We start from the raw sequence: 57,671 nt of genomic DNA on the forward strand, positions 1-57,671 counted from the left end.
AACGCCTGCTCGACCACGACGGCGCCCCCGGTGAAGACGGCGGGATCGAAGCCTGGCTGCGCCTCGGTCAGGCCGTCGGTCTCGACCCGGATCAATTGCGCTCCCAGGAGCTGGTATTGCCCGGCGTGCGTTTCGCCGTCGACGCCTACGTCAACTTCGCCCGCCGCGCCAGTTGGCAGGAAGCCGCCAGCAGCTCGCTGACCGAACTGTTCGCGCCGCAGATCCACCAATCGCGTCTCGACAGCTGGCCGCAGCATTACCCGTGGATCGACCCGGCCGGTTACGAATATTTCCGCACCCGCCTCGGTCAGGCGCGGCGCGATGTCGAGCACGGTCTGGCGATCACGCTTGAGCACTACAAGACCCGCGAAGGCCAGGAGCGCATGCTGGAAATTCTCCAGTTCAAACTGGACATTCTTTGGAGCATGCTCGATGCCATGAGCATGGCTTACGAACTGAACCGCCCGCCGTATCACAGCGTCACCGAGCAGCGGGTCTGGCACAAAGGAATCACCCTATGAGTTTTGATCGCAGCAAGATCCCGACCTGGCGTCCCGGCTACCGTTTCCAGTACGAGCCGGCGCAAAAAGGCCACGTGCTGCTCTACCCCGAGGGCATGATCAAACTCAACGAGAGCGCCGCACTGATCGGTGGTTTGATCGACGGTGAACGTGATGTCGCGGCGATCATCGCCAAACTCGACGAGCAGTTCCCCGGCGTGCCCGAGCTCGGTGACGACATCGAGCAATTCATGGAGGTTGCCCGTGCGCAGCACTGGATCGAACTTGCCTGAGGCATCGGTGCAAGTACCGCCAAAACCTGAAGTCGGCCTGCCGCTGTGGCTGCTCGCCGAGCTGACCTACCGCTGCCCGCTGCAATGCCCGTACTGTTCCAATCCGCTGGATTTCGCCGAGCAGGGCAAAGAGCTGAGCACCGAGCAGTGGATCAAGGTATTTCGCGAGGCGCGGGAGATGGGTGCGGCGCAACTGGGCTTTTCCGGTGGCGAACCGCTGGTGCGTCAGGACCTCGCCGAACTGATTCGTGAAGCGCGGCAGCTGGGGTTCTACACCAACCTGATCACTTCCGGCATCGGTCTGACCGAGCAGAAGATCAGCGACTTCAAGAAGGCCGGCCTCGATCACATCCAGATCAGTTTCCAGGCCAGTGACGAGCAAGTGAACAACCTGCTCGCCGGCTCGAAAAAAGCCTTCGCGCAGAAACTGGAAATGGCTCGCGCGGTGAAGGCCCACGGCTATCCGATGGTGCTGAACTTCGTCACCCATCGGCACAACATCGACAAGATCGACCGTATCATCGAGCTGTGCATCGCGCTCGAAGCGGACTTCGTCGAGCTCGCCACCTGCCAGTTCTACGGTTGGGCACAGCTCAATCGTGTCGGCCTGTTACCGACCAAGGAACAACTGGTGCGTGCCGAACGCATCACCAACGAATACCGCGCCAAACTGGAAGCCGAAGGGCATCCGTGCAAGTTGATTTTCGTCACTCCGGACTACTATGAAGAACGCCCGAAAGCCTGCATGAACGGCTGGGGCAGCATCTTTCTGACCGTTACTCCGGACGGCACTGCCCTGCCCTGTCATGGTGCCCGACAGCTGCCGGTACAATTTCCCAACGTGCGCGACCACAGCATGCAGCACATCTGGTACGACTCGTTCGGCTTCAATCGCTTTCGCGGTTACGACTGGATGCCCGAGCCGTGCCGCTCCTGCGACGAAAAGGAACAGGACTTCGGCGGCTGCCGCTGTCAGGCGTTCATGCTTACGGGTGACGCGAGCAATGCCGATCCGGTGTGCAGCAAGTCCGAACATCACGGCGTGATTCTCAAGGCCCGCGAAGAAGCCGAGCACGCCACCCAGACCATCGAACAACTGGCCTTCCGTAATGAACGAAACTCACGCCTCATCGCCAAGGGCTGAGCCTTTCAGCGCCGCCCAGGCCGTCGCCGCCGGCATGGACTTCGCCGAACTGCAATTCGGTGCCCAGGGTTTGTTCTGGAATGAATATCGCCCCGAAGATGCCGCGTGCCGGATTTGGCACTGGCGCGACGGCGTAGCGAAATGTCTGACGCCGGATGGCTTCAGCGTGCGTAGCCGGGTGTACGAATATGGCGGTGGTGCGTTTTGTCTGACGCCAAATGGAGTGGTTTTCGTCAATGAGGCGGATCAGCAGTTGTATCGGCAGACGCTGGACGGTGCGCCTGAGGCGCTGACGTCTGGCGAGTGTCGTTATGGCGATCTGCACTTTGCCGGCGACCAGGTGCTGGCGGTTGAGGAACTGCGCGATCAGCATCGGCTGGTAGCGATTGATCTAACCGATGGCACCCGGTATTTGCTGACTGAAGGTGCGGATTTCTATGCGGCACCGATTATCAGCCCGGACGGTTTGCGATTGGCGTGGATCGAGTGGAGTCGGCCGCATCAGCCGTGGACGTCTACGCGATTGATGGTCGCCGAGCGTCTGGCTGAGGGTGGCTTTGGCGCAGCGCATTGCGTGGCGGGGGCTGACCTTGAAGAGTCGATCCAGCAACCGCGATTTGACGCGAAAGGACGCCTGTTGTGCCTGACTGATCGCGGCGGTTTCTGGCAGCCGTGGGGCGAAACGTCCGACGGTTTGCAGCGACTGCCCTGTGCCGAGGCCGATCATGCGCCCGCTCCGTGGCAAATGGGTGGCTGCACCTGGATGCCGGTGGGCGATTCGTTTCTGGCGAGTTGGAGCGAAGGTGGTTTTGGTCGCCTGGCGCTCAACGGTGAAGACTTCACTGGCAATTACAGCCGCTTCCGGCATCTGGCGCTGGATCGGCAATTCATCTACTGCATCGCCGCCTCGCCGATCAGCCCCTCGGCTGTCATCGCCATTGATCGCTCGACCCGCTCGGTGCAAGTGCTGGCCGGTGGTGTTGCACCTCTGCCGGCGGAGCGCATCAGCCGTCCGCAGACCTTGCGCTACCCGAGCGGCAGCGGTGAGGCTCACGGGTTCTTTTATCCGGCGATGAACGACGATGCGCAACCACCGCTGGTGGTGTTCATCCACGGCGGCCCGACCTCGGCCTGTTATCCGATGCTTGACCCGCGTATTCAATACTGGACACAACGCGGCTTCGCCGTCGCCGATCTCAACTATCGCGGCAGCAGCGGTTATGGCCGCGAATACCGTCAGGCGCTACATCTGAGTTGGGGCGAGGTGGATGTTGAAGACGCCTGCGCAGTGGTGACGTATCTGGCCGAGCAGGGCCTGATCGACGGCGAGCGCGCCTTCATCCGTGGCGGCAGCGCCGGGGGTTACACCACGTTGTGCGCGTTGGCGTTTCAGCAGGTGTTCCGCGCGGGCGCCAGCCTCTATGGCGTCAGCGACCCGGTGGCACTGGCCCGGGCGACCCACAAGTTTGAAGGTGATTATCTGGACTGGCTGATCGGCGATCCCGAACAGGACACCGAACGCTACGCTGCGCGCACACCATTGCTGCACGCGAGCAACATCCGGGTGCCGGTGATTTTCTTTCAGGGTGAGCTGGATGCCGTCGTCGTCCCGCAACAGACCCGCGACATGGTCGCGGCGCTGGAGCAAAACGGCATTCCGGTCGAGGCGCATTACTACGCCGAGGAACGCCATGGCTTTCGCCGGGCGGTGAATCAGGCGCATGCGCTGGAGCAGGAATGGAAGTTTTATCGGCGGGTGATGGGGTTGGTGGACTGAGCATCGCATCTACATTTCAAAATAGCGGTGCCCCTATCGCGAGCAGGCTCACTCCTACAGTTGACCGTATTCACAACACGCATCCCCTGTAGGAGTGAGCCTGCTCGCGATAGCTGTTTATCTGCCTCAGCAATACTCAGCGCTTGGCGATGATGTACACCGCATGCACGATCCCCGGGATATAGCCGCACAGGGTCAGCAGAATATTCAGCCAGAACGCGCCGCCGAACCCGACCTGCAGAAACACGCCCAGTGGCGGCAACAGAATGGCGATGATGATACGAATGAAATCCATGGGTCAGCTCCTGAATGGGGGTTGGCTCACATGAGCCATACAAGCTAATCGACCTGCGCCGTTCGTCAGGGTTCAGTGCAAACGCCATTTGATCGCCACCATCGGGCACAAAAAAACGCCCCACGCCAAAAGAATCAGGCGTGAGGCGTGCGTTATACCGCGAGACGGTTCTTCAAATCGGGCAGGAAACTTCAGCTCAGACGGCAATCCCTTTGCGGCATTGCAGTTGCGCGGTACGCACTCGCGAGAAGGCGCGGGCCAGGCGCAGGAGCATTTCGTCGATGTTGGCCTTGCTGACGGTGAGTGCCGGGGTGAAACGCAGGCAGTTGGCTTGCGGCGCGTTGAGCAGCAAGCCCTCATGCAAGGCGGCTTTGACTACAGCATCGGCGCAATCCTCTGACAGGCTCAGTCCCCAGAACAGACCTTGCCCACGCAGCTCACCGTGAGCGTAACGGTGCGCCAGTCGCGCAAGGCCCTCGCGCAAGTGCTGGCCGTGGTCGTTGACCTGCTGCAGAAACGCCCGGTCCTGCACGCTGTCGAGGACCACCAGACCGGCCGCTGTCATCAGCGCGTTGCCGTGATGAGTGCCGCCCAGCTCACCGGCGTCAAAACAGCAGGCCTTGCCTCGGGCCAATAACGCCGCCAGCGGAACGCCGCCACCCAGGCCCTTGCCGAGCACGACGATATCGGCGCGCACGCCGTAGGACTGTTCGGCGAGCAAAGTGCCGCAGCGGCCGATGCCGGTCTGAACCTCGTCAAGGATCAGCAAAATGCCCAGCTCGCGGCACAGGCGCTCGACGCCCTTGAGGTAATGCTCGGTGGCCGGAATCACCCCGGCATCGCTCTGGATCGGTTCGAGCATGATTGCCACGGTTTGCGCGTCGACAGCTGCGTGCAGCGCCGGCAAATCGTTGAACGGCACCAGATCGAAACCAGGCAGCGACGGGGCGAAGCGGTTGTGCAGGTTGCAACTGTCCGACGCGGAAATCGTCGCCAGACTACGTCCGTGACAGCCTTGCTTGGCCACGATGATCCGCGAGGCGCCGCCACGATGCAGTTGACCCCATTTGCGCGCCAGTTTGATCGCCGCTTCACAGGCCTCGCTGCCGCTGTTGAGCAGGTAAGCCTGATCGCTGCAAGTGCTGGCACACAACCGCTCGGCAAGGCTGAGCATGCCGCGATTATGCACATTGAAACCGGGATTGATCAGCGCCTGAGCCTGACTGGCGATGGCTTTGACCAGTGCCGAAGGGCTGTGGCCGAGGCTGTTGGCGCCGCCGGCCTGAGAGAAGTCGAGATAAGCGCGGTCGTTGCTGTCCCACAGCCATGAGCCCTGACCGCGAACGAATACCTGCTGCGGGCGTTCGACGCTGGGCATCAGCCGCTCGGCATTCAGGCTTTCGCCCGCATCAGCCGGATTGGCCTCGAATGCGAGGTCATCAAGACTCGGCGCCTGGCGCCGCAAACTGAACAGATTCATTGCAAGAAACCTTGTTTGAGGTTTTTTGAACTGCCTATGCAAACACTGTTGAAGCAAACGCTATTCATCGCGCTCTCTGGCCCTGCAAGCCTTGTGATTGCGGTTAGACTAGGCTCACTGACGGCTTCGGGCCATTTCGATTTACCAGCATTTTCGATAAGCATTACTTATGGATTTCAAACAACTGCGTTATTTCGTCGCGGTCTACGAAGAAGGCCATGTCGGCCGTGCGGCCGAACGCCTGTCGATCTCGCAACCGGCGCTGTCGCAACAGATTCGCCAGCTCGAACAGAACCTCGACGTCACGCTGTTCGAGCGCAGCAGCAAACGCCTGCTGCCGACCCTCGCCGCGCACACGCTGTACAACCACGCCCTGCCACTGCTCGACGGTTTGCAGCGGGCACGGGAAGCGCTGGGCAACTTCAAGGGGCAGGCCTTGCGCACGCTGGCGATCGGCGTACTGCAAACCGTACACACCAGCCTCGTGCCGCAAATGCTCGAACGGGTGCGCAAGGCGCAGCCGCATCTTGTGGTGCAGATTTATGAGCTGACGGGGCTGGAGATCGAGCGCCGTTTGCTCAACGGCTCGCTGGACATCGGCATCAGCTACCTGCCGCCGCGCCAACCGGGGCTGCATGGCGTGATGCTGTATGAAGATGAGCTGACGCTGGTCATCCCGGCGGATCACCCCCTGCGCGAATTCAAGAAGGTCTCGATGCGGCAGGCAGCGGAATTGCCAATGTTGCTGCTGGGCGAAGAGTTTCAGATCCGGCAGATCTGGCAGGCGCAACTGACCAGCCTGGGTCGGCGCCCGCAAGTGCAGGCCGAGCTGAACAATATGCTGGGGATTCTCGACAGTTTGCCGCACACCAGACTGGCGACGGTGCTGCCCGGGCGCTCACAGCGGGAATACGACGAGCAGGATCTGCTGTGGAAGCCGTTGAGCGAACCACGGGTGCCGCTGAAGGTTGGGCTGGTGTGCCGCGACGTGCAGCGTCAGCAGGCGTCTTTGGCGTTGCTGCGCACGTTGCTGGAAGAAGTGATTCAGCGCGAGGACAAACCGCTGAAAGCCGCGCCGTCACTGGATCCGCTGGCCTGAAAACTTTTCTGCAGACAAAAGAAAACCCCGCCGAAGCGGGGCTTTGCAGACTGTTTCCCTGACATCCATTTCACTCCGCCACCCTGGCAGAATCCTACGTGTCCGTGTTGTTGCTTTGCGCTTCCTGCGCGACGTCCATGAGTTGTAGATTAGCTGTGGATCCAATCTACGCCTATGGGAGAACAGCAGCACGTCATGTAAGAGAATGCTTACATGACATTACATCATCAGAACTGCTCAGCATTCAGCAGGAACAGCGACTCACTACCGGCCTTTACCGATGCGCTCAGCGAGTGGATACGCGGCAGCAGACGGGCGAAATAGAACCGTGCGGTGCCCAGCTTGCTGGCGTAGAAATCGTCCTGCGCTTCTTTGCCCTGCGCGGCCTTCGCCATCAGTGCCCACATGTAGGCATAAGCGGTGTAGCCGAACGCTTGCAGATATTCGACCGAGGCCGCGCCGATTTCGTTCGGATTGGTTTTCGCCCGATCCAGCAGCCACGCCGTCAGCTCGTCGAGCGTGCTGACGGCATCGTTCAGCGGCTTGGTGAATTCGCCGAGGTCAGCGCTGGCGGTTGCGGTGAAGTGGCGGATCTCGTCAGCGAACAGCTTGTAGAACGCGCCACCGCTGCCGACGATCTTGCGCCCGACCAGGTCCAGCGCCTGAATGCCGTTGGTGCCTTCGTAGATCTGGGTGATGCGCACGTCACGCACCAGTTGCTCCTGACCCCACTCGCGAATGTAGCCGTGGCCGCCGAAAATCTGCTGGCCGTGGACGGTGGTTTCCAGACCCAGGTCGGTGAGGAATGCCTTGGCCACCGGGGTCAGCAGCGCGACCAGATCTTCTGCGCGTTTGCGGGTGGTGGCGTCTTCGCTGAACTTGGCGGTGTCGAGTTGCATCGCCACGTAAGTGGAGAAGGCGCGACCGCCCTCGTTCGAGGCTTTCATGGTCAGCAGCATGCGACGCACGTCCGGGTGAACGATGATCGGGTCGGCAACCTTGTCCTTGTTTTGCGCGCCGGTCGGCGAACGGCTCTGCAGACGATCGCGCGCATATTCGACGGCGTTTTGGTAGGAACGCTCGCCGCTGGCCAGGCCTTGAATGCCGACGCCCAGACGCTCGTAGTTCATCATGGTGAACATCGCCGCCAGGCCCTTGTTCGGCTCGCCGACCAGATAACCCACGGCTTCGTCGAAGTTCATCACGCAGGTCGCGGATGCCTGGATGCCCATCTTGTGTTCGATCGAGCCGCAGTTGGCCGGGTTGCGCGCGCCCAGGCTGCCATCGGCATTGACCATGAACTTCGGCACCAGGAACAGCGAAATGCCTTTCGGGCCAGCTGGTGCGTCCGGCAGTTTCGCCAGCACCAGGTGGATGATGTTCTCGGTCAGATCGTGCTCACCGCCGGTGATGAAGATCTTGGTGCCGCTGACCTTGTAGGAACCGTCAGCCTGCGGTTCGGCTTTGGTGCGGATGATGCCGAGGTCGGTGCCGGCGTGCGGCTCGGTCAGGCACATCGAACCGGCCCAGATGCCGGCGTACATGTTCGGCAAGTACGCGGCTTTCAGCTCTTCGCTGGCGTGGGCGTTGATCGACAGACAGGCGCCGGCGGTCAGCATCGGATACAGACCGAACGACAGGCTGGCAGAGTTGACCATTTCTTCGACTTGAGCCGAAACAGCCTTGGGCATGCCCATGCCGCCGTAGGCCGGATCGCCGCCGACACCGACCCAACCGCCTTCAGCGTAAGTCTGATAGGCCTGTGGGAAACCGGCCGGGGTGCTGACGGCACCGTCCTTCCAGTGGCAGCCTTCTTCGTCGGCAGCACGGCTCAGTGGCGCGATGCTTTTGCTGGTGACCTTGCCGGCTTCTTCGAGAATGGCTTCTACGGTTTCTGCATCGACAGTCTCGGCCAAGGCCGGCAGTTCGGCCCAGAGTTTGGCGACTTCGAATACTTCATTGAGGACGAAGCGCATATCGCGCAGCGGCGCTTTGTAGTCAGCCATGGCAAACCTCGCAAGATCTAAACAGGTGATTCGTGGAAGAGTGTTTTCGTTGAGGCCGAGTGTACCTCAACAACTTTTGCGACACATAGGGTCAACCGGTGACTGATTTGTTAATTTTGGTCACTGACGTTCAGAGATAAAACAAAGCCCGCAATCAGCGGGCTTTTGAGTGATGACGTGTGGCTTGAGTCAGCTAGCGGCGCTGTCCATGCGCACCGCGCCGCGACGATTCTGTCCGAACGCCATGACGCAGTTACGCCCGGCGCCCTTGGCGCTGTACAACGCCTGGTCGGCAGACTTGAGGACTTCTTCCGGGGTGCGCTGTTCGACGCGTTCGGCGACACCGATACTGACCGTCACCGAGACACTGGAAGCACCGCTGCCGCTACGACGCTGGCGACCTTGCTGGTCGTCCTGCGGACGGCTCTCCTGGTTGCGCAACTGGATGTTGTAGGAGGCAATCGACTCGCGAATGACTTCCAGGTGCGGCATGCACTCCTCGAGGGTTTTGCCCGCAAACACCAAGGCGAATTCCTCACCACCATAGCGATACGCCCTACCGCCACCGCTGATTTTCGACAGCTTGCTGGCGACCAGCCGCAGTACTTGGTCACCGACGTCATGACCGTGTGTGTCGTTGAATTTCTTGAAGTGATCGACGTCGCTCATCGCCAGCACATAATTGCGGCCCAGGCGCTGCATCCGTTCATTGAGCGCACGACGCCCCGGCAGACCGGTGAGTTCATCGCGGAAGGCCATTTGATAGGCTTCATGCGCCACGGCGGCGGCAATCATCAACATCACCTGACTGCACATGATGTTCAGGGTGAACGGCAGGATGAAGGTTTTCGGCAGCATCCAGAACACCCCGAGCAGGCCGACCAGTTGCGCGGCATGCAACGGACGCGGGTTGCGCCAGTATTGCCAGGCCAACAGCAGGAACGCCGAGAGGAACACCGGATAGGAGAGCTGGATCAGACTCATCCACGCCCCGTGCAGAGCCGGCCAGCGAATTTCCGAAAGCCACATCAGCAGCGCCTGGGGATAACTTTGTTCCAGACCCAGAGCGACGCTGCCAAAGGCCAGCAACACGGCGAACCGCGCGACCATGTCCTGGAACAGATGGGTACGTTCCTGCCACGCGGCGAACAGCCCGAACAGCAACGGCAGCAGCAGACAGACCAGGTGGAACACCACCGCAGCGTCCTCGCGCACTTTGCCATTGTCGCGGTAATAGTCGGTCTGGGTGTCGAGCAGAAAGTAGGCGATGTACACCGTGAGCATCAGAAACAACTCGCGTTGACGTCGGTAAACCGCACAGTAAGCACCGCCCAACAGCAGCACCAGGGTTGGCAGCACGTTGAACAGCGAAGTGAAGAAAACGCTGAGGTCTTTGACGTACGCAGCCGCCAACCCCGCAAACAACAACAGCAGTGAAGGTAGGAAATGACTGAAACGTACAGCGGAAGAACGCGGCAAGGGTAAAGCTCCGACCCGTCATATCAAAGAGATGGCATTGTGCCTGCAATGTGGCCAGTTAAGCACACACAATGTGATCCAGATCACATGCAGTCTCTGTAACGGCAGAAAACCCGGGTTGCTGAGCGATTCAGAAACAAAAAAACCGCTGCCCCCGAAGGAGCAGCGGTTTTCGTCAGACCGCGTTGAGGCTTAGTAGCCCAGTGCGAAGTCTTCTTCTTTCATGTCCATCAGGTTGTTGGCGCCCGACAGCATGGTGGCCACGTGGGTACGGGTACGTGGCAGGATGCGCTGGAAGTAGAAGCGCGCGGTTTGCAGCTTGGCGGTGTAGAACGCGGCGTCGCCGGTGCCTTCTGCCAGTTTCTCGGCGGCCAGACGTGCCATGTCGGCCCAGAAGTAGGCCAGGCAGGCGTAACCGGAGTACATCAGGTAATCCACCGAGGCCGCGCCGACCTCTTCGCGATCTTTCATGGCGGCCATACCGACCTTCATGGTCAGCTCGCCCCATTCCTTGTTCAGCGCAGCCAGCGGTGCAACGAATTCTTTGACGGCTTCGTTGCCTTCGTTGTTCTGGCAGAACTTGTGGACGATCTTGGTGAAGCCTTTCAGAGCCTCGCCTTGGGTCATCAGCACTTTACGGCCCAGCAGGTCGAGTGCCTGGATGCCGGTGGTGCCTTCGTACAGCATCGAAATGCGGCTGTCGCGAACGTTCTGCTCCATGCCCCACTCGGCGATGAAGCCGTGGCCACCGTAGATCTGCACGCCGTGGTTGGCGGCTTCGAAACCGACTTCGGTCATGAACGCTTTGGCGATTGGCGTCATGAACGCCAGCAGTGCGTCGGCCTTCTTCTTCTCTTCTTCGTCGACGCCGTATTTGACGATGTCGACCTGTTTGGCGGTGAAGTACACCATCGCACGGTTGCCTTCGGCGAATGCCTTCATGGTCAACAGCATGCGGCGTACGTCAGGGTGCACGATGATCGGGTCAGCGGCCTTGTCCGGCGCTTTCGGGCCAGTCAGGGAGCGCATTTGCAGACGATCGCGAGCGTATTTCAGGCCACCCTGGAAGCCGATTTCGGCGTGGGCCAGACCTTGCAGCGCGGTACCCAGACGTGCGGTGTTCATGAAGGTGAACATGCAGTTCAGGCCTTTGTTCGCCGGGCCGATCAGGAAACCGGTGGCGCCGTCGAAGTTCATCACGCAAGTGGCGTTGCCGTGGATGCCCATCTTGTGTTCCAGCGAACCGCAGCTCACGGCGTTGCGCGCACCGATAGTGCCATCGGCGTTCGGCAGGAACTTGGGAACGATGAACAGGGAAATGCCTTTGGTGCCAGCCGGAGCATCCGGCAGACGGGCCAATACGATGTGGACGATGTTGTCGGCCATGTCGTGTTCACCGGCCGAGATGAAGATCTTGGTGCCGGAAACTTTGTAAGAACCATCAGCCTGAGGCTCGGCCTTGGTGCGCAGCATGCCCAGGTCGGTGCCGCAGTGCGGTTCGGTCAGGCACATGGTGCCGGTCCATTCGCCGGATACCAGTTTGGTCAGATAGGCTTCTTGCTGCTCAGGGGTGCCGTGCTCGGAGATGGTGTTCATCGCGCCGTGCGACAGGCCTGGGTACATGCCCCACGACCAGTTGGCTTCACCGACCATTTCGCTCACAGCCAGACCCAGCGACTCCGGCAGGCCTTGACCGCCGTGCTCGACGTCGTGCGCCAGGCTTGGCCAGCCGCCTTCGACGAATTGCTTGTAGGCTTCTTTGAAGCCTGTCGGGGTTTTCACACCGGACTCGCTCCAGGTGCAGCCTTCGAGGTCGCCCACGCGGTTCAGCGGTGCCAATACCTGCTCACAAAACTTGGCGCCTTCTTCGAGAATGGCGTCAACCATGTCCGGCGTTGCTTCGGAGCAAGCTGGAAGGCTCTGATAGTGCGCTTCGTAGCCGAGCAGTTCGTCACGAACGAAGCGAATATCACGCAAGGGGGCCTTGTAGTCAGGCATAGCGATAAACCTCTGCTGATGTAACCGGGAATGAACGACCGTGTTGATTTGTTGTGACGGTCAAACAGTTGTTTGAAACATACGTTTACGCCGAAATCTTGTCAAGCGTCGATCTTTTGCCGTTCGTCATGACTTTTTTTCAAACGCCGGACGCAGCAAAACGCCATGGACTGCACAAAGCCACGGGCAATGAAAAAAGATTAGTTGAGGGAGAAGGACTTACAACGAAAAACGCCGCGACAAAGCGCGGCGTTCAACGTGCAGATGGCGGAAAATCAGGCGAACGTGTCGATGATCGTACCGAGCATTTCGTCGGAAGCTTTGGCGACTTTCACACCCAGTTCAGCCTGAATCTTACCTTGGGACATCTCGACCATATTGCTGGCCAGATCCGATTGCTGTGCACGATCCACACCGCGCAAACGATCGACTTGCACTTCGGAAGACTGACTGGTGACCGAACGCTCAATGGTGTTGTTGGCAATCTGGCTGGCGGCCTGATCGACGCGGTTCTGCCCGCTCTGAATCGAGCTCAGACCTGCGTAAAAAGCTGTGTTACCGGAGATTTCCATAACAGTTCTCATCCTTGGGAAGGATCAATGGCGCCATTGAACCAGAGGCGCCAGAAAAACACCCGTCAAAAACACTAATGGCACAGTGCCTGCCCATAGAGAAAAGCTTAGTCGAGCAGATCCAGTTGCAAATGATCCGCCACCGCTTCGGCACTCAAACTCTTGAGTTTCGGCACGCGCCCCAGACACGGCGCCGGAATCCGCTCGGCCAGCGTCGCCAGATTCTCTTCCAGCCGTGAAGTCTTCGGATCGATGATATTGGCCACCCACCCGGCCAGTTGCAGACCATCACAGGCAATCGCCTCGGCCGTCAGCAGCGCATGACTGATACAGCCCAGGCGCACGCCCACCACGAGAATCACCGGCAGCTTCAGCGCAATCGCCAGATCCGACAGATTGTCCTGATCCGCCAACGGCACCCGCCAGCCACCCGCCCCTTCGATCAAAGTGAAATCGGCATTCAGCGCCAGAATGTCGCGCATCGGCGCCAACAGCGATTGCACAGTCAGCGCGACACCGGCCTCGCGTGCCGCCAGATGCGGCGCGATGGCCGGCTCGAATGCCACCGGATTGACTTGTTGATAAGTCAGCGGCACCGAACATTCCGCCAGCAGCGCCAGCGCATCGGCATTACGCAAGCCCTTGGGCGTTACCTCGCAACCCGAAGCCACGGGTTTGCCCGCCGCCGTACTCAGCCCGGCCGAGCGCGCCGCATGCAGCAAGCCGGCAGCCACGGTGGTCTTGCCGACATCGGTGTCAGTGCCAGTGATGAAATAGGCTGCGCTCATAAGGGTTTCTCCAACACGGCGTAGACCACTTGGTAAGTCGCCGGCAATCCCTGGGCCTGACGGAACTGCTCGTAAGCCTCGACCAGGCCGAGAATCCGTGCGCGTCCGGTCAAGCCACCCGGCCGCCCGGGATTCAGATTGTGCGCGCCGAGCGCCTTGAGTTCGTGGGTCAGGCTGCGCACATCCGGGTAGTGCAGCACATGCGCCTGATTCTGCAGACTCACCGTACGCAAGCCACTTTTGGCACACAACTGCTCATACCGGGCGAACTCGCGGAAGCGATTGACGTGCACCAGCCCATCGACCTGCCGCCAGCTGTCGCGCAACTCGTACAAGGTCCCTACACAAAGACTAGCAAACGCGAAAATCCCGCCCGGCTTGAGCACGCGAAAGGCTTCGCTGAGCACCGACTCGAAGTCCGCACACCACTGCACGGCGAGGCTGGAGAAGATCAGCTCGCAGGTGGAATCCTGCAACGGCAGACGCTCCGCATCACCGGCGATGAAATGCTGCGCGCCGCCCAATGGCCGTGCGTGATTGAGCATGCCCTCGGCGATATCCAGTGCCAGCCCCTGACCCTCGACATATCGCTCGGCCAATGCGCGAGTGAAATAGCCGGTGCCGCAGCCCAGATCCAGCCAGGTTGACGGCAGAAAACTTGCCGGCAAACGCTGCAGCAACTGTGAACCGACGTCGCGCTGCAACTCGGCAACGCTGTCGTAGCTGGCCGCCGCACGGGAGAAAGAGGCCGCGACCTGGCGCTTGTCGGGCAAGCCGCCGGGCAGCGCAACAAGAGACAAATCAGTCATCACCGCACTCGTGTAGAAAAGCCTGGATCGCACCCGCCACGCCATGGGGGTCTTCCAGAAGAAACGCATGACTGGCCTGTTCGATCAGACCAATTTCGATATCCGGCAACAGCGCGAACAACGCCCCCGCCGCTTCCGCAGGCACTAAACCGTCCTGCCCGGCGAACAGGTGCAACTGCGGACCGCGAAATGCCTGCAACGCTTCACGGGTATCCAGTTGTGCGAGTAATTCCAGGCCGGCCATTAAGGTCTCGGGAGCCACATTCGGCGCGCCGCCGAACAGCAGCCGCGACATGCCGCGCGGGTCTTGCGCGCCCTGAGCACACAACAACGAGAACCGTTTGAGGGTTAGTCGCGGATCGGCTTGGCAGCCGGCGAGAAATGCATCCAACGTCTCACCCGGCATCGCACTCGGCCATTGCTCCTGGGCGACAAACGAAGGATTGCTCGCCAGCGTCAGCAGGCCGCAGCAACGCTCGCCGCGCCGCGCTGCCAACTCGGAGGCAAGCATGCCGCCAAGCGACCAACCGCCCAGCCACACGTCCTGCGGAATACGTTCATCGAGTTCATCGAGCCAGTCTTGCAGGTCGCTGGAATCCAGTTCCGGCAGCGGCTCGATCTCGACATGCAGATGCTCGTCGAGCCCCTGCAATGCCGCGGCCAGAGGCTCCAGTGGCGAAACACCGAGGCCCCAGCCGGGCAGCAGAATCAGGCGATCACGCATGGCTTGGCTCCGGCGGCAGTTGGGCAAAGCAATCGGCCAGTCCTTCTAACAATAGCTGCACCTGCGCCTCGCTGTGGGCAGCGGTCAGGGTCACGCGTAGCCGAGCGCTGCCGGCAGGCACGGTCGGCGGACGAATCGCGGTGACCATCAGTCCGCGTTCACGCAGCATCTGCGACAGGCGCACGGCGCGACCGGCATCACCGATCAGGATCGGCTGGATCGGGGTGAAACTGTCCATCAGTTGCAGACCGATCTGCTCGGCGCCCTGGCGGAACTGGCGGATCAGCGTCTGCAAATGCTCACGACGCCAGTGTTCCGTGCGCAGCAACTCCAGACTTTTCAAAGTCGCACAGGCCAGCGCGGGTGGCTGGCTGGTGGTGTAGATGTAAGGCCGGGCGAACTGGATCAGGCTTTCGATCAGCTCTTCACTGCCGGCGACAAAAGCACCGGCGGTGCCGAATGCCTTGCCGAGGGTACCGACCAGCACTGGCACATCGTCCTGACTCAAACCGAAATGCTCGACGATCCCGCCGCCATTGGCACCGAGCGGGCCGAAGCCATGGGCATCGTCGACCATCAGCCACGCGCCTTTGGCCTTGGCCTCGCGCGCCAGCGCCGGCAGATCGGCGAGATCGCCGTCCATGCTGAACACGCCGTCGGTGACCACCAGCGTGTTGCCGGTGGCTTTCTCCAGGCGCTTGGCCAGGCTGTCGGCGTCGTTGTGCAGATAACGATTGAAACGCGCGCCGGACAATAGACCAGCATCCAGCAACGACGCGTGATTGAGCCGGTCTTCCAGCACCGTATCGCCCTGCCCGACCAGCGCCGTGACCGCACCGAGGTTGGCCATGTAGCCAGTGGTGAACAGCAACGCACGCGGCCGGCCAGTGAGGTCAGCCAGTGCTTCTTCCAGTGCGTGATGCGGGCCGCTGTGGCCGATCACCAGATGCGACGCGCCACCACCGACGCCCCAGCGCTTGGCTCCGGCGCGCCAGGCTTCGATCACATGCGGGTGATTGGCCAGGCCCAGATAGTCGTTGTTGCAGAACGCCAGCAACGGCTGACCGTCGACCACCACTTCAGGTCCCTGTGGGGACTCGAGCAGCGGACGCTGGCGATAGAGATTTTCGGCACGGCGGGCAGCAAGGCGTGCGGCGAGATCGAAAGACATGCAGGCCTCGACTTTCAAGTGACACAGATTCCCTGTGGGAGCGGGCTTGCTCGCGAAGGCGGTCTGACATTCAACGGTAATGTCGACTGCACTGACGCTTTCGCGAGCAAGCCCGCTCCCATAGGGGTTTTGCATTCCTTCAGAGAAATCCGCGCAGGCTTTTACACCGCAGCGTTATAGAACTGCTCGCTGCTCTTCTGCTCCACCAGCGCCTGCTCGATCGCGGCCTGATGCACTTCATCGGCATGCTCTTCGCGCGCTTCCGGCTGAATGCCCAGGCGCGCGAACAGTTGCATGTCCTTGTCGGCCTGCGGGTTGGCAGTGGTCAGCAGTTTGTCGCCGTAGAAAATCGAGTTGGCACCGGCGAAGAACGCCAACGCCTGCATCTGCTCGTTCATCGCTTCGCGGCCGGCGGACAGGCGCACGTGGGATTGCGGCATGAGGATGCGCGCGACAGCGAGCATGCGGATGAAGTCGAACGGGTCGATGTCTTCGGCGTTTTCCAGCGGCGTGCCGGCGACTTTCACCAGCATGTTGATCGGCACCGATTCCGGATGCTCCGGCAGGTTGGCCAGCTGGATCAGCAGGTTGGCGCGGTCGTCCAGCGACTCGCCCATGCCGAGAATGCCGCCGGAGCAGATCTTCATCCCCGACTCACGTACATAGGCCAGGGTTTGCAGGCGCTCGCTGTAAGTACGGGTGGTGATGATGCTGCCGTAGAACTCCGGCGAGGTGTCGAGGTTGTGGTTGTAGTAATCAAGACCAGCCTTGGCCAGCGCCTCGGTCTGCTCCTGATCGAGACGACCGAGAGTCATGCAGGTTTCCAGACCCATGGCTTTCACGCCTTCGACCATTTTCAGCACGTACGGCATGTCTTTGGCCGACGGGTGCTTCCACGCAGCGCCCATGCAGAAACGCGTCGAGCCGATGGCTTTGGCGCGGGCAGCCTCTTCGAGGACTTTCTGCACTTCCATCAGCTTTTCTTTTTCCAGGCCAGTGTTGTAGTGACCGGACTGCGGGCAGTACTTGCAGTCTTCCGGGCAGGCGCCGGTCTTGATTGACAGCAGGGTCGAAACCTGTACGCGGTTGGCGTTGAAATGTGCGCGGTGCACCGTCTGCGCCTGGAACAGCAAGTCGTTGAATGGCTGTACGAAGAGCGCTTTGACTTCGGCTAAAGACCAGTCGTGACGCAGGGTGGCAGAGGTGCTGGCGCTCATGGGCAGTTCCTTGGTTATGCTTGGCTGGCGGCTGCGGGAACGGAATACCCACAGGCGCGACACGGATGTTCGGCATATTTAAGGAAGAGTCATGCACTGTCAACCACGACACGAAAAACAGGTTTACATCTGTTTAAAAAACGTACAGACCTGCTTGCTGTGCGATGAACCCGCAGAAGCAGAATTGCCAATCTGCGTCGCCTGCGAAACCGATCTGCCCTGGCTCGGTGACCACTGCCAGACCTGCGCCCTGCCGCTGCCCGGCCCTGGACTGACTTGCGGCGGGTGCCTGCTAGAGCCGCCGGCGTTCGAACAGGTGGTCGTGCCGTGGCGCTATGACTTCCCGGTGGACAGTTTGATTACGCGTTTTAAACACAACGCAAAATGGCCGTTTGGTCACCTGCTCGCCGACGTTGCTGGACAATACCTGCAACATCGCTTCGATGAGGGATTGCCACGACCCGACGTGTTGCTGCCGGTGCCACTGGCGAGCAAACGTCTGCATCAACGTGGGTTCAATCAAGCGGCGATGCTGGGCCGATGGTTGAGCCAACAGCTGGATCTGCCTTTTGAGGAGCAGGCTCTACGACGAATTCACGATACCAGTGCCCAACAGAACCTCGACGCCAAGGCGCGCAAGCGCAACTTGCGTCACGCCTTCGCTCTGGCTCCTGACGTCGAGATGAAAGGTCGGCACTTCGCATTGATCGATGACGTGCTGACCACCGGCGCCACGGCCCAGGCACTGGCGCGACTGTTAAAAGATGCCGGTGCAGCACGGGTTGACGTGTATTGCCTGGCGCGCACGCCAAAACCCGGAAGCTGAAACCGACACAATCCCTTGTAGGAGTGAGCCTGCTCGCGATAGCGCAATTACTGCCAACATTGATGCTGACTGTTCCACCGCCATCGCGAGCAGGCTCACTCCTACAAGGGCACTGTGTTTGGCTTGACTGATGCGTCGCAAGCCGCCAACTTCACTCCCCACCGCCACCGTGAAAAAGCACCCATCCATGTCCCTGCCCACCCTGCTCTCCCAGCACATCGTCCGTCGCCCGCAGCGCATCGCCCTGCTGCAACACATTGCCGAACAGGGCTCGATTACCCGCGCCGCGAAAAGCGCCGGGCTGAGTTACAAAGCGGCCTGGGATGCGATTGATGAGCTGAACAACCTGGCGCAGAAACCGCTGGTGGAGCGCGCGGTCGGCGGCAAGGGCGGCGGCGGCGCCAGGTTGTCCAGCGAAGGCGAACGGGTGTTGCGTCTGTATCAAAAGCTGCAAGCTTTGCAGGCCCAGGTGCTGGAGGCCGCTGAAGACGCCAGCGATCTGGACCTGCTCGGGCGATTGATGCTCAGAACCAGCGCGCGCAACCAGCTGCACGGCAAAGTCGTGGCCATTGAAGGCCAAGGGCGTAACGACCTGATCCGCCTCGAACTGGCCGAAGGCTTGTGGATCAATGCGCAGATCACCCACGACAGCACCGTGCACCTGGAGCTGCAGCCGGGCACCGAAGTGGTGGCACTGATCAAGGCCGGCTGGCTTGAAGTGCTGGCGGCGGAGCAAACCGCAACATCTGGACACAATCTTCTGAGCGGCATCATCGAAGCGATCTTCGATGCCGAAGACGGCCCCAGCGAAGTGCGCATCGCCCTGCCCAACGGCCAGACGCTCTGCGCCTTGGCTGAGCCGCTGCAGCTTCGCACCCGCAATTTGAGTGTCGAGCAATCGGTGCAGGTGCAGTTCTCGCCGTCCAATGTGCTGATCGGCACACCACTCTAATCAGGCGCTGCAACGAAAGCGTAATCGACGCTCATTAAGGTGGCTGCCAAAACCAAGCAGGGAGCCTGATGTGAGCCTATTAGAAGAAAACCAATCGACTGACCTGGAAAAGATGGTCGGCCTCAGCCGTCGCGGCTTCATCAGCGCCGGTGCACTGTGCGGCGCTGCTATGTTTCTCGGCGGCAACCTGCTCAGTCGCAGCGCACTGGCCACCGGCATCAGCGCCGGCAACAGCCGTCTGCTCGGTTTCGAGAGCATTCCCGCCGCGACCACCGACGTTATCAGCCTGCCCAAGGGCTACAAGTCCTCGGTGCTGATCAGTTGGGGTCAGCCGCTGTACAAGAACGGCCCGGCCTTCGACCCGAGCGGCAATGGCACCGCCGCCGCTCAGGAAGTGCAGTTCGGCGACAACAACGACGGCATGAGCCTGTTCGAATTCCCCGACGACCGAAACCGTGCGTTGATGGCGATCAACAACGAATACACCAATTACCGCTACCTCTACCCGCACGGCGGCATGCCGCAGTCGACCGAAGACGTGCGCAAGGCGCTGGCCTGCGAAGGTGTGTCGGTGATCGAAGTGCAGCGCAGGAACGGTCAATGGCAGTTCGTTCAGGGCTCGCGCTACAACCGCCGGATTCACGGCAACTCGCCGCTGCGCATCAGCGGCCCGGCGGCCGGTCACGAGTTGATGAAGACTGCCGCCGACAAGCACGGCAAGAAAGTCCTCGGCACCTTCCAGAACTGCGCCAACGGCAAGACGCCGTGGGGCACCTATCTGACCTGCGAAGAAAACTTCACCGACTGCTTCGGCAGCAGCAACGCTCAGCAGCAGTTCGACCCGGCGCAAAAGCGCTACGGCGTGTCAGCCGCCAGCCGCGAGATCAACTGGCACCCGTTCGACCCGCGTTTCGATATGGCCAAGAACCCCAACGAACTCAACCGTCACGGCTGGGTAGTCGAGATCGATCCGTTCGATCCGCAATCGACCCCGGTCAAACGCACCGCGCTCGGTCGCTTCAAGCATGAAAACGCCGCGCTGGCCGAGACCGATGACGGTCGCGCCGTGGTGTACATGGGCGACGACGAGCGTGGCGAGTTCATCTACAAGTTCGTCAGCCGCGACCGCATCAACCATCGCAATGCGAAAGCCAACCGAGACATCCTCGACCACGGCACGCTGTATGTGGCCAGGTTCGACGCCGGTGACGGCAACCCGGATCACCCGAAAGGCCAGGGCCAGTGGATCGAACTGACCCACGGCAAGAACGGCATCGACGCCAGCAGCGGTTTCGCCGATCAGGCCGAAGTGCTGATCCACGCCCGCCTCGCCGCCAGTGTGGTTGGCGCCACGCGCATGGACCGCCCGGAATGGATCGTGGTCAGCCCGAAGGACGGCCAGGTTTATTGCACCCTGACCAACAACGCCAAGCGCGGCGAAGACGGGCAGCCGGTGGGCGGGCCGAACCCGCGCGAGAAGAACGTCTACGGGCAGATCCTCCGCTGGCGCACCGACCGCGATGATCATGCGGCGAAAACCTTCGCTTGGGATCTGTTTGTGGTCGCCGGCAATCCGGGTGTGCACGCCGGCACGCCGAAGGGCGGGTCGAAGAACATTACCCCGCAGAACATGTTCAACAGCCCGGATGGACTGGGCTTCGACAAGGCCGGGCGTTTGTGGATTCTCACCGATGGCGATTCGAGCAACGCCGGGGACTTTGCCGGGATGGGCAACAACCAGATGCTCTGTGCCGACCCGAAGACCGGTGAGATTCGCCGCTTCATGGTCGGGCCGATCGGTTGCGAAGTTACCGGGATCAGCTTCTCGCCGGACCAGAAAACACTGTTTGTCGGGATCCAGCATCCGGGCGAGAACGGTGGTTCGACCTTCCCCGAGCATCTGCCGAATGGCAAGCCACGGTCTTCGGTGATGGCGATTACCCGTGAGGATGGCGGGGTCGTCGGGGCCTGATAAATCGCTTTCGCGAGCAAGCCCGCTCCCACATTGGATCGGCTGAGTGCATGAGATGGTCGGCACACCGGATATCCACTGTGGGAGGGGGCATGCTCCCGAAGAGGCCCTTCCAGGCAGCCCACTATTCAAGGCAAAACCCTCAACTCCCACAGTCTGCGCTACCATGCTGGGCCGGACGCGGCAGCCTGCTGCGCGCAGGAGTCAGCATGGCCCACCCGTTTGAAACCCTCACACCCGATCTCGTGCTCGATGCCGTTGAAAGCATCGGGTTTCTCAGTGATGCGCGCATTCTGGCGCTCAACAGCTACGAGAACCGCGTCTATCAGGTCGGCATCGAAGACTCCGAACCGCTGATCGCCAAGTTCTACCGTCCGCAGCGCTGGACCAACGAAGCCATCCTCGAAGAACACCAGTTCACCTTTGAACTGGCCGACGTTGAAATCCCGGTGGTGGCGCCGCTGATCCACACCGGCCAGACCCTGCACGAACACGCCGGTTTCCGTTTCACCCTGTTTCCGCGTCGCGGCGGGCGGGCGCCGGAGCCGGGCAATCTCGATCAGTTGTATCGTCTCGGCCAGTTGCTCGGGCGGATTCATGCGGTCGGCGCGACCAAGCCGTTCGAACACCGTGAAGCACTGGGCGTGCAGAACTTCGGCCATGCCTCGCTGGCGACGTTGCTTGAAGGCAACTTCATCCCCAAGAGCCTGCTGCCGGCCTACGAGTCCGTCGCCCGCGACCTGCTCAAGCGGGTCGAAGACGTCTACGCCGCCACGCCCCACCAGAACATTCGCATGCATGGCGACTGTCACCCCGGCAACATGATGTGCCGCGATGAAATGTTCCACATCGTCGACCTCGACGACTGCCGCATGGGCCCGGCCGTGCAGGACATCTGGATGATGCTCGCCGGCGATCGTCAGGAATGCCTCGGCCAGCTCTCGGAACTGATGGACGGCTACAACGAATTCCATGACTTCGCCCCCCGCGAACTGGCGCTGATCGAACCGCTGCGCGCCCTGCGCCTGATGCACTACAGCGCCTGGCTGGCACGACGCTGGGACGACCCGGCGTTCCCGCACAGCTTTCCGTGGTTTGGTACAGAGCGGTATTGGGGCGATCAGGTGCTGGCGTTGCGTGAACAGCTGTCCGCGCTGAATGAGGAGCCACTGAAACTCTTCTGATTCACCACAAACCTTTGTGGGAGGGGGCTTGCTCCCGAAGGCGGTGTGTCAGGCAATTATTCTGCTGCTGATACACCGCATTCGCGAGCAAGCCCCCTCCCACATTTGGCCAGTACTCACAAATTCAAAACTCATTTGCCAACAAATCTCCTTACAATCCCTGCTTTGTCAGCTGCCTAAGCAAGGATTCTGCATGCAAGCCGCCAACCCGCGTCGCGGGTACATTCTGGGCCTGAGTGCCTACATCATCTGGGGCCTGTTCCCGATCTACTTCAAAGCCATCGCCGAAGTCCCCGCTGTCGAGATCATCATTCACCGCGTGTTGTGGTCGGCACTGTTCGGTGCGCTGTTGCTGATGGTGTGGAAGCATCCGGGCTGGTTGCGCGAGTTGCTCGACAACCCCAAGCGTCTGGCGATCCTCGCCCTGAGCGGCACCCTGATCGCGGCCAACTGGCTGACCTACGTGTGGTCGGTGAACAACGGGCGCATGCTCGAAGCGAGCCTCGGTTACTACATCAACCCGCTGGTGAACGTGCTGTTGGGGATGCTGATTCTCGGCGAACGCCTGCGGCGCATGCAGTGGATCGCGGTGGGGCTGGCCGCCGTCGGCGTGGCGCAGCAGGTGTGGCAGGTCGGCAGTCTGCCGTGGGTGTCGCTGGTGCTGGCGCTGACCTTCGGTTTTTACGGTCTGATCCGCAAACAGGCGCCGGTCAAGGCCTTGCCGGGGCTGGTGGTGGAAACCTGGATGCTGGTGCCGATCGCCGTGGCCTGGCTGCTGTTCAACCAGACCGCGACCAGCGCTCAACCCGAGTTCTGGACCACCTCGCAAGCCTGGTGGCTGGTGGCGGCGGGTCCTGTGACGCTCATCCCGCTGGTGTGTTTCAACGCTGCCACCCGTCACCTGCCCTACACCACCATCGGTTTCCTCCAGTACACCGCGCCAACCCTGGTGCTGCTGCAGGCGGTGCTGCTGTTTGGTGAGCACTTGTCGTCGAGCACGCTGATCGCGTTCATCTTCATCTGGGCCGGTCTGGCCGTTTACAGCGTCGATGCGGTGATCAGTTTGCGTCGACGCAGCTGATCAAAAAACGCACAAAGCTTCGCAGGCCACGGTTCTCGTGGCCTGCAACGTTCCTTCCCAAGGTTATCCACAGCGTGATCCCCGCCGTTTGTGCGCAAGTCACTGAATGCTGGCGGTTTTTTGATCAGTCTGCTGCAAGCCACGGCCGACGTGGCGTTGCGCCCGGTCTCTACAGGTTATCCACAGGCAGGTGCACGTTAAAACTGGATAACCTCGACGGCGCTTAAAGATCTGTGCGTAACACCAGTTCGACCATCAGATCATCCGCCAGGGTTTCCAGGCGCGATTGCAGCACGTCCAGCGACAGGGTCAGCGGCACCGCCAGAATCGCTTCGGCGTGAAACAACGGCTCGCTGCTCATCGGCGCCGGGCGCACTTCGGTCACCAGCCGCTCGAGGTTCACCCCCTGCTCACTCAGCAAACGGGTGATGTCGCGCACGATGCCCGGCCGATCATTGCCCACCAGTTCCATGGCGATCGGTTTCCAGGTACAGGACTGCTCAATGCCACTCTCGGCGATCAGCACGCGAATGCCCTGTGCCGACAGCGCTTGTAAGGAATCGACTAATTCGTCGTAAGCCTCCGCCGGCACGCCCACCCGCAGAATCCCGGCGAACTGCCCCGCCATCCGTGACATGCGGCTTTCCAGCCAGTTACCGCCATGCTCGGCGATGCATTGGGCGATGCGCTCGACCTGCCCGGGCTTGTCCGGAGCAAACACAGTGAGTACGAGATGGTCCATGGCGCCGCCCTCTTGTCATGACTTTTGTTATAGAAAGGCAAGTATAGGCAAGCACCGACATTCAGCCGCCATGCTCAAGTGAACAACACTTGTGGCGAGGGAGCTTGCTCCCGCTGGCGGCCGCAGGACGCCCTCTTCAGTCAGTAATATCTTTCGCGGATGCTTCGCACCCGAGCGGGAGCAAGCTCCCTCGCCACAAACGCGGGCTCATCGAAGCTGAATGGAAGCCACACAGTATTTATGTGTACAACTTTTTATATTTAGCTGGAACAATCCGATGGTTTTTTGAGAACATCCCGTTCCGCGACGTGACTGCAATGCGTCATGAGGTCGCAGAACGACGTTATTAGTCTGATTTTCACAAGCGCAACGCATCATGTAGTATGCCTCGGCGCGCACTACATAACGCTGGATCGATGTCTGCCCAAGGCACGTTCGCAACCCTGAAAGCCCCGTCAGCAAGGCCCCCAAGCCGTTGATTGGTCCCAGCCCAGCCGCCAGCAATGGCATGTACTGGTCGGAAGGTTTGTGGTTTAAATGGCCAGAGGCTTCATTGTCAAATTGAAGAGCTGAAAAGCGAAATAGCTGAGCAGAGTGAGGCAAGCAATGACTGAACACGTTCAAGTCGGTGGCCTGCAGGTCGCCAAAGTCCTGTTCGACTTCGTGAACAACGAAGCCATTCCCGGTACCGGCCTCACCGCCGAAAAATTCTGGGAAGGTGCCGACAAGGTCATTCATGACCTGGCGCCGAAGAACAAAGCCCTACTCGCCAAACGCGATGACTTCCAGGCTCGTCTTGATGCCTGGCACCAGGAACATGCCGGCCAGGCGCACGACGCCGTGGCCTACAAAGCCTTCCTGCAAGAAATCGGTTATCTGCTGCCAGAAGCGGCTGATTTCCAGGCAACGACGCAAAACGTCGATGATGAAATCGCCCGTACCGCCGGCCCGCAACTCGTGGTGCCGGTGATGAACGCCCGCTTCGCCCTCAACGCTTCGAACGCCCGCTGGGGTTCGCTGTACGACGCCCTCTACGGCACCGACGCGATCAGCGAAGACGGTGGCGCAGAAAAAGGCAAAGGCTACAACAAGGTGCGTGGCGACAAAGTCATCGCCTTCGCACGTGCGTTCCTCGACGAAGCGGCGCCATTGGCTGCCGGCTCCCACGTCGATTCCACCGGTTACAAGTTCGCTGACGGCAAACTGCTGGTCACCCTCAAGGGTGGCAGCAACACCGGCCTGCGTGACGATGCTCAGCTGATCGGCTTCCAGGGTCCGGCAGAAGCGCCGATCGCGATCCTGCTGAAGAACCACGGCCTGCATTTCGAAATCCAGATCGACGCCAGCACCCCGGTCGGCCAGACCGATGCCGCCGGCGTCAAAGACATCCTGATGGAAGCGGCACTGACCACCATCATGGACTGCGAAGACTCCGTGGCTGCCGTCGATGCCGACGACAAAGTGGTGATCTACCGCAACTGGCTCGGCCTGATGAAGGGCGACCTGTCCGAAGAAGTCGCCAAGGGCGGCCAGACCTTCACCCGCACCATGAACCCGGATCGCACCTACACCAAGGTCGATGGCAGTGAACTGACCCTGCACGGTCGCTCGCTGCTGTTCGTGCGTAACGTCGGTCACCTGATGACCATCGACGCGATCCTCGACAAACACGGCAATGAAGTGCCGGAAGGCATCCTCGACGGTCTGGTGACCTGCCTGGCGGCGATGCACAACCTCAACGGCAATACCTCGCGCAAGAACACCCGCACCGGCTCGGTCTACATCGTCAAACCGAAGATGCACGGCCCGGAAGAAGCGGCGTTCACCAACGAGCTGTTCGGCCGCATCGAAGATGTGCTGGGTCTGAAACGCAACACGCTGAAAGTCGGGATCATGGACGAGGAGCGCCGCACCACGGTCAACCTCAAGGCCTGCATCAAGGCGGCCAGCGAGCGCGTGGTGTTCATCAACACCGGTTTCCTCGACCGTACCGGCGACGAAATCCACACCTCCATGGAAGCCGGCCCGATGGTGCGCAAGGCCGACATGAAGGCCGAGAAGTGGATCGGCGCCTACGAGAACTGGAACGTCGATATCGGTCTGAGCACCGGCCTGCAAGGTCGTGCGCAAATCGGTAAAGGCATGTGGGCGATGCCCGACCTGATGGCGGCGATGCTCGAACAGAAAATCGCTCACCCGCTGGCCGGCGCCAACACCGCCTGGGTACCGTCGCCGACCGCTGCTGCGCTGCACGCGCTGCACTACCACAAGGTTGACGTGTTCGCCCGTCAGGCCGAACTGGCCAAGCGTGCCCGTGCTTCGGTAGACGACATCCTGACCATCCCGCTGGCAGTCAACCCGAGCTGGACCCCGGAGCAGATCAAGAACGAACTGGACAACAACGCCCAGGGCATTCTCGGTTACGTGGTGCGCTGGATCGACCAGGGCGTGGGTTGTTCGAAAGTGCCGGACATCAATGACGTTGGCCTGATGGAAGACCGTGCAACGCTGCGCATCTCCAGCCAGCACATCGCCAACTGGCTGCGCCACGGTATCGTCACCGAAGCGCAAGTGATGGAAAGCCTCAAACGCATGGCGCCAGTGGTTGACCGTCAGAACGCCAACGACCCGCTGTACCGTCCGCTGGCACCGAACTTCGACAGCAACATCGCCTTCCAGGCGGCGGTCGAACTGGTGATCGAAGGCACCAAACAGCCGAACGGCTACACCGAGCCGGTACTGCACCGTCGTCGTCGCGAGTTCAAGAAGGCCAACGGCCTGTAACCTGCGCTGACTGCCGGACATGAAAAAGCCCTGATCTTGCGATCAGGGCTTTTTTGTTGGCCGCTAAAATCTAACAACCACTGGAGATCCATTGTGGGAGCGGGCTTGCTCGCGAAGACGGACTCACATTCAACATTAATTTCGACGGAAAGGACGCATTCGCGAGCAAGCCCGCTCCCACAGGGAGGGCGATTCAGGGCTCGATGCCTAACTCGTGTTTGACCAGCCCCAACAACTTCGCCGTATCAATCGGCTTGAGCAGAAAATCCACCACGCTCAGGTGCATCGCGGCAATGGCGTCTTTCACATCGGCATCGCCGGAAACAATGATGATCGGCAACGCCGCCCGCTCCGACTCACGCACCTGCCGAATCAAATCCAGCCCACCAACATTGCCCATGCGCAAATCAGTGATCACCAGCCCGATCGAAGGTTTTTCGTCGAGCATCTTCAGCGCGGTTTCGCCACTGGCCGCGGTCATGCAACGAATGCCATCCAACGCGAGAATCTCCGACAACAGCTCCCGGGCGTCCTTGTCGTCATCGACGATCAGTACACGTTGCGGCGGCAAGTCGGGTTCGAGCATTACAGCGCTGAGCGCTTCACGCTCGGCGTCGCTCAAAATATCGTGGTCGGACATGGCATTCTCTACGTTTTCAATTCAGTCACCTGGCACAGTCGTCAGACATCGCTAAGCAGCGCTTCAATGTGCACTTCGTCGGATTTTTTTCCAAGTGGCTGGCGGAGGAATTTCCGACTGTTTTTGTAGGGCACTTCCTAAATGTGCCGAACGGCAGCCCAAACCTAGACTTACGTCCAATGGGCACCCCGCGCGCAGGGGCCGACCATGGCTGCAACGATCCGACAACAACAATTCGAAAAAGACTGCGGTAATGGTTATGAGTAAAGCGGACGCCTTCACCCAGGCAGGGAAAACCGCGGTGTTGCAGAACATTCAGGGCACTCTGCAATTCCTCCAGCGCTTCCCGCCCTTCAATCAGATGGAACATGCCCACCTGGCTTTTCTGGTGGAACAATGTCAGCTGCGTTTTTACGGCCAGGGCGAAAGCATCATCAAGCCCGCCGACGGGCCGGTTGAATATTTCTACATTGTCAAACAGGGCCGAGTAGTCGGCGAACGCCAGCACATCACCCGGCCTGGCACCGAAACCACCTTCGAGATCACCACCGGCGAATGCTTCCCGCTGGCTGCGCTGATTGGCGAACGGGCGACCCGCACTGAGCATCTGGCCAGCGAAGACACCTTCTGCCTGCAACTGAACAAACCGGCGTTCATCAAGCTGTTCGCCCTGTCCAACAGCTTCCGCGATTTCGCTTTGCGCGGGGTCAGCAGCCTGCTCGATCAGGTCAACCAGCAAGTCCAGCAAAAAGCCGTGGAAACCCTCGGCACCCAGTATTCGCTCAACACCCGCCTCGGCGAATTGGCGATGCGCCATCCGGTCACCTGCAGCCCGGACACGCCACTGCGCGAAGCGGTGAAGCTGATGCACGAGCAACAGGTCGGCAGCATCGTCGCGGTGGATGAGCACAAGGCGCCGCTGGGGATTTTCACCCTGCGTGACCTGCGCGAAGTGGTCGCCAATGGCAGCGGTGATTTCAGCGAAACCATCGAGCGCCACATGACCTGTTCGCCGTTCTTTCTGTCGCCCGATCACAGCGCCTTCGACGCGGCGATTGCCATGACCGAACGGCACATCGCCCACGTCTGTCTGGTCAAGGATCAGCGCCTGTGCGGCGTGGTTTCCGAGCGCGATCTGTTCTCGCTGCAACGGGTCGATCTGGTGCACCTGGCCCGCACCATCCGCAGTGCCCAGCGCCTCGAACAACTGGTGAGCCTGCGCGGCGAGATCGGCCAACTGGTCGAACGCATGCTCGCTCACGGTGCGTCTTCGACGCAGATCACCCACATCATCACCCTGCTCAACGACCACACTGTGTGCCGGGTGATCGAACTGACCCTCGCCGAAAGAGGCGACCCCGGCGTGCCGTTCAGTTGGCTGTGTTTCGGCAGCGAGGGCCGGCGGGAGCAGACGCTGCATACCGATCAGGACAACGGCATTCTGTTCGAAGCGCGGGACGCGGCACACGCGGCGGAGATTCGCGGCAAGCTGCTGCCACTGGCCCAGCAGATCAACCAGAGCCTGGCGCAGTGCGGTTTCAGCCTGTGCAAGGGCAACATCATGGCCGGCAACCCGGAGCTGTGTCTGTCGCGGGCGGAATGGGCGCGGCGCTTTGCGGCGTTCATTCGCGAGGCGACGCCGGAGAACCTGCTGGGATCGAGCATTTATTTCGATCTGCGGGTGGTCTGGGGCGACGAGAACGGTTGCGCGCAACTGCGCCGGGGGATTCTCGATCAGGTCGGCGACAACCGTTTGTTCCAGCGCATGCTGGCCGAGAACGCGCTGCGCAATCGTCCGCCCGTGGGGCGTTTCCGCGAATTTGTGCTGGCACGCAAGAACGGCGAGAAAGCCACCCTTGATCTCAAAGTCCAGGGCCTGACGCCCTTCGTCGACGGCGCACGCCTGTTGGCGCTGGCGCATGGCATCGAAACCAACAACACTCTGGAGCGCTTGCGTCAGCTGGTGGAAAAAGAAGTCATCGAACGGCTCGATGGCGCGGCGTATGAAGAGGCGTATCACTTCATCCAGCAGACGCGCATGCAGCAGCACCAGATCCAGACCCGTGAGAATCTGCCCTGGTCGAACCGGGTCGATCCCGACAGCCTCAATCATCTGGATCGGCGCATCCTGCGTGAATCCCTGCGCCAGGCCCAACGCCTGCAAAGCAGCCTGGCCCTGCGGTATCAGCTATGAGCCTGTTCTCGTGGCTGCGGCCGGCCAGCCCTCTGCTGTCGGCAGACCTGCAACAACGTCTGGCACAACTGCCAACCATCGGCGAACTGAAAGAATGCAGCCTGCGCGAACAGCGCTGGGTGGTGCTCGATCTGGAAACCACCGGGCTGAACCTGAACAAGGATCGCGTGCTGTCGATCGGCGCGGTGGTGATCGAAGACGGCGCAATCGACTTCAGTCAGCAGTTCGAGCGCACCCTGCAATGTCGGGAGCTGAAGCTCAGCCCCAGCGTATTGATTCATGGCCTGGGGCCGAATGCGATTGCCGCCGGCAGCGACCCGGTCGAGGCGTTGCTGGAGTTCATGGAGTTTATCGGCGACAGCCCGGTGCTGGCGTTTCATGCGCCCTTCGATCAACACATGCTCGGACGCGCATTGAAGGAACACCTGGGTTACAGGCTGCAGAATGTGTTTCTGGATGTCGCGGACATGGCGCCATTGTTGTGCCCACAGGCGAATATTCGCGAGGCCGGCCTGGATGAATGGATCGACTGGTTCAAGCTTGAGGTGTTCGAGCGCCACAACGCGAGTGCCGATGCGCTGGCCACGGCGGAACTGGCGTTGATCCTGTTCAGCCGGGCGCGGCAGCAGCAGATTCATAGTCCGTTGAACCTGCAGCAGCGTTTGAGTCAGTGGAAACGCCGGCAGCAGGCGCCGTCCTTCTAGATTCTCGGTGCCGGTACTGGCCTCTTCGCGAGCAAGCCCGCTCCCACACTGGGATGCATTCCCCCTGTGGGAGCGGGCTTGCTCGCGAAGAACGATGATGCGGTCTTCCTGATACCACCCGACCAGTGGCCAATTGCTAACCATTCCCACCTCTGCGAGAATCGCGAACAATTCTCGTTGGTTAACATTTCCCAATCGGTGCGTCTGGTGTCGTCAGTCCCAAGCCCTCACAGTGAACTCGTCGGTGCGTTGTATCGCGACCATCGCGGTTGGCTGCTGAGCTGGTTGCGGCGCAACGTGGCGTGCCCGCAGCGGGCCGAAGACCTGAGCCAGGACACCTTCGTGCGGCTGCTCGGTCGCGAGCAACTGCTGACGCCGCGTGAGCCTCGGGCGTTTTTGGTGGCGATCGCCAAGGGCCTGTTGTTCGATTACTTCCGCCGCGCCGCGCTGGAACAGGCCTACCTCACTGAATTGATGCTGATCCCCGAAGGCGAACAACCTTCGGTGGAAGAACAGCAACTGATCCTCGAAGACCTCAAGGCCATCGACCGCCTGCTCGGTAAACTGTCGACCAAGGCCCGCGCCGCTTTCCTGTATAACCGCCTCGACGGCCTCAGCCATGGCGAAATCGCCGAAAAGCTTGGAGTCTCAGTGCCGCGCGTGCGGCAGTATCTCGCGCAAGGCATTCGCCAGTGCTACATCGCCCTGTACGGTGAGCCGACATGAATCCGGCCAGCTCCAAACCGGTCTCGGCCCAGGTGCTGGACGCGGCAATTGCCTGGCAGTTGTCGCTGGATTCCGGCAGTCCGCTGGAGCGCGAAGAGTTCGCCAAGTGGCACGCGGCCCATGAAGAACACGCCCGCGCCTGGCGCCAACTGGGCATGCTCGATCAGCGCTTCAGCGTCGCCAACGGCCCGGCCCGCGCGGCCTTGCTGCAATCGCGCGAAGGCATTCGACGCCGTGTGCGCAAGCTCGGCAGCGGATTGGCCAGCGTGGTGGCGGTGATCGGTCTGGCGTTGTTTGCCGGTGATCGCTACTTGCCGCTGGATTACTGGCTCGCCGATCAACGCACCGCCACCGGCGAGCAGCGTACGGTGCGCCTGGCCGATGGCACCGTGCTCAACCTCAACACCCACAGCGCGGTGGATGTGCGTTTCGATGCCAGGCAGCGGCTGATCGTGTTGCAGGCAGGCGAGATCATGGTCGAGACCGGTCACGGCGATGCGCGGCCGTTCATCGTCGAGACCCGCGAAGGCAGCATGCGCGCGTTGGGCACGCGGTTTCTGGTCAAGCGTGAAGACCAAGGCACACGCTTGAGCGTGTTGCAGTCGGCGGTGGCGGCGCATCCGCAAAGTCATCCTGAAGAGCAGATCCTGCGCGAAGGCCAGCAAGTGCTGATCCGCAATGACGGCCTCGAAGCGGTTGCCGCGCTCACGCCCGGCGCCGATGCCTGGACCCGCGGCATGCTGGTGGTGGACAACGCGCGGCTGGAAGATCTGGTGAATGAGCTTGGGCGCTACCGCCGAGGGCATCTGGGCGTGACGCCGGAAGTCGCCAACCTGCGCATCACCGGCAGCTTCCCGCTGCACGACACCGACAAGGCCCTGAGCGCCCTGCTGCCGACCCTGCCGGTGCAGATCGAGCAGCACACGCCGTATTGGGTCACGGTGGCGAAGGCTGATAACAAGCCTTAAAAAATTCGTTGTCAGGGAAATAGCTATCGCGAGCAGGCTCACTCCTACAACTGGAATGCGTTCCCCCTGTAGGAGTGAGCCTGCTCGCGATAGGGCCACCCGCCACACTCGAAAATTCCGAAGCGGCCGCCCCTTTCCAAGTTAATCGAAATTATTTTCATCCAGCCCTATCACTTTTCAATTCTCGTCCGGCACACAGGCAATTGAGAAATATTTCCATTCAGGAGCCTTCGCATGTCCCGTTCGCTAGACACCTTGTTGCGCCCCAGTCTGTTGGCCATCGCCATTGCCCTCAGCGCGCCGCTGCTCAGCAGCCCGTTGCTCGCCGCTGAACAGGCGTCCGGCGTGCGCGCCTACAACCTGCCGGCGGCGCCGCTGTCGACCACGCTGAACCAGATCGCCAGCCAGGGCGGCCTCGCGTTGTCGCTGAACCCGTCGCTGGCCGCCGGCAAGACCTCAGCGCCGGTCAACGGTCAGTACGACGCCGCTGGTGCACTGCGCGCGGCGCTGCAAGGCACCGGTCTGCAACTGGAACAAAGCAGTACCGGCACCTACACCCTGGTTGCCGTGCCGGAAGGGACACTGGCGCTGCCGGAAACCGCAGTGATCGGCGTGGAAAATCTGGAAACCGCCTGGGGCCCGGTCGAAGGCTACACCGCTACCCGCACCGCCGCCGGCAGCAAGACCGACACCGCGCTGGTCGAGGCGCCGCGCTCGATCTCCGTCGCCACCCGTCAGCAAATGGACGATCGCAGCGTGCACAGTCTCGATGACGCCGTGCGCTATATGCCGGGCATCACCGCCAGCAGCTACGGCAGCGACACCCGTATCGACTGGCTGCGGGTGCGCGGTTTCGAGCCGACTCAGTTCCTCGACGGCCTGCCGCTGCCCAAGGGCGTATACGCCAACCCAAAGCCTGAAACCTGGAACCTCGACCGCCTCGCGCTGCTGCGCGGCCCGGCCTCTTCCGTCTACGGCCAGACCCCGCCGGGCGGCCTGCTGGACATGGTCAGCCGGCGTCCGAGCAGCGACGCCAGCAGCGAAATCCAGTTGCAGTACGGCAGCGACAACCATCGTCAGATCAACTTCGCCAGCACCGGCAAGATCGACGACGCCGGGCAGTTTCTGTACGGCATCAGCGGTGTGGTGCGCGACAGCGACACGCAGATCGATCACATCGAAAACAAGCGCTACAACATCGCACCGAGCCTGACCTGGAACATCGACGACGACACCAAATTCACCCTGCTGACCCAGTTCACCCGCGACGATACCGGTGTCACCAGCCAGTTCTATCCGATCCAGGGCACCAAGATCGACATGCCGTTCGGCAAGATTTCCCATCACAAGAACCTCGGTGACCCGGACTACGACTTCTACGACCGCACCTACTACGCACTTGGTTATGCCTTCGAGCATCGCCTCAACGACGTCTGGCAGTTCAAGCAGAACCTGCGCTACACCAAGTCGGACCTGTCGTTCCAGACCGTGACCGTCAACAGCTACAACACGGAGTACGCAGGCTACACGGTTGACGACCAGGGCAATGTCGGGCGCGGCACCACCAACGTTGATGAAGACATCAGCCAGTTCGCCGTGGACAACAACTTCCAGGCCGACTTCGCCACCGGCGACATCCGCCATACGCTGTTGCTTGGTCTGGATCACCAGCGCAGCAACACCAACTACACGTCGATCTTCGGCACCGCGCCGGACATTAACGTCAACAACCCGATCTACGGTCAGCCGATCACCCGTCCGCGGCGCTCTTCGGCCTTCTATGACTACGACCAGAAGACCTACCAGACCGGCCTGTACGTACAGGACCAGATGGCCCTCGACCAGTGGCGCCTGACCCTCGGCGGGCGTGAAGATTGGGTGCATACCAGCACGCAGTTCATCAACAAGGGTGACGCCACCAACACCCAGCGCGACAAGGCATTCAGTGGCAACGCGGCGCTCAGCTACGTGTTCGACTCGGGCTTCGTGCCGTACCTGTCGTATGCCGAATCCTTCCAGCCAACCAGCGGCGCGGACGCCACCTCCACCGGTTCACTCAAGCCGACCGAAGGCAAGCAATGGGAACTGGGCATCAAGTACCAGCCGCCGGGCAGCAAAACCTTGCTCAGCGCTGCGGTGTATGACCTGACCCAGAAGAACGTCGCGGTCAACAGCATCGTCAACAACGTGACTATCACCAGCCAGACCGGTGAGGTGAAGGTCAAAGGCCTGGAGCTGGAAGCGGTTTCCGACGTCACCGATAACCTGAAAGTCATCGCCGCCTACACCCTGGCCAAGTCCGAAGTGCAGAAAGGCGTGGACAAGGGCAATCGCCTGCAACTGATGCCCAACCAGCAAGCTTCGCTGTGGACCGACTACACCTGGCACAGCGGCGTACTCGACGGTTTCGGCATCGGCGGTGGCGTGCGTTACACCGGCAACACTTACGGCGACAAGGCCAACACCTGGCTGGGCAAGGCGGACGCCTACACCGTGTTCGACGCCTCGGTGCATTACGACCTCGGCCGCCTGGACAACAGCCTCAAAGGTGCGTCGCTGGCAGTTAACGCTACCAACCTGTTCGACAAGGACTACATCTCCACTTGCGACGGCTACTACTGCTACTACGGTGACCAGCGCAGCGTCGTCGCCAGCGCCACTTACAAGTGGTAAGCGCGTGAGCTGAAACAGGTTCTGTCACCAGGCCGTCCCCCGTGGACGGCTTCGGTGTTTTTGAAGGTCATGAGATGAAAAGTAAAACAATTCGCCGCTGGTCGTTCATCCACACCTGGACCAGCCTGATCTGCACTGTGTTCTTGCTGATGCTGGCACTGACCGGTCTACCGCTGATTTTCCATCACGAGATCGAGCATCTGCTGGGTGATGCACCGCAAGTGCGCGAGATGCCCGCCGACACGCCGCGCCTGAATCTGGCGCAACTGGTCGAGGCCGCAGAAAAACATCGCCCCGGCGAAGTGGTGCAGTACTTCGGTTTTGAAGACGACGTGCCCAACGCCGTGCTGACGATCATGGCGAAAACTGCCGGCACTGAACCGAACTCGTCGCACACCTTCATGCTCGATGCGCGCACCGGTGAAGCGCTGGAAACCCCGTCGGCCAACGGTGGCCTGATGTTGTTCATCCTGCGCCTGCACGTCGACATGTTTGCCGGGCTGCCGGGCAAGTTGCTGCTGGCGTTCATGGGTCTGCTGTTCGTGGTCGCGATCATCTCGGGTACGGTGCTGTACCTGCCGTTCATGCGCCGCTTGCAGTTCGGCACCGTGCGTCAGGACAAGTCCACCCGCCTGCGCTGGCTCGACCTGCACAACCTGATCGGCGTCGTCACCCTGACCTGGGCCTTGGTGGTCGGCGTCACTGGAGTGATCAGCGCCTGCGCTGACCTGCTCATCGCCGCGTGGCGCAATGACACGCTGACCGCCATGGTCGCGCCCTATCGCGATGTCCCGCCGCTGACCCGCCTGGCCCCGGCCACCCGCCTGCTCGACATCGCCCGCGACGTGGCGCCGGGGATGAACCCGGACTTCATCGCCTTCCCCGGCACGCGGTTTTCCAGTGAGCATCACTACGCAGTGTTCATGAAGGGCGGCACGCATCTGACCTCGCACCTGCTGACGCCGGTGCTGATCGACGCCAGCACCCTACAGGTCACCGCTGTGGCCGAGCGCCCGTGGTACATGGACGCCATGGGCATGTCCCAGCCGCTGCACTTCGGCGACTACGGCGGCATGCCGATGAAGATCCTCTGGGCAACCCTCGACGTGCTGACCATCATCGTCCTCGGCAGCGGCGTGTATCTGTGGGTGGTGCGGCGTAAAGCGGCAAAACCGTTGCCGTTGGAGGCTGCTGCATGAAGCCGCGTCAGAGCAATTTCTGGAAGGTCTTCAGCACGCCGCTGGTGATTGCGCTGCTGAGTGCGGCGGGGTTGTTTTCGGCGTTGCTGGGGGACGGGATCTGGGATGCGTTGAGTTGGGTCGGGCTGGGTGTGCCGGCATTTCTGGCGATCAAGGGGTTGCTGCGACGCGGGTGATTTCCGTGTCGCCTGACAAGGCCTCTTCGCGAGCAAGCCCGCTCCCACAGGGGATTTGTGAACGAAACAGATCCAATGTGGGAGCGGGCTTGCTCGCGAAGGCGGCCTGATGAACACCAGCAAATCCCTCGCCAGCCGCTCTGTATCTGACTAGGCTAACCTCCTGCTCTTCGATGACCACCGAGGTTTGCCAATGTCCGCCCCCAGCATGACCCTGTTCCACAACACGCTTTCCCCGTTCGTGCGCAAAGTGATGGTGCTGTTGCACGAGACCGGTCAGCAGGATCGCGTCGCCCTGCAAGACTGCGTCCTCACGCCGGTCAGCCCGGACACCGCGCTCAACGCCGACAACCCGCTGGGCAAGATCCCGGCGCTGCGTCTGGCGGACGGTAACGTGATCCATGACAGCCGCGTGATCCTCGAATACCTCGACCAGCAACACGTCGGCAATCCGCTGATCCCCCGCGAAGGCGCGGCCCGCTGGCGGCGCCTGACCCTGGCCTCGCTGGCCGACGGGATAATGGATGCCTCGGTGATGGTGCGTTACGAACTGGTGCTGCGCGCCCCGGAAAAACACTGGGACGAATGGCTCGATGCCCAGCGCGAGAAGATCCGGCGCGCCCTGGCCTATCTGGAAAGTGACGCCATTGCCGAGCTGACCAGCCACTTCGATGTGGCCGCAATCAGCGTCGCCTGTGCACTGGGTTACATCGATCTGCGCCATCCGGATCTGGACTGGCGCAGGGCCAATCCGCAACTGGCCAACTGGTATTTCGAGGTGAGCCAGCGACCGTCCATGGTTGCCACCATGCCCAAGCCTTAAGGCTGCGGCGCCCGATCCGGCCTCTTCGCGAGCAAGCTCGCTCCTACATTGGAATGCGTACTCCTGTGGGAGCGAGCTTGCTCGCGAAGGCACCAACTCGCATCCACAGGCAGAAACCCGACAATCCGCGTCACCAACTCTTCCTTCCAGCGCTGATCCTCACGCAGCCCGCTCATTGCATCGCCCCCACATCAAATTCCAGCGGCTTGGCCGGCTTCTGCCCGATCCCGTACCAGTCGAGTTTGCGCGTCAGCACCATGAACACCCCGAGCAGGCCGAACAACAGCAGCGAGCCCATCAGCAGCGCGTAATCCTCGGCGCTCAGCAGGCCATACAGCAGGCCATACAACGCTGCCAATCCCGCGGAGAAACTCAGACCGTGACGCACGCTGTGCAGCACGTGGCAGACATAAAACCCGATCAGCAACACACAGCCACTGGCCGACAACAGATATGCCAGGGCAAAGCCGATGTGCTCCGACAGCGACAGCAGCAACAAGTAGAAGAACGCCAGCGCCACCCCGACCAACGCGTATTGCACCGGGTGTACTGCCAGACTCTTGAGCACTTCAAACAGGAAGAAACCGGCGAACGTCAGAACGATAAACAACAGCGCATATTTGATCGCCCGATCGCTCTTCAGATATTGATCCACCGGATCGATGAAACTCACGCCGAAGCTGCGCCCGTTGAACGCCTCGCAGTCATTGCCCAGCACGCAGCGATTCATCGCTTCCTGCAGGTTGGTAGAGAAAAACGTGGTCTGCCAATCGGCGCTGAAACCCTGGTCGCTGATCTCGCGTTTGCCCGGCAGGAAGTTGCCGATGAAGCTTGGGTGCGGCCAGTTGGCAGCGAGGCTGACTTGGCTGGTTTTACCCACCGGCAGCACCTGCAGCGAACCGGTACCTTGCAGGCGCAGGTCGAAACCGAAGGTCAGCTCGGTGGCGTTGCGAGTGTCCAGTGCCGGCAACGTGACCCGCACACCTTCGCCGAGCCAGCCGACCTGAGTGCCGGGGACGAAATCCAGACGCTGGCCATCGAGTTCCAGTTTCAGCGCGTTTTCGATGCCGCGAATATCGCTGATGCCCACCGCCAGAAACGGCGCATCAAACTGGTAATCGGCAAAATCTTCCTTGATCCCCAACTGCGCCGGCAACGAAAAATGCCCATTGATGCGATTGTCGGCATGGAACAGGCGCGCTTCGTAAATACCGCGATTGCGCAGCTCGGTCTGCACCTGGCCGTCGAGTTCGAAACGCTCCGGCAGAAAGTACAAACGACCGTGCTCTTCGCCAAGCTCTTCATAGCGCTTATTGGTTTTCTCGTTGGTCTTCCAGGTACGCACCACCTTGCGGTACGGCACCACCATTACCGGCCCGCTCAGTTGCTGGCTGTAGCTGGAGCTGCGGGCAATGTCTTCGAGCACGCCGTCGCGCAGTTGTTGGCGCTCATCGATGATGCCGTCGATCATCAGCAGCGGTATCAGCAACAGCAGGATCAGCAGGGCAATCGCCCCGAGCTTTATGGTCAGATTCTTGTTCATGGGACTCTCCCTGTTTGGATGGGCAGAGTCTGGTATTGATGTATGAGGGGAATGTGGGGGGAATATGGAGATTGTGTGGAGACTGTTATGGCCCCATCGCGAGCAGGCTCACTCCTACAATTGATCGCGCTCCCCTGTAGGAGTGAGCCTGCTCGCGATGGCAGCGACGCGGTTTCAAGGCAAGCGTAATATCACTTCCACACCGCTCTCGACGTTGCGAATCTGCATCGACCCACCATGCAACTTCACCACCTCTTCAACAAAGTTCAGCCCCAACCCGGTGCTCTTGCGCCCACTGTCCGGACGCGGCAGCGAGTAAAACCGTTCACTCAAGCGCGGCAAAGCGTAATCGGGAATCGCCGACGCTTCGTTGAACAAGCGCAACTCGACCTGCTCCCCCACACGTTCGGCACTGAAGCGCAGCAACCCGGTAACCGGGGTGAAATCCAGCGCATTCTCCAGCAGATTGCCCAGCGCCTGGCGCAGCAGAAACGGCTCGCCGATCAGCAGAAGATCTGGCGCAATCGTCTGCTCGACCTTGAGCCGCCGGCCTTCGATGCGCGCGGCCTGCGCCCGCAACAATTCATCAACCAATGCCGCCAGCGGTACCGCCACGCGCTCCTCAAGACCTTGGCGCTGCTCGACTTGCGCCAGATTCAACAGGCGCTCGATCAGTTGCTGCATCCGCGCGCTTTCACTGTCGATGTTGCCGACAAAGCGCAGGCGCTGGATCGCTGGCATGTCACCCTGCAGCAACTCCGCCGCACCGCGAATTGCCGCCAGCGGACTCTTCAATTCATGGGTCAGGGTGTGCACATAGCGCTCGACGTAGGCCTTACCTTCCAGTTGAGTGCGCATCTGCTCCACCGCTGTGGCCAGTTGTTCCAGTTCGCCGCCACGGTAGTGCGGCACTTCAACCCGCCGCCCCTCGCTCACCGCTTGCGCATAACCGGTCAAACGGTGCAGCGCGCGGCTCAGCCACCACGACAGCAAAGCGCCGAACAGCAGACCGAGGCCGATCAGTCCGGCGCCGTAAAACAGCAAGCGCCGCTCGGTGCGATCGACATAAGGCTGCAAGGAGCTGTTGGGTTTGGCCACGGTGACCACGCCGATGATCCGGCCGTTGTCGCGGATCGGCGCGCCAACGTGCATCACCGAGGAGTTCGCATAATTCGGATCGCTGCGGCTCGAACGAGCGCCGTACTCACCTCGCAAGGTCAGGTAAACGTCGTTCCAGCGCGAGTAATCCTGACCGACCGCCACGCCGCTGGAATCCAGCACCACGATGCCTTTGGCGTCGGTGACATAGATGCGGTGGTTGACCTGATTTTTCGGCAAGCCCCAGATCGTCGCCTGCGGCTGGCGCTCGCCATACGCGCGCAGCAATTCGGGCCAGCGGTTCTCGCTGAGCGTGCCGGCCTTGAAATCATCACGCAGGATTTCCGCCATCAGGTTGGCGGTGTCAACCAGGGTTTCTTCGGTGGACTGGCGCACGCCCGGGCGGATTTCTTCCATCACCGTGTTGAGCACGAAGTAACCGGTCAGGCCGACAAACAGCACATACACCAGAAAAATCCGCAGCCCCAGCGACATCAGCTGTGCCCCGGGCTGTAGCTGTAGCCGAGGCCGCGATGGGTCTGGATCGGCTCGGCGTCGGCCCGCACCAGGCGCAGTTTGGCGCGCACGCTTTTGATGTGGCTGTCGATGCTGCGCTCGTAGCCGGCGTCGGCGGCAACCCCCAGCGCATCAAGCAATTGCTCGCGGCTGAACACCCGCTGCGGTTGTTCGAGCAGGCATTGCAGCAGACGGAATTCGTGGCGGGTCAGGCTCAATGGCTGGCCGCGGTAGGTGATCAGCACACGCTCGGGGTCGATGCGAAACAGTGCCGAGGACGCTTCAACCACATGTCGTGGCGCCATACGCTTGAGAATCGCCCGTACCCGCGCCGCAACTTCCCGTGGGCTGAACGGCTTGACCACGTAATCGTCGGCGCCGATCTCCAGCCCCACCACCCGATCGATCTCGGCGTCCCGGGCACTGAGAAACAGCACCGGCACTTCACTGAAGCGCCGCAGCTGTTTGCAGGTTTCGAAACCGCTGATGTCCGGCAGGCCGATATCGAGAATGATCAAGTCAGCCGGGGTCTGCCGTTGAAACTCCAGCGCCGCCGCGCCGAGGCTCAGCCACGTGGTGGCGAACCCCTCGCCCTGCAGGGCAAAAATCAGCGTGTCGGCAATCGCCGCTTCGTCTTCGACAATCAGGATATGAGGCATGGCGTCCGAGCCCGTGGGTTAAGTGCGCGAACGGTGCCCCAAGCCTGACGTTACGTCAATGAGACCACTTAGCAGTCCGGCTTGTCGGCGGTGAAACGCCGCGCCGGGTTCACTGCCGCGCCGAACTCGCGCAGGGCCTTGGCACCGATCAGCAGCGGGTAGTTGAAGTTGCTGCGGTCGGTCAGGTTGACCTCAACGGTGCGCTTGACGTTGCCCAGACACAGTTCCAGATCGACCACCGGACGTTTGGCGACTTCGGTGCTGTCGCCCTCGTCTTCTTCATCCGAGCGGCTTTTGATCTTGCTGATCCGCGCGATCTTGTGCTCGTAGACCTTGTTGCTGGCGTCCTTGGTGCCGAGGCGGAAACGCACCCAGTTCTCGCCGTCGCGGGTGAAGGTCTCGATGTCCTTGGCCGACAGCGAGGCGGTCAGCGCGCCGGTGTCCATCTTGGCCTTGAGCACCTCACCGCCGATTTCCGGCAGTGCGATGTATTCGTAACGCCCGTACAGGGTCGGCTCGGCGGCCATGACCGGCAGGGCGACGAGGGCAAACAGTGCAAGGAGGGATTTCACGTAAGGGGCTTCCTTGGAAAATGAGGGCGTCAGACGCGAGATTTTAGACAGCCGGCGAGCAATTGGTTCGCTTGAGTCCGCCTTCGCGAGCAAGCCCGCTCCCACAGGGGATCCGGGATCTGTTGGAGATGGCATGCACACTGAAGATCCACTGTGGGAGCGGGCTTGCTCGCGAAGAGGCCGGTCCTGCCAACACGGTAATCAGCTCCAGCATAGCCAGCCAAAGGTGAAACATTCGTCACCATCGATTTGGCCTGTCGCCCGAAGCCACTTATCATGGCGCGCCCATCCAACGTCATAGAGTTGCTTATGCGCCGCCTGCTCACCGGCTGTTTCGTCACCCTGCTGCTGTTGCTCAACACCCTGATCCTGATCGGGCCGTTGCTGGTCTTTGCCCTGCTCAAACTGGTCGCACCGGGGCGCTGGCGTGATTACGCCTCGTGGGCAGTGATGTGGATCGCCGAGACCTGGGCCGAGATCGACAAGCTGATCTTTCGCCTGTGCATCCCTACCCAATGGGATATTCGCGGCGGCGCAGACCTGCGTGGTGACACCTCGTATCTGGTGATCAGCAACCACCAGTCGTGGGTCGACATTCCGGCGCTGATCCAGACCCTCAACCGGCGCACACCGTTCTTCAAGTTCTTCCTCAAGAAAGAACTGATCTGGGTGCCTTTCCTCGGTCTGGCGTGGTGGGCGCTGGATTACCCGTTCATGAAGCGCTACAGCAAAGCGTTCCTGGCCAAGCACCCGGAGCTGGCGGGCAAGGACCTGGAAATCACCCGACAGGCCTGCGAGCTGTTCAAGCGCCAGCCGGTGACGGTGGTCAATTATCTGGAAGGCACCCGCTACACCGCAGCAAAAAGCGCGCAGCAACAGTCACCGTTCAAGCATCTGCTCAAACCCAAGGCAGGTGGTGTGGCGTTTGTTCTGGCGGCGATGGGGGAACAGCTGGATGCGCTGCTCGACGTGACTGTGGTTTATCCGCAGCAGAAGATTCCGGGATTCTGGGATCTGATCAGCGGTAGCGTGCCGCGGGTGATTGTCGACATCCAGACCCGCGAACTCGACCCGGCACTGTCGCAGGGCGATTACGAGAACGATCCGGTATTTCGCCAGCGGGTCCAGAACTGGGTCAACCAGCTCTGGACCGAGAAGGATCAGCGCATCAGCGAACTGCGCGGCGAGCGCTACGAGCGCAGCTGAATCAGCTACCGGTGCCGGCGCCCCAGATGCTGCCCAGACTTTGCAGCAGCGGGCCGCCGACGCCTTGGTCACCCAGGTACTTGAGCAGCACCGGGGCAAACTGGCCGACCATGCCGCTGTCCATGCCCAAAGCGCCGAAGGCATTGTTCAGGTCGTTGGTGTCCTTGACGTTGCCCAGCGCGTTTTCCAGCCCGGCCGACTTGCCCGACGAGCCCAGCAACCCGCTCAGCGCCGCCAGGTTGCCAGCGCCGCCCGACAGCTTGTCGATGCCCGGCACTTCCTTGGCCAACTGCGAATAATCGGTGCTGCTCAACTGGTTCTTGGCCAGGCCAAGCATCGCGCTGGTGCCACCGACGGCTTGCTGAGGCGTCACACCGAGACCGGTCACGGCTTGCAGCAAACCGGCGGTTTCCGAGGTCGGCGCGGCAGCGGTCGCGGCGTTACCGCCCTGCATGCTCGCAGCCGCTTTGGTCACATCATCCAGACTGAAGCCGGCAAACACCGGGCTCGCTGCAAGGGTCATCAGTGAAGCCAAGGCAATACCGCGTGAAATCTTCATTCAGACATCCTCTTGCGCTGTGGTAACCGCCCGACGATGAGCGGCAAAACTGCCGGTTTGACCGGGTTTCGGCCGGCATGTTCCTCGCCGGCGCATCCATTTAGTCTTTATCAGGGTGCTGTGGCAGCCCTCTAATTGCCAGAGCCAAAAGATCGCAGCCTTCGGCAGCTCCTACACCGATCCCTGCAGGAGCTGCCGAAGGCTGCGATCTTTTGATCTTTTGACGTAAGAAGGGCGACCCGTGGGTCGCCCTTTTTTACTTACGCCGCACTGAACAACCGATGCGGATCAATCACAAACTTCTTCGGCACACCGGCATCGAACTCGCCGTAGCCTTCCGGCGCCTGGTCGAGGCTGATGACTTGCACGCCAACCACTTCGGCGATGTTGATGCGATCCCACATGATCGCCTGCATCAGTTGGCGGTTGTATTTCATCACCGGGGTCTGGCCGGTGTGGAAGCTGTGGGACTTGGCCCAGCCCAGACCGAAGCGGATGCTCAGGCTGCCCATTTTCGCGGCGGCATCGACCGCGCCCGGATCTTCGGTCACGTACAGGCCCGGAATACCGATCTTGCCGGCCACACGCACCACGCCCATCAGCGAGTTGAGCACGGTAGCCGGGGCTTCGGCTTTCACCCCGTCGTGACCGTGGCCGCGCGCTTCGAAGCCCACGCAGTCCACCGCGCAATCGACTTCCGGTTCGCCCAGCAGCGCGGCGATCTGTTCGTGCAGCGGCGTGTCCTTGGACAGGTCGACCACTTCAAAACCCTGAGCCTTGGCGTGCGCCAGGCGGATGGTGTTGACGTCGCCAATGATCACCACCGCCGCCCCCAGCAGACGCGCCGAGGCCGCGGCGGCCAGCCCGACCGGGCCGGCGCCGGCGATGTAAACGGTGCTGCCCGGGCCAACGCCCGCCGTCACGGCGCCGTGATAACCCGTCGGAAGGATGTCGGAGAGGCAGGTCAGGTCGCGGATTTTCTCCATGGCCTTGTCGCGATCCGGCAGTTTCAGCAGGTTGAAGTCAGCGTACGGCACCAGCACGTATTCGGCCTGGCCGCCGGTCCAGTCACCCATGTCGACATAACCGTAGGCACCGCCGGCACGGGCCGGGTTGACGGTCAGGCAGACACCGGTGTGCTGCTCCTTGCAGGAACGGCAGCGCCCGCAAGCCACGTTGAACGGTACGGAAACCAGGTCGCCGATCTTCAGGTTTTCGACGTCGGAACCCTTTTCGATCACTTCGCCGGTAATTTCGTGGCCCAGCACCAGACCGGTCTGCGCCGTGGTACGGCCGCGCACCATGTGCTGGTCGGAGCCACAGATGTTGGTGGACACCACACGCAGGATCACCCCGTGCTCGATCTTCCTGCCGCGCGGGTCCTGCATTTTCGGATAGTCGATTTTCTGTACTTCGACCTTGCCAGCGCCGAGATACACCACACCACGATTGCCAGACATGCTTTCACCTCGCTGTTGTTTTTATGGAACCGCGTTGCCCAGGCAGGCAGCGCGTTAAGTGCTCGGGTTATTGCTTGTTGGTTTTGCGTTGTCAGTTATGGCCTCTTCGCGAGCAAGCCCGCTCCCACAGTTGATCTTGGGTGTGACAGAGACCTGTGTTTCAACACAAATCCCTTGTGGGAGCGGGCTTGCTCGCGAAAGCGATCTAAAGAACGACCGTGCGATTGGCGTTCAAAAACACCCTTCTTTCGATGTGATAACCAACCGCCCGGGCCAGGGTCAGCCCTTCGATATCCCGCCCCTTGGCGATCAGGTCTTCCGGATAGTGACTGTGATCCACCGCCTCGACACCCTGGGCAATAATCGGCCCCTCATCGAGGTCGTTGTTGATGTAATGCGCCGTGGCGCCGACCAGCTTCACGCCTTTGTTGTAGGCCTGGTGATACGGCTTGGCGCCCTTGAAGCCCGGCAGCAGCGAGTGATGAATGTTGATCGCCTTGCCATCGAGCTTGCGGCACAGCTCCGGCGACAACACCTGCATGTAGCGGGCGAGGATCACCAGTTCGGCACCGGACTCTTGGATCACCTGCCAGACCTGACGCTCTTGCGCCGGCTTGTCGTTGGGATCGAGGGGGAAATGGTAGTAGGGAATCTGGTGCCAGTCGGCCAGCGGCTTGAGATCCGGGTGATTGGAGACCACCGCCGCCACGTCCATCGACAACTGGCCGATGCGCTGTCGATAGAGCAAGTCGTTGAGGCAGTGATCGGCCTTGGAGACCATGATCACCACTTTCGGACGGTAGTTCGGCGCGGTCAGCTCGAAGATCATGCCGAAGGCCTGGCCACGTTCGGCGAGGCCGGCACGGAAGGATTGCTCGTCGAAACCGTCAGGCTGGCGGAATTCCACGCGAATGAAGAAACGCCCGGAGAGGCGGTCATCGAACGAATGGTGCTCGGTGACGTAGCAACCCTGCTCGAACAGAAAACGCGTCACCGCGTCCACCGTGCCGAGCACGCTGGGGCAGTCGGCGGTCAGAATCCATGTGTCTGGGGCGCGGCTCATGGTGCGGTGACTCCTGTTTCAACATCTGTGAGCAGAGTTAACTCTGTACTGGGCTGATCTACACTGAACTGCTTTTGTGGTGAGGGGATTTATCCCCGATCGGCTGCGAAGCAGTCGCAAAACCTATGTATACGATCTACCTGATAAACGCGGTGACTGGTTTGGGGCGGCTTCGCCCCCCGTCGGGGATAAATCCCCTCACCACAGAAGCACGCACGACGGCAATTCAGTGTCAGGCCTGAACGCTGAGGCCATATTCAGCCGACGCATCCTGCAACCACAGCCACCAGTAATCCGAGAAGCTGCGGCGGATCAGCAGTTCCCAGGTGTCTTCGGCGGTGTGGCGGATCATCAGCTGCGACTTGGCGAATACCGTGCCCACCGCTTTGCCGACCGGGAAGTTGTTCGGGTGCACGTCGTAGCTGGTGGATTTCATCAGCACCTGACGCACGTTCGGCCCGCTCAGTTCGAGCACTTGCTGGCCGCCGCTGACGTTGACGATCGCGATGTGCAGGTCGCCCAGCGCTTCGCGCAGTTTCTGCTCGGCGGCGAATTCTTCACCGCTTGGCACGATCAGCAACCACTCGTCCGGGCCCATCCATTGCAGGCTGGTTTCGCCTTTGACGATCACGCTCAGGGCGCCCGGCAATTCGATGCCGAGGGCCTTGTGTACGCCGGCGGCAAACGCGGCGTCATGGCCATCACCACGAATCGTCAGGTGACCGAGAAGTTTCTTTTCACGCACGATGACGCCGGCGTTCTTGCGACCCTTGCCGACCAGGCTGGCGAGGTCGGCATGGTGCAGCGACGACTCGGCACGGGCCCCGGTGGTCGGGCGTTGCTGGTAAACATTGGCTGTGGTCATAAAGCACCTTTATCAATTCTGTTGGTTCCGGTCCTTGTAGTGGCGGTACCGCCGCCTTCGCGAGCAAGCTCGCTCCCACACTGGACTGATGCCTGACACAAATCCCATTAACAACCCGAAACCTGTGGGAGCGGGCTTGCTCGCGAAGGCGATATCCGCCACCCCACAGGGATCAAAGCTGTCAGATGTTCTGCCGATCCCCCTTCGGATCGAAGAACACCGAAGAAACGATTTCCGCCTCGATCACGCTGCCATCGGCCAGCGGTGCAAACACCCGCTCGCCCATGCGCTTCAGACCGCCCTTGACCACGCCCATGGCAAACGAATAGCCGAGGGAGTTGTGCGCGTAGCTGGAGGTCACGTGGCCGACCATGGTCATCGGGATTGCCTGCTTGGTGTTGAACACCAGTTGCGCACCTTCCGGCAGCCAGACGTTAGGGTCGATCGGCTTCAGGCCCACCAGTTGTTTACGCTGATCCTTCACGCAGTCTTCTCGGTTCATGCCGCGCTGGCCGATCCACGAGAACGGTTTGGTGCGACCGACGCACCAGCCCATATTCAGGTCGTCCGGGGTCATCGAGCCGTCAGTGTCCTGACCGACGATGATGAAACCTTTCTCGGCGCGCAGGACGTGCATGGTTTCAGTGCCGTACGGCGTCAGGTTGTACTGCTTGCCGGCCTCGACGATTTTCTCCAGCACACCCATCGCATAGTCGGCCTGCACGTTGACTTCGTACGACAGCTCACCGGTGAACGAGATGCGGAACACCCGCGCCGGCACGCCGCCGACCAGACCTTCTTTCCAGGTCATGAACGGGAAGGCTTCGTTACTCAGATCGATGTCGGTCACGGCGCTGAGCAGCTTGCGGCTGTTCGGCCCGGACAGGGTCATGGTCGCCCAGTGGTCGGTGACCGAGGTGAAGTAGACCTTCATCTCCGGCCATTCGGTCTGGTGGTAAAGCTCCAGCCATTGCAGCACGCGCGCCGCGCCGCCCGTGGTGGTGGTCATGACGAAATGGTTGTCCGCCAGACACGCCGTCACCCCGTCGTCGAAAACCATGCCGTCTTCTTTGCACATCAGGCCGTAACGCGCCTTGCCCACGTCGAGCTTGGTCCAGGCGTTGGTGTACACGCGGTTGAGGAACTCGCGGGCATCCGGGCCCTGGATGTCGATCTTGCCCAGGGTCGAGGCGTCGAGCAGGCCGACGCTGTCGCGCACGGCCTTGCATTCGCGCTTCACTGCGGCGTGCATGTCTTCACCGTTTTTCGGGAAGTACCACGGACGTTTCCACTGGCCGACGTCTTCAAACTCGGCGCCGTTTTTCAGGTGCCATTGATGCAACGCGGTGTAGCGTACCGGTTCGAAGATGTGCCCACAGTGACGGCCGGCCACGGCGCCGAACGTTACCGGCGTGTAGTTGGGGCGGAACATCGTGGTGCCCATCTGCGGGATGGTCACGTTCAGCGAACGCGCGGCGATAGCCAGGCCGTTGACGTTGCCGAGCTTGCCCTGATCGGTACCGAAGCCCAGCGCGGTGTAGCGTTTGACGTGTTCGACCGACTCGAACCCTTCGCGGGTCGCCAGTTCGATGGCGGCGGCGGTGACGTCGTTCTGCAGGTCGACGAATTGCTTCGGCGCACGCGAGGTGCCCTTCTCGTGCGGCACCTGGAACAGCGCCAGGGTCGCTTCTTCAAGACGGCTCAGGGCCTTGGGCAGCGTGCCTTCGACCACCGCGAAACCGGCTTCACTGGCAGCGCGTGCGCCACCTTCGAAACCATCGGCCAGCGAATCTCCGAGGCCGTAAACGCCGTTGATGCCGCCGACGCACACACGCTTCTGCGGTGCTTCGCCCGGTACGAAACCGAGGATGTCTTCACGCCAGATCGGCTTGCCACCGAGGTGCGAAGCCAAGTGCACGACAGGGCTGTAACCGCCGGAACTGGCGATCACGTCGCAGTCGAGCCATTCGCCCGGGCTGGTCACGGTGTGCGCTTTGACGTCAATTGCGGCAACGCGGGCAGCGGTGACGCGCTTGCTGCCACGGGCCTCGATCACGGCGCTGCCGGTGAGGATGCGAATGCCTTTGGCGCGGGCTTCTTCCACCAGCGCACCCCGCGGATTGCTGCGCGCATCGGCGATGGCCACCACTTGCAGGCTGGCGTCGAGCCAGTCCAGCGCCACGCGATAGGCGTGATCGTTGTTGGTGGTCAGGACAAGTTTTTTGCCCGGCGCCACGCCGTAACGGCGCACGTAAGTCGAGACCGCACCGGCAAGCATGTTGCCCGGTACGTCGTTGTTGCCGTAGACCAGCGGGCGCTCGTGGGCGCCGGTCGCCAGCACTACACGCTTGGCGCGAACCCGGTGGATGCGCTGACGCACCTGACCGATTGGCGCACGGTCACCGAGGTGATCGGTGAGGCGTTCGTGAATGGTCAGGAAGTTGTGGTCGTGGTAACCGTTGACAGTGGCGCGCGGCAACAGCAGCACGTCCGGAGTGTTCTTCAGTTCAGCAATGACGCTTGCCACCCATTCCATCGCCGGTTTGCCGTCGAGACTTTCGCGGGAATCGAGCAGGCTGCCGCCGAACTCTTCCTGCTCATCGGCGAGGATCACCCGCGCACCGCTGCGCGCAGCCGCCAGGGCAGCCGCGAGACCGGCAGGGCCGGCGCCGACGATCAGCACGTCGCAGTGCTGGTTCATGTAGTCGTAGGTGTCCGGATCGACTTCGGTCGGCGAACGGCCCAGACCGGCAGCCTTGCGAATGTACTTCTCGTACGTCATCCAGAACGATTGCGGGTACATGAAGGTTTTGTAGTAGAAACCCGGCGGCATCAGCTTGCCGCCGACCTTGCCGAGAATCCCCATCATGTCGTTGTTGACGCTCGGCCAGCCGTTGGTGCTGGTGGCGACCAAACCTTGATACAGCGCCTGTTGCGTGGCGCGCACGTTGGGAATCTGCGTGGCTTCGGTGGCACCGATCTGCAGCACGGCGTTCGGCTCTTCGGAACCGGCGGCGAAGATCCCGCGAGGACGCGAATACTTGAAGCTGCGGCCGATGATATCGACGCCGTTGGCGATCAGTGCCGAGGCCAGCGAGTCGCCCTCGAAGCCTTTGTAGCTCTGACCGTTGAAGGTGAAGCTCAGCACTTTGTTGCGGTCGATCCGTCCACCGTTGGACAGGCGATTGGTCTGGCTCATACCTTCTCTCCCAGCGCCGTCGTGGCTGTTTTCGCCGTATCAGCCTTGTCGGTGAATTGCGGCTTGGTGCCGATCTTGTAGGTTTCGAGAATCTCGTAGGTCACGGTGTCGCGGGTGACGTTGAAGTACTGGCGGCAACCGGCGACGTGATCCCACAGCTCGTGGTGCAGACCACGCGGGTTGTCGCGGAAGAACATGTAATCGCCCCACTCTTCATCGGTGCAGGCGTTCGGATCCAGCGGACGCGGGATGTGCGCCTGACCGGATGCATGGAATTCCTCTTCGGAGCGCAGTTCGCCGCAGTGAGGACAGAAGATATGCAACATGGGGATTTCTCCTGTTAGTGGGCAACCGCAGCAGCGCCGTGTTCATCGATCAACGCACCGTTGTGGAAACGGTCGATGGAGAAAGGTGCAGCCAATGGGTGCATTTCACCCTTGGCCAGACTCGCGGCAAACACGTTGCCCGAGCCAGGAGTTGCCTTGAAGCCGCCGGTGCCCCAACCGCAGTTGAAGAACATGTTCGGTACCGGGGTTTTCGAAATGATCGGGCAGGCGTCCGGCGTGGTGTCGACGATGCCGCCCCACTGGCGGTTCATGCGTACACGAGACAGCACCGGGAACATCTCGACGATCGCTTGAATGGTGTGCTCGATCACCGGGTACGAACCGCGCTGGCCGTAGCCGTTGTAGCCGTCGATACCGGCACCGATCACCAGGTCGCCCTTGTCGGACTGGCTGATGTAACCGTGCACGGCGTTGGACATGATCACGCTGTCGATAATCGGTTTGATCGGCTCGGACACCAGCGCTTGCAGCGGGTGGGATTCGATCGGCAGACGGAAACCGGCGAGCTTGGCCATGTGCCCGGAGTTACCGGCGGTGACCACACCGACACGCTTGGCACCGATGAAACCCTTGTTGGTTTCGACGCCGATGCACACGCCGTTTTCCTTGCGGAAACCGATCACTTCGGTCTGCTGGATCAAGTCCACGCCCAAGGCATCGGCGGCACGGGCAAAGCCCCAGGCCACGGCATCGTGACGAGCGACGCCACCGCGACGCTGAACGGTCGCGCCCATCACCGGGTAGCGGGTGTTTTTCGAGCAGTCGAGGTACGGAATCTCGTCGGCCACTTGCTTGGCATTGAGCAGTTCGCCGTCGACGCCATTGAGGCGGTTGGCACTGACCCGACGCTCGGAATCACGGATGTCCTGCAGGGTGTGGCACAGGTTGTAGACACCGCGCTGGGAGAACATCACGTTGTAGTTGAGATCCTGCGACAGGCCTTCCCACAATTTCATCGCGTGTTCGTACAGGTGCGCCGACTCGTCCCACAGGTAGTTGGAGCGCACGATGGTGGTGTTGCGCGCGGTGTTCCCGCCGCCCAGCCAGCCCTTCTCGACCACGGCCACGTTGGTGATCCCGTGCTCTTTCGCCAGGTAGTAGGCGGTCGCCAGACCGTGCCCGCCGCCGCCAACGATGACCACGTCGTAGACCTTCTTCGGCGTCGGCGTGCGCCACATGCGCTGCCAGTTTTCGTGGTGGCTGAGGGAGTGTTTGAAGAGGCCGAAGCCCGAATAGCGTTGCATAGTCATTTACTCCAAACCGCTCAGCGATAAACCGGGTAGTCGGCGCACAGTGCCGCGACGTTCTTGGCCACATTCGCTTCAACGTCGGCGTCACCGAGGTTGTCGAGGATGTCGCAGATCCAGCCGGCCAGCACTTCGCACTGGGCGACCTTGAAGCCACGCGTGGTGACGGCCGGGGTGCCGATGCGCAGGCCCGAGGTCACGAACGGCGACTGCGGGTCGTTCGGCACGGCGTTCTTGTTGACGGTGATGTGCGCGCGGCCAAGGGCAGCGTCAGCATCTTTGCCGGTCAGGCCCTGACGGATCAGGCTGACCAGGAACAGGTGGTTGTCGGTACCGCCGGACACTACATCGTAGCCACGTTTGATAAACACGCTGGCCATCGCTTGAGCGTTGTCGATCACTTGCTGCTGATAGGCCTTGAAGCCTGGCTCCAGCGCTTCCTTGAAGCACACGGCTTTACCGGCGATGACGTGCATCAGCGGGCCACCCTGAGCGCCGGGGAATACGGCAGCGTTGAGCTTCTTCTCGATCTCTTCGTTGGACTTGGCCAGGATCAGGCCGCCACGTGGACCGCGCAGGGTTTTGTGGGTGGTGGTGGTGACCACGTCGGCGTACGGCAGCGGGTTCGGGTACAGACCGGCGGCAACCAGACCGGCGACGTGGGCCATGTCGACGAACAGCAGCGCGCCAACCTTGTCGGCGATCTGGCGGAAGCGCGGGAAGTCCAGGGTCTTCGAATAAGCAGAGAACCCGGCGACGATCATCTTCGGCTTGCACTCGACGGCCAGACGCTCGACTTCGTCGTAATCGATCAGCCCGGTGTCGGTGTTGATGCCGTACTGCACCGCGTTGTACAGCTTGCCCGAGGACGACACTTTGGCACCGTGGGTCAGGTGACCGCCGTGGGCCAGGCTCATGCCGAGAATGGTGTCGCCCGGCTGGATCAGCGCCAGATAAACAGCGCTGTTGGCCGAGGAACCGGAGTGCGGCTGGACGTTGGCATAATCGGCGCCGAACAGCTGCTTGGCGCGCTCGATGGCCAGCGCTTCGACTTTATCAACGTGCTCGCAGCCACCGTAGTAGCGCTTGCCCGGATAACCTTCGGCGTATTTGTTGGTCAGGCCGCTGCCCTGCGCTTGCATCACGCGTTTGCTGGTGTAGTTCTCCGACGCGATCAGTTCGATGTGATCTTCCTGACGTTGCTCCTCGGCATTCATCGCCGCCAGCAGTGCATCGTCGTAACCCTGGATCTGGTCTTGCTTGCTGAACATCGCGTCTCTCCCAGCGGCATCTGTGCGCCATTCGTCTCGGTAAGGCACTGGCAATGAAGGCAGTGCCCTTTGATGCCGATGGTATGACCGGCGCAGACAGCTCAAATGCCTGCGGACGCCACGCAAAGGTGCGTTTACGACATGGCCGGAAATGGTTGGTCGGACACATCATCCAAAACTGCGGAGATCCCCTGTGGGAGCGGGCTTGCTCGCGAAGAGGCCGTGTCAGTCGACATCAATGCCGCCTGACACACCGCTTTCGCGAGCAAGCCCGCTCCCACAGGGGTCAGGTGTATGCCGTGCGGACGGCAAGCAATAGGAGGAAATGCGCGGGGTAGAGGGCGTAAGCCCAGCGCCGCATTGGCGGTGGCTGGAGATGTCGCCCATGTCGCAACAGGAACATTCCGAGCATTGGCGCGAACAGGCAGGTGGCAATGCCAAGTATGGCCACGCTACTGCCGAACCTCGCCGACTCATACAGCACCTGCCACTGATTGCCCGCCAGACATACCAATCCCGGCAGCAGGCTGAAATACCACGGACGGCGAAACACCAACAGCAGCGCCAGCGGCAACAGAACGCCGAAGAATCCGAACATCAGTCGCTCCGGAAAAACAGCGGCCAGCACCAGCGCAGCGACACCCGGTAATCGCGACATGATCGAGGGATCCTGCCACCCCCGCGCCACCAGCAACCCCAGCGCCAGGGTGGGCATCACGTTCAAGGTGTCGGGATCAGGAATGTACAAGCGGTACGGAATCTCACTGACCGCACTGAACAACAGCAGCCAGCCCAGATAGCGCCACTCGGTCTTCTGCGCACCGGCCCTGGCAAGATTCGCCGCCATCGCCAGACAGAACCACGGGAACGCCAGACGCCCCGGCACATACAGCCAATCGGCGCTGATCCCGACATATCGCAGGTGATCGAGCAGCATGCTCAGCAGTGCCAGCCACTTGAGCAGATCCAGCGCGCCGTCGCGTTTAGTCACGTGCATAATCGGGTAACAAACTGGTAATTTTCTGACAGCGACATCCCGTGTGCTCCCCGGAAGATCTTCGGTAAAGTGCGCACCCTCATTGACCACGAGCCTTCACAAGAGTCTCGACCACGGAAGCCGGCCATGACCGACAAGAGCCAACAATTCGCCAGCGACAACTACTCCGGTATCTGCCCTGAAGCCTGGGCCGCCATGGAACAGGCCAACCACGGCCACCAGCGCGCTTATGGCGACGATGAATGGACCGCACGCGCGGCCGACCATTTCCGCCAGCTGTTCGAAACCGACTGCGAGGTGTTCTTCGCCTTCAACGGCACCGCCGCCAACTCGCTGGCGCTGTCGTCGCTGTGCCAGAGTTACCACAGCGTGATCTGCTCGGAAACCGCTCACGTCGAAACCGACGAATGCGGCGCGCCGGAATTCTTCTCCAACGGTTCGAAACTGCTGATCGCCGGCACCGAAAACGGCAAAATCACCCCGCAGTCGATCCGTGAAGTCGCGCTCAAGCGCCAGGACATCCACTACCCGAAACCGCGCGTGGTGACCCTGACCCAGGCCACTGAAGTCGGCAGCGTCTACACCCCGGAAGAAGTCCGCGCCATCAGCGCCACCTGCAAAGAGCTGGGCCTGCACCTGCACATGGACGGCGCGCGTTTCTCCAACGCCTGCGCATTCCTCGGCTGCTCGCCGGCCGACCTGACCTGGAAGGCCGGCGTCGACGTGCTGTGCTTCGGCGGCACGAAAAACGGCATGGCGGTGGGTGAAGCGATTCTGTTCTTCAACCACAAACTGGCCGAAGACTTCGATTACCGCTGCAAGCAGGCCGGGCAACTGGCGTCGAAAATGCGCTTCCTCTCGGCTCCGTGGGTCGGCATCCTCGAAAACGACGCCTGGCTCAAATACGCCCGCCACGCCAACCACTGCGCGCAACTGCTGGCCGAGCTGGTCAGCGACATTCCGGGCGTGGAACTGATGTTCCCGGTGCAGGCCAACGGCGTGTTCCTGCAACTCTCGGAACCGGCCATCGCCGCGCTGACCGCGAAAAACTGGCGCTTCTACACCTTCATCGGCAAGGGCGGCGCACGTTTCATGTGCTCGTGGGACACCGAAGAAGAACGCGTACGCGAACTGGCCCGCGACATTCGCGAAGTCATGTCCGCCTGATTCCTTGGCAAATGAACTCCTGGATGAGGGGATCTCCGGTAATGAGTTGATCCCCTGTGGCGAGGGGATTCATCCCCGATCGGCTGCGCAGCAGTCGTGAATCCTGAGATAGCGGTCTTACTGGTAGATCGCGTTCATAGGTTTTGGGGCTGCTGCGCAACCCATCGGGGATGAATCCCCTCACCACAAGTCATCACCGCCCATCCCTATCGCGACAGCTGCTTGGTCTACATTGTTTGTCGAGCCCTCCGCTCACATAACAATAAGCAGGAGCATCGGCATGTCGCTACAAGGCAAAACCCTGTTCATCACTGGCGCCAGCCGTGGCATCGGGCGTGAGATTGCGCTGCGGGCCGCGAAAGACGGGGCCAATATCGTGATTGCGGCCAAAAGCGCCGAACCCCACGCCAAGTTGCCTGGAACCATCCACAGCGTCGCCGCGGAAGTCGAAGCGGCGGGCGGCAAGGCATTGGCCCTGCAAGTCGATGTGCGTGATGAAGACGCGGTGCGCAGTGCGCTGGCCAAAGCCAACGAACATTTCGGCGGCATTGATGCGCTGGTCAATAACGCCGGGGCGATCAAACTCACCGGTGTGCAGCACATCGAACTCAAGCGTTTCGACCTGATGCACCAGATCAACACCCGCGCGGTACTGCTGTGCAGCCAGGGCGCCCTGCCCTATCTGAAGAAATCCGCCGGGCATATTCTCAATCTGTCTCCGCCACTGAACCTGGCGAACAAGTGGTTCGCCCAGTTCAGCCCCTATACCGTGACCAAGTACGGTATGAGCATGCTGACGATCGGGATGAGCGAGGAGTTCGCCAGTTTCGGCATCAGCGTCAACTCACTGTGGCCGCAGACGATGATCGCCACCGCCGCCATCGAATTTCAGCTGGGAAACCGCGAGTCGTTCAAGCAGGCGCGTACGCCGGCGATCATGGCGGATGCGGCGCATGTGATTCTGAGCAGCAGCGGACGGAAGATCAGCGGGCGGTTGTTGATTGATGAGGAAATTTTGCGCGAGAGCGGTGTGACTGAGTTCAATCACTACCGGTTTGAACCGGACAGCACCGCAACCCTGATGCCCGACCTGTTTATCGACTGAAATACATTCCCCCTGTGGGAGCGGGCTTGCTCGCGAAAGCGGTGTGTCATTCAACACGTATGCCGACTGATCCGGCGCTTTCGCGAGCAAGCCCGCTCCCACATTTGGGCCTGTGCAAAGCCTTAGAACTCGATACGCACGTCGCCCTTCGGCACGCTGCAGCACGACAGAATGTAACCCTCGGCCTCGTCGTCCTCGGTAATCCCGCCGTTGTGCTCCATTTCCACTTCGCCCCCCAGTTTCATCACCTTGCACGTCCCGCAAATCCCCATGCCGCAGGCTTTCGGAATCATCAGGCCAAGCTTGGCCGCCGCTGCGTGCACGGTTTCGCCCGGGGCCACGCGGATGCTCTTGCCGGAGGCGGTGAATTCGACCTGATGCAGATCCGCCGCATCGATTTCCGGCGCATCGGCTGCCTGCTCGGCTTGCTCCACCGCATCGGCACGAGCTTCTGGTGGCGTGGCGCCGAAGGATTCCTCGTGATAACGCGACATGTCGTAACCGGCCACTTCCAGCAGGCGCTTGACCGCGTTCATGTACGGCGTCGGGCCGCAGCAGAACACTTCGCGCTCGAGGAAGTCGGGAACCATCAGCTCCAGCATCTTGTGATTGAGGTAGCCGCGATAGCCGGCCCACGGCTCGCCCAGCCCGTGTTTCTCGCAGATCAGGTGCAGGCTGAAGTTGTCGATCCGCGACGCCATGTGTTCCAGCTCGCGGTGATAAATGATGTCTTTCGGCGAGCGGGCGCTGTGGATAAAGGTCATGTCGACATTGGCGTTGGTGTCGTAGAACCAGCGCGCCATCGACATGCACGGGGTGATCCCCACGCCGCCGCTGAGATACAGGACTTTCGGGCTCGGAAAGTCGATGGCGTTGAACAGCCCGACCGGGCCGTGCACTGCCAGTTCCTGGCCTTCATGCAGGGTGTCGTGCAGCCAGTTGGAAACCTTGCCACCCGGCACGCGCTTGATGGTCACCGAGAAGCTGTAAGGCACCGACGGCGAACTGGAAATGGTGTACGAGCGCATGATTGGCTGACCGTCGATTTCCAGCTCCAGGGTCACGAACTGCCCGGGCTTGAAGAAGAACAGGATCGGCTGGTCGGCCATGAAACAGAAGGTGCGCACATCCCAGGTTTCCTGGATGACTTTGACGCAACGGACGATGTGTCGGCCATTGGCCCAGGTCTGGGTGGTGACCGGATTCAGGAAGCTGTTGGACATGCTGTTCTCCACGGCCGACTGTCGGCCTTCATGTGGCGATTCTGCGTATAGCGTGAACCGCCCGTTTACCTATCCGCGACATCGGCATACTTATCGCGACCAGCCCCCAACCGCCGGGGGTTGCGCGTCGGGAACAGATTGCACCATGTCGCCCACGGATAAGGTTCCGGGCAGCGCCGGCCCCACACTCGCCCCACACCAAGACGAATTCTTTACACCTTGCGTAGCAACCCTGATCAGCCACTTTCGCGGCCACGCAGATGGCCTTGAGGAATACATCGATGGACGTCACCGCAAAAATCAGCCTGGGCGATCCGCTGGAACCCGCACGCAAGGCCACCGCACAGATGCTGCAGGAGCGCGAGCGCACCTTTTCGCTGCCGCAGCCGTTCTACAGCGACGAGCGCCTGTTCGAGATCGACATGCAGGAGATCTTCCAGAAAGAGTGGTTGATCGCCGGCATGACCTGCGAGATCCCGGCCAAGGGCAACTACCTGACCCTGCAGGTCGGCAAGAACCCGATCATCGTCATTCGTGGCGCCGACGGCGTGGTGCATGCGTTCCACAACGTCTGCCGC

50 protein-coding genes (2 of these 50 cut by a window edge) are annotated in these 57,671 nt (G+C 61.2%); 23 read left to right on the top strand and 27 right to left on the bottom strand.

Features of this window, described 5'->3' with window-relative positions:
- The 4 genes in view from pqqC to CKW11_RS10255 are tightly spaced (each overlapping or abutting the next) and all read left to right on the top strand, a layout consistent with a single transcriptional unit that may run on beyond the window.
- Positions 1-521, top strand: partial view of a pyrroloquinoline-quinone synthase PqqC gene (gene pqqC, locus CKW11_RS10240; RefSeq protein ID WP_042606685.1) — the 3' portion only. It extends 232 nt beyond the left edge of the window; the window shows 521 of its 753 coding nt (coding positions 233-753); its start codon lies off the left edge, out of view; it ends in the stop codon at positions 519-521.
- Positions 518-793 carry a pyrroloquinoline quinone biosynthesis peptide chaperone PqqD gene (gene pqqD / locus CKW11_RS10245; protein WP_095137430.1) on the top strand — a complete coding sequence of 92 codons (276 nt, stop codon included), beginning with the start codon at positions 518-520 and terminating at the stop codon, positions 791-793. The genes pqqC and pqqD overlap by 4 nt, the downstream gene beginning before the upstream one ends.
- Entirely contained in the window at positions 765-1,937 is a 1,173-nt protein-coding gene (pqqE, locus tag CKW11_RS10250; RefSeq protein WP_095137431.1) for a pyrroloquinoline quinone biosynthesis protein PqqE, read from the top strand. Before pqqD ends, pqqE begins: the two co-directional genes overlap by 29 nt.
- The gene (locus tag CKW11_RS10255) at positions 1,903-3,714 is read left to right on the top strand and encodes a S9 family peptidase (protein ID WP_095137432.1); all 1,812 of its coding nucleotides are present in this window, start codon (positions 1,903-1,905) and stop codon (positions 3,712-3,714) included. Before pqqE ends, CKW11_RS10255 begins: the two co-directional genes overlap by 35 nt.
- Positions 3,715-3,850: 136 nt before the next feature.
- On the opposite strand, the gene CKW11_RS10260 is transcribed toward CKW11_RS10255, so the two are convergent.
- Complete coding sequence (locus CKW11_RS10260) at positions 3,851-4,009, bottom strand: YqaE/Pmp3 family membrane protein (protein ID WP_003228885.1); 159 nt, start codon at positions 4,007-4,009, stop codon at positions 3,851-3,853.
- A gap of 196 nt (positions 4,010-4,205) precedes the next feature.
- Positions 4,206-5,489 carry an aspartate aminotransferase family protein gene (locus CKW11_RS10265; protein ID WP_095137433.1) on the bottom strand — a complete coding sequence of 428 codons (1,284 nt, stop codon included), beginning with the start codon at positions 5,487-5,489 and terminating at the stop codon, positions 4,206-4,208.
- A gap of 169 nt (positions 5,490-5,658) precedes the next feature.
- On the opposite strand from CKW11_RS10265, the gene CKW11_RS10270 reads away from it, so the two are divergent.
- On the top strand, positions 5,659-6,588 hold the full coding sequence (locus CKW11_RS10270; RefSeq protein ID WP_095137434.1) for a LysR family transcriptional regulator: 930 nt from the start codon (positions 5,659-5,661) through the stop codon (positions 6,586-6,588).
- A gap of 227 nt (positions 6,589-6,815) precedes the next feature.
- Here CKW11_RS10270 and CKW11_RS10275 read toward each other — a convergent pair whose 3' ends face one another.
- From CKW11_RS10275 to bioB, 9 genes are all read right to left on the bottom strand, one after another.
- On the bottom strand, positions 6,816-8,594 hold the full coding sequence (locus CKW11_RS10275; RefSeq protein ID WP_095137435.1) for an acyl-CoA dehydrogenase C-terminal domain-containing protein: 1,779 nt from the start codon (positions 8,592-8,594) through the stop codon (positions 6,816-6,818).
- 189 nt (positions 8,595-8,783) lie between these two features.
- Positions 8,784-10,073: a GGDEF domain-containing protein gene (locus CKW11_RS10280; protein ID WP_095137436.1), complete on the bottom strand. Its 1,290-nt coding sequence runs from the start codon at positions 10,071-10,073 to the stop codon at positions 8,784-8,786.
- A gap of 192 nt (positions 10,074-10,265) precedes the next feature.
- A complete protein-coding gene (locus tag CKW11_RS10285; RefSeq protein ID WP_095137437.1) occupies positions 10,266-12,071 on the bottom strand; it encodes a phenylacyl-CoA dehydrogenase in 1,806 nt (601 codons plus the stop codon).
- A gap of 275 nt (positions 12,072-12,346) precedes the next feature.
- Entirely contained in the window at positions 12,347-12,643 is a 297-nt protein-coding gene (locus CKW11_RS10290; protein WP_095137438.1) for a pyrroloquinoline quinone biosynthesis protein PqqE, read from the bottom strand.
- A 107-nt stretch (positions 12,644-12,750) separates the two neighbouring features.
- On the bottom strand, positions 12,751-13,431 hold the full coding sequence (bioD, locus tag CKW11_RS10295; protein ID WP_095137439.1) for a dethiobiotin synthase: 681 nt from the start codon (positions 13,429-13,431) through the stop codon (positions 12,751-12,753).
- Positions 13,428-14,240, bottom strand: a complete 813-nt coding sequence (bioC, locus tag CKW11_RS10300) for a malonyl-ACP O-methyltransferase BioC (RefSeq protein WP_095137440.1) — start codon at positions 14,238-14,240, stop codon at positions 13,428-13,430. The genes bioD and bioC overlap by 4 nt, the downstream gene beginning before the upstream one ends.
- Positions 14,233-14,964 carry an alpha/beta fold hydrolase gene (locus CKW11_RS10305; RefSeq protein WP_095137441.1) on the bottom strand — a complete coding sequence of 244 codons (732 nt, stop codon included), beginning with the start codon at positions 14,962-14,964 and terminating at the stop codon, positions 14,233-14,235. Before CKW11_RS10305 ends, bioC begins: the two co-directional genes overlap by 8 nt.
- On the bottom strand, positions 14,957-16,135 hold the full coding sequence (gene bioF / locus CKW11_RS10310; RefSeq protein ID WP_095137806.1) for an 8-amino-7-oxononanoate synthase: 1,179 nt from the start codon (positions 16,133-16,135) through the stop codon (positions 14,957-14,959). The genes CKW11_RS10305 and bioF overlap by 8 nt, the downstream gene beginning before the upstream one ends.
- 161 nt (positions 16,136-16,296) lie before the next feature.
- The gene (gene bioB, locus CKW11_RS10315; protein ID WP_095137442.1) at positions 16,297-17,352 is read right to left on the bottom strand and encodes a biotin synthase BioB; all 1,056 of its coding nucleotides are present in this window, start codon (positions 17,350-17,352) and stop codon (positions 16,297-16,299) included.
- A 91-nt stretch (positions 17,353-17,443) separates the two neighbouring features.
- On the opposite strand from bioB, the gene CKW11_RS10320 reads away from it, so the two are divergent.
- The 5 genes from CKW11_RS10320 (at position 17,444) to rarD (ending at position 23,367) form a co-directional block, all read left to right on the top strand.
- The gene (locus CKW11_RS10320; RefSeq protein ID WP_095137443.1) at positions 17,444-18,178 is read left to right on the top strand and encodes a ComF family protein; all 735 of its coding nucleotides are present in this window, start codon (positions 17,444-17,446) and stop codon (positions 18,176-18,178) included.
- A 187-nt stretch (positions 18,179-18,365) separates the two neighbouring features.
- Positions 18,366-19,130, top strand: coding sequence for a TOBE domain-containing protein (locus CKW11_RS10325; RefSeq protein WP_095137444.1), 765 nt, complete (start codon positions 18,366-18,368; stop codon positions 19,128-19,130).
- A 70-nt stretch (positions 19,131-19,200) separates the two neighbouring features.
- Positions 19,201-21,102: a PhoX family phosphatase gene (locus tag CKW11_RS10330; protein ID WP_095137445.1), complete on the top strand. Its 1,902-nt coding sequence runs from the start codon at positions 19,201-19,203 to the stop codon at positions 21,100-21,102.
- Between the two features lie 209 nt (positions 21,103-21,311).
- On the top strand, positions 21,312-22,286 hold the full coding sequence (locus CKW11_RS10335; RefSeq protein WP_095137446.1) for a serine/threonine protein kinase: 975 nt from the start codon (positions 21,312-21,314) through the stop codon (positions 22,284-22,286).
- A 193-nt stretch (positions 22,287-22,479) separates the two neighbouring features.
- Positions 22,480-23,367: an EamA family transporter RarD gene (rarD, locus tag CKW11_RS10340; RefSeq protein WP_095137447.1), complete on the top strand. Its 888-nt coding sequence runs from the start codon at positions 22,480-22,482 to the stop codon at positions 23,365-23,367.
- A gap of 223 nt (positions 23,368-23,590) precedes the next feature.
- Here the strand turns inward: rarD and CKW11_RS10345 are convergent, their stop codons facing one another.
- Complete coding sequence (locus CKW11_RS10345; RefSeq protein WP_095137448.1) at positions 23,591-24,109, bottom strand: glycine cleavage system protein R; 519 nt, start codon at positions 24,107-24,109, stop codon at positions 23,591-23,593.
- 606 nt (positions 24,110-24,715) lie between these two features.
- Here CKW11_RS10345 and CKW11_RS10350 point away from each other — a divergent pair.
- Positions 24,716-26,893, top strand: coding sequence for a malate synthase G (locus tag CKW11_RS10350; protein ID WP_095137449.1), 2,178 nt, complete (start codon positions 24,716-24,718; stop codon positions 26,891-26,893).
- 193 nt (positions 26,894-27,086) lie between these two features.
- Here CKW11_RS10350 and CKW11_RS10355 read toward each other — a convergent pair whose 3' ends face one another.
- Positions 27,087-27,533, bottom strand: coding sequence for a response regulator (locus tag CKW11_RS10355; protein WP_047596467.1), 447 nt, complete (start codon positions 27,531-27,533; stop codon positions 27,087-27,089).
- Between the two features lie 259 nt (positions 27,534-27,792).
- On the opposite strand from CKW11_RS10355, the gene CKW11_RS10360 reads away from it, so the two are divergent.
- The 8 genes from CKW11_RS10360 (at position 27,793) to CKW11_RS10395 (ending at position 36,996) form a co-directional block, all read left to right on the top strand.
- Positions 27,793-29,727, top strand: a complete 1,935-nt coding sequence (locus CKW11_RS10360) for a putative nucleotidyltransferase substrate binding domain-containing protein (RefSeq protein ID WP_305887136.1) — start codon at positions 27,793-27,795, stop codon at positions 29,725-29,727.
- Positions 29,724-30,431, top strand: a complete 708-nt coding sequence (locus CKW11_RS10365; RefSeq protein WP_095137451.1) for a PolC-type DNA polymerase III — start codon at positions 29,724-29,726, stop codon at positions 30,429-30,431. Before CKW11_RS10360 ends, CKW11_RS10365 begins: the two co-directional genes overlap by 4 nt.
- A 207-nt stretch (positions 30,432-30,638) precedes the next feature.
- Positions 30,639-31,157, top strand: coding sequence for an RNA polymerase sigma factor (locus CKW11_RS10370; RefSeq protein WP_095137807.1), 519 nt, complete (start codon positions 30,639-30,641; stop codon positions 31,155-31,157).
- Positions 31,154-32,125 carry a FecR domain-containing protein gene (locus tag CKW11_RS10375; RefSeq protein WP_095137452.1) on the top strand — a complete coding sequence of 324 codons (972 nt, stop codon included), beginning with the start codon at positions 31,154-31,156 and terminating at the stop codon, positions 32,123-32,125. Before CKW11_RS10370 ends, CKW11_RS10375 begins: the two co-directional genes overlap by 4 nt.
- A 234-nt stretch (positions 32,126-32,359) precedes the next feature.
- On the top strand, positions 32,360-34,798 hold the full coding sequence (locus CKW11_RS10380) for a TonB-dependent siderophore receptor (protein ID WP_095137453.1): 2,439 nt from the start codon (positions 32,360-32,362) through the stop codon (positions 34,796-34,798).
- A gap of 74 nt (positions 34,799-34,872) precedes the next feature.
- Positions 34,873-35,997, top strand: coding sequence for a PepSY domain-containing protein (locus tag CKW11_RS10385; protein WP_095137808.1), 1,125 nt, complete (start codon positions 34,873-34,875; stop codon positions 35,995-35,997).
- Positions 35,994-36,173, top strand: coding sequence for a hypothetical protein (locus tag CKW11_RS10390; RefSeq protein WP_027610674.1), 180 nt, complete (start codon positions 35,994-35,996; stop codon positions 36,171-36,173). The genes CKW11_RS10385 and CKW11_RS10390 overlap by 4 nt, the downstream gene beginning before the upstream one ends.
- 193 nt (positions 36,174-36,366) lie before the next feature.
- Positions 36,367-36,996, top strand: a complete 630-nt coding sequence (locus CKW11_RS10395) for a glutathione S-transferase (protein ID WP_095137454.1) — start codon at positions 36,367-36,369, stop codon at positions 36,994-36,996.
- A gap of 172 nt (positions 36,997-37,168) precedes the next feature.
- Here the strand turns inward: CKW11_RS10395 and creD are convergent, their stop codons facing one another.
- The 4 genes from creD to CKW11_RS10420 all read right to left on the bottom strand — a co-directional run bounded on the left by creD (position 37,169) and on the right by CKW11_RS10420 (position 41,384).
- A complete protein-coding gene (gene creD / locus CKW11_RS10405; protein ID WP_095137456.1) occupies positions 37,169-38,539 on the bottom strand; it encodes a cell envelope integrity protein CreD in 1,371 nt (456 codons plus the stop codon).
- Between the two features lie 174 nt (positions 38,540-38,713).
- Positions 38,714-40,132: a two-component system sensor histidine kinase CreC gene (gene creC, locus CKW11_RS10410; protein ID WP_095137457.1), complete on the bottom strand. Its 1,419-nt coding sequence runs from the start codon at positions 40,130-40,132 to the stop codon at positions 38,714-38,716.
- Positions 40,132-40,812, bottom strand: a complete 681-nt coding sequence (creB, locus tag CKW11_RS10415; protein WP_095137458.1) for a two-component system response regulator CreB — start codon at positions 40,810-40,812, stop codon at positions 40,132-40,134. Before creB ends, creC begins: the two co-directional genes overlap by 1 nt.
- Before the next feature lie 68 nt (positions 40,813-40,880).
- Positions 40,881-41,384 carry an ATP-dependent zinc protease gene (locus CKW11_RS10420; protein WP_041069928.1) on the bottom strand — a complete coding sequence of 168 codons (504 nt, stop codon included), beginning with the start codon at positions 41,382-41,384 and terminating at the stop codon, positions 40,881-40,883.
- Between the two features lie 309 nt (positions 41,385-41,693).
- On the opposite strand from CKW11_RS10420, the gene CKW11_RS10425 reads away from it, so the two are divergent.
- Positions 41,694-42,590, top strand: a complete 897-nt coding sequence (locus CKW11_RS10425) for an acyltransferase (protein ID WP_095137459.1) — start codon at positions 41,694-41,696, stop codon at positions 42,588-42,590.
- Position 42,591: 1 nt separating this feature from the next.
- Here CKW11_RS10425 and CKW11_RS10430 read toward each other — a convergent pair whose 3' ends face one another.
- The 9 genes from CKW11_RS10430 to CKW11_RS10470 form a co-directional block, all read right to left on the bottom strand.
- Positions 42,592-43,149, bottom strand: coding sequence for a DUF2780 domain-containing protein (locus CKW11_RS10430; protein WP_047596480.1), 558 nt, complete (start codon positions 43,147-43,149; stop codon positions 42,592-42,594).
- Positions 43,150-43,409: 260 nt separating this feature from the next.
- Positions 43,410-44,609 (bottom strand): formaldehyde dehydrogenase, glutathione-independent, encoded by a 1,200-nt coding sequence (gene fdhA, locus CKW11_RS10435; protein WP_027610665.1) that lies wholly within the window; start codon positions 44,607-44,609, stop codon positions 43,410-43,412.
- 205 nt (positions 44,610-44,814) lie between these two features.
- Positions 44,815-45,672 carry a formyltetrahydrofolate deformylase gene (purU, locus tag CKW11_RS10440; RefSeq protein ID WP_095137460.1) on the bottom strand — a complete coding sequence of 286 codons (858 nt, stop codon included), beginning with the start codon at positions 45,670-45,672 and terminating at the stop codon, positions 44,815-44,817.
- A 232-nt stretch (positions 45,673-45,904) separates the two neighbouring features.
- On the bottom strand, positions 45,905-46,537 hold the full coding sequence (locus tag CKW11_RS10445; RefSeq protein WP_034155013.1) for a sarcosine oxidase subunit gamma: 633 nt from the start codon (positions 46,535-46,537) through the stop codon (positions 45,905-45,907).
- A 181-nt stretch (positions 46,538-46,718) separates the two neighbouring features.
- Complete coding sequence (locus tag CKW11_RS10450; RefSeq protein WP_095137461.1) at positions 46,719-49,736, bottom strand: sarcosine oxidase subunit alpha; 3,018 nt, start codon at positions 49,734-49,736, stop codon at positions 46,719-46,721.
- Positions 49,733-50,062: a sarcosine oxidase subunit delta gene (locus CKW11_RS10455; RefSeq protein WP_003228964.1), complete on the bottom strand. Its 330-nt coding sequence runs from the start codon at positions 50,060-50,062 to the stop codon at positions 49,733-49,735. Before CKW11_RS10455 ends, CKW11_RS10450 begins: the two co-directional genes overlap by 4 nt.
- Before the next feature lie 14 nt (positions 50,063-50,076).
- The gene (locus tag CKW11_RS10460; RefSeq protein ID WP_003206307.1) at positions 50,077-51,327 is read right to left on the bottom strand and encodes a sarcosine oxidase subunit beta; all 1,251 of its coding nucleotides are present in this window, start codon (positions 51,325-51,327) and stop codon (positions 50,077-50,079) included.
- Between the two features lie 20 nt (positions 51,328-51,347).
- Entirely contained in the window at positions 51,348-52,601 is a 1,254-nt protein-coding gene (glyA, locus tag CKW11_RS10465; protein WP_007962601.1) for a serine hydroxymethyltransferase, read from the bottom strand.
- A gap of 286 nt (positions 52,602-52,887) precedes the next feature.
- On the bottom strand, positions 52,888-53,598 hold the full coding sequence (locus CKW11_RS10470; protein WP_095137462.1) for a TraX family protein: 711 nt from the start codon (positions 53,596-53,598) through the stop codon (positions 52,888-52,890).
- Between the two features lie 126 nt (positions 53,599-53,724).
- Here CKW11_RS10470 and CKW11_RS10475 point away from each other — a divergent pair, with 126 nt between their 5' ends.
- Together CKW11_RS10475 and CKW11_RS10480 are read left to right on the top strand one after the other, a co-directional pair.
- Complete coding sequence (locus CKW11_RS10475) at positions 53,725-54,765, top strand: low specificity L-threonine aldolase (RefSeq protein WP_007913115.1); 1,041 nt, start codon at positions 53,725-53,727, stop codon at positions 54,763-54,765.
- Between the two features lie 280 nt (positions 54,766-55,045).
- Positions 55,046-55,870: an NAD(P)-dependent oxidoreductase gene (locus CKW11_RS10480; RefSeq protein ID WP_095137463.1), complete on the top strand. Its 825-nt coding sequence runs from the start codon at positions 55,046-55,048 to the stop codon at positions 55,868-55,870.
- A 122-nt stretch (positions 55,871-55,992) separates the two neighbouring features.
- Here CKW11_RS10480 and gbcB read toward each other — a convergent pair whose 3' ends face one another.
- Positions 55,993-57,093: a glycine-betaine demethylase subunit GbcB gene (gbcB, locus tag CKW11_RS10485; protein ID WP_027610659.1), complete on the bottom strand. Its 1,101-nt coding sequence runs from the start codon at positions 57,091-57,093 to the stop codon at positions 55,993-55,995.
- 281 nt (positions 57,094-57,374) lie between these two features.
- Here gbcB and gbcA point away from each other — a divergent pair, with 281 nt between their 5' ends.
- Positions 57,375-57,671, top strand: the beginning of a protein-coding gene (gene gbcA / locus CKW11_RS10495; protein ID WP_095137464.1) for a glycine-betaine demethylase subunit GbcA. It continues 999 nt past the right edge of the window; the window shows 297 of its 1,296 coding nt (coding positions 1-297); the start codon lies at positions 57,375-57,377; its stop codon lies off the right edge, out of view.

It is taken from the genome of Pseudomonas sp. Irchel s3a10 (assembly GCF_900187525.1).
Lineage (GTDB): Bacteria > Pseudomonadota > Gammaproteobacteria > Pseudomonadales > Pseudomonadaceae > Aquipseudomonas > Aquipseudomonas koreensis_G.

Excerpts from the sequence above, each read along its gene's own strand:
- pqqD (WP_095137430.1), top strand. The coding sequence starts at position 518 with ATGAGTTTTGATCGCAGCAAGATCCCGACCTGGCGTCCCGGCTACCGT.
- CKW11_RS10255 (WP_095137432.1), top strand. The coding sequence starts at position 1,903 with ATGAACGAAACTCACGCCTCATCGCCAAGGGCTGAGCCTTTCAGCGCC.
- CKW11_RS10260 (WP_003228885.1), bottom strand. The coding sequence starts at position 4,009 with ATGGATTTCATTCGTATCATCATCGCCATTCTGTTGCCGCCACTGGGC.
- CKW11_RS10265 (WP_095137433.1), bottom strand. The coding sequence starts at position 5,489 with ATGAATCTGTTCAGTTTGCGGCGCCAGGCGCCGAGTCTTGATGACCTC.
- CKW11_RS10270 (WP_095137434.1), top strand. The coding sequence starts at position 5,659 with ATGGATTTCAAACAACTGCGTTATTTCGTCGCGGTCTACGAAGAAGGC.
- CKW11_RS10275 (WP_095137435.1), bottom strand. The coding sequence starts at position 8,594 with ATGGCTGACTACAAAGCGCCGCTGCGCGATATGCGCTTCGTCCTCAAT.
- CKW11_RS10285 (WP_095137437.1), bottom strand. The coding sequence starts at position 12,071 with ATGCCTGACTACAAGGCCCCCTTGCGTGATATTCGCTTCGTTCGTGAC.
- CKW11_RS10290 (WP_095137438.1), bottom strand. The coding sequence starts at position 12,643 with ATGGAAATCTCCGGTAACACAGCTTTTTACGCAGGTCTGAGCTCGATT.
- bioD (WP_095137439.1), bottom strand. The coding sequence starts at position 13,431 with ATGAGCGCAGCCTATTTCATCACTGGCACTGACACCGATGTCGGCAAG.
- bioC (WP_095137440.1), bottom strand. The coding sequence starts at position 14,240 with ATGACTGATTTGTCTCTTGTTGCGCTGCCCGGCGGCTTGCCCGACAAG.
- CKW11_RS10305 (WP_095137441.1), bottom strand. The coding sequence starts at position 14,964 with ATGCGTGATCGCCTGATTCTGCTGCCCGGCTGGGGCCTCGGTGTTTCG.
- bioF (WP_095137806.1), bottom strand. The coding sequence starts at position 16,135 with ATGTCTTTCGATCTCGCCGCACGCCTTGCTGCCCGCCGTGCCGAAAAT.
- bioB (WP_095137442.1), bottom strand. The coding sequence starts at position 17,352 with ATGAGCGCCAGCACCTCTGCCACCCTGCGTCACGACTGGTCTTTAGCC.
- CKW11_RS10320 (WP_095137443.1), top strand. The coding sequence starts at position 17,444 with ATGCACTGTCAACCACGACACGAAAAACAGGTTTACATCTGTTTAAAA.
- CKW11_RS10325 (WP_095137444.1), top strand. The coding sequence starts at position 18,366 with ATGTCCCTGCCCACCCTGCTCTCCCAGCACATCGTCCGTCGCCCGCAG.
- CKW11_RS10335 (WP_095137446.1), top strand. The coding sequence starts at position 21,312 with ATGGCCCACCCGTTTGAAACCCTCACACCCGATCTCGTGCTCGATGCC.
- rarD (WP_095137447.1), top strand. The coding sequence starts at position 22,480 with ATGCAAGCCGCCAACCCGCGTCGCGGGTACATTCTGGGCCTGAGTGCC.
- CKW11_RS10345 (WP_095137448.1), bottom strand. The coding sequence starts at position 24,109 with ATGGACCATCTCGTACTCACTGTGTTTGCTCCGGACAAGCCCGGGCAG.
- CKW11_RS10350 (WP_095137449.1), top strand. The coding sequence starts at position 24,716 with ATGACTGAACACGTTCAAGTCGGTGGCCTGCAGGTCGCCAAAGTCCTG.
- CKW11_RS10355 (WP_047596467.1), bottom strand. The coding sequence starts at position 27,533 with ATGTCCGACCACGATATTTTGAGCGACGCCGAGCGTGAAGCGCTCAGC.
- CKW11_RS10360 (WP_305887136.1), top strand. The coding sequence starts at position 27,793 with ATGAGTAAAGCGGACGCCTTCACCCAGGCAGGGAAAACCGCGGTGTTG.
- CKW11_RS10365 (WP_095137451.1), top strand. The coding sequence starts at position 29,724 with ATGAGCCTGTTCTCGTGGCTGCGGCCGGCCAGCCCTCTGCTGTCGGCA.
- CKW11_RS10375 (WP_095137452.1), top strand. The coding sequence starts at position 31,154 with ATGAATCCGGCCAGCTCCAAACCGGTCTCGGCCCAGGTGCTGGACGCG.
- CKW11_RS10380 (WP_095137453.1), top strand. The coding sequence starts at position 32,360 with ATGTCCCGTTCGCTAGACACCTTGTTGCGCCCCAGTCTGTTGGCCATC.
- CKW11_RS10385 (WP_095137808.1), top strand. The coding sequence starts at position 34,873 with ATGAAAAGTAAAACAATTCGCCGCTGGTCGTTCATCCACACCTGGACC.
- CKW11_RS10390 (WP_027610674.1), top strand. The coding sequence starts at position 35,994 with ATGAAGCCGCGTCAGAGCAATTTCTGGAAGGTCTTCAGCACGCCGCTG.
- CKW11_RS10395 (WP_095137454.1), top strand. The coding sequence starts at position 36,367 with ATGTCCGCCCCCAGCATGACCCTGTTCCACAACACGCTTTCCCCGTTC.
- creD (WP_095137456.1), bottom strand. The coding sequence starts at position 38,539 with ATGAACAAGAATCTGACCATAAAGCTCGGGGCGATTGCCCTGCTGATC.
- creC (WP_095137457.1), bottom strand. The coding sequence starts at position 40,132 with ATGTCGCTGGGGCTGCGGATTTTTCTGGTGTATGTGCTGTTTGTCGGC.
- creB (WP_095137458.1), bottom strand. The coding sequence starts at position 40,812 with ATGCCTCATATCCTGATTGTCGAAGACGAAGCGGCGATTGCCGACACG.
- CKW11_RS10425 (WP_095137459.1), top strand. The coding sequence starts at position 41,694 with ATGCGCCGCCTGCTCACCGGCTGTTTCGTCACCCTGCTGCTGTTGCTC.
- CKW11_RS10430 (WP_047596480.1), bottom strand. The coding sequence starts at position 43,149 with ATGAAGATTTCACGCGGTATTGCCTTGGCTTCACTGATGACCCTTGCA.
- fdhA (WP_027610665.1), bottom strand. The coding sequence starts at position 44,609 with ATGTCTGGCAATCGTGGTGTGGTGTATCTCGGCGCTGGCAAGGTCGAA.
- purU (WP_095137460.1), bottom strand. The coding sequence starts at position 45,672 with ATGAGCCGCGCCCCAGACACATGGATTCTGACCGCCGACTGCCCCAGC.
- CKW11_RS10445 (WP_034155013.1), bottom strand. The coding sequence starts at position 46,537 with ATGACCACAGCCAATGTTTACCAGCAACGCCCGACCACCGGGGCCCGT.
- CKW11_RS10450 (WP_095137461.1), bottom strand. The coding sequence starts at position 49,736 with ATGAGCCAGACCAATCGCCTGTCCAACGGTGGACGGATCGACCGCAAC.
- CKW11_RS10455 (WP_003228964.1), bottom strand. The coding sequence starts at position 50,062 with ATGTTGCATATCTTCTGTCCTCACTGCGGCGAACTGCGCTCCGAAGAG.
- CKW11_RS10460 (WP_003206307.1), bottom strand. The coding sequence starts at position 51,327 with ATGCAACGCTATTCGGGCTTCGGCCTCTTCAAACACTCCCTCAGCCAC.
- glyA (WP_007962601.1), bottom strand. The coding sequence starts at position 52,601 with ATGTTCAGCAAGCAAGACCAGATCCAGGGTTACGACGATGCACTGCTG.
- CKW11_RS10470 (WP_095137462.1), bottom strand. The coding sequence starts at position 53,598 with ATGCACGTGACTAAACGCGACGGCGCGCTGGATCTGCTCAAGTGGCTG.
- CKW11_RS10475 (WP_007913115.1), top strand. The coding sequence starts at position 53,725 with ATGACCGACAAGAGCCAACAATTCGCCAGCGACAACTACTCCGGTATC.
- CKW11_RS10480 (WP_095137463.1), top strand. The coding sequence starts at position 55,046 with ATGTCGCTACAAGGCAAAACCCTGTTCATCACTGGCGCCAGCCGTGGC.
- gbcB (WP_027610659.1), bottom strand. The coding sequence starts at position 57,093 with ATGTCCAACAGCTTCCTGAATCCGGTCACCACCCAGACCTGGGCCAAT.